The 56,764-nt window shown below is 67.1% G+C and carries 49 protein-coding genes (1 of these 49 cut by a window edge); 24 read left to right on the forward strand and 25 right to left on the reverse strand.

The features are described from left to right. Positions 1-102 precede the first annotated feature (102 nt). Positions 103-4,281: a YhdP family protein gene (locus K5880_RS08130; protein ID WP_297650598.1), complete on the reverse strand. Its 4,179-nt coding sequence runs from the start codon at positions 4,279-4,281 to the stop codon at positions 103-105. A 14-nt stretch (positions 4,282-4,295) separates the two neighbouring features. Here K5880_RS08130 and glnE point away from each other — a divergent pair, with 14 nt between their 5' ends. Both glnE and K5880_RS08140 read left to right on the forward strand, forming a co-directional pair. Continuing rightward, positions 4,296-7,127: a bifunctional [glutamate--ammonia ligase]-adenylyl-L-tyrosine phosphorylase/[glutamate--ammonia-ligase] adenylyltransferase gene (gene glnE, locus K5880_RS08135; protein ID WP_297650599.1), complete on the forward strand. Its 2,832-nt coding sequence runs from the start codon at positions 4,296-4,298 to the stop codon at positions 7,125-7,127. Then, entirely contained in the window at positions 7,124-7,768 is a 645-nt protein-coding gene (locus tag K5880_RS08140; RefSeq protein ID WP_297650600.1) for a rhomboid family intramembrane serine protease, read from the forward strand. Before glnE ends, K5880_RS08140 begins: the two co-directional genes overlap by 4 nt. Here K5880_RS08140 and K5880_RS08145 read toward each other — a convergent pair. Continuing rightward, the gene (locus K5880_RS08145; protein ID WP_297650601.1) at positions 7,719-8,561 is read right to left on the reverse strand and encodes a ferritin-like domain-containing protein; all 843 of its coding nucleotides are present in this window, start codon (positions 8,559-8,561) and stop codon (positions 7,719-7,721) included. The genes K5880_RS08140 and K5880_RS08145 overlap by 50 nt on opposite strands. 549 nt (positions 8,562-9,110) lie before the next feature. Here K5880_RS08145 and K5880_RS08150 point away from each other — a divergent pair. From K5880_RS08150 to K5880_RS08185, 8 genes are all read left to right on the forward strand, one after another. After that, positions 9,111-10,532, forward strand: a complete 1,422-nt coding sequence (locus tag K5880_RS08150) for an FAD-dependent oxidoreductase (RefSeq protein WP_297650602.1) — start codon at positions 9,111-9,113, stop codon at positions 10,530-10,532. After that, the gene (locus K5880_RS08155) at positions 10,529-11,341 is read left to right on the forward strand and encodes a DUF1365 domain-containing protein (RefSeq protein ID WP_297650603.1); all 813 of its coding nucleotides are present in this window, start codon (positions 10,529-10,531) and stop codon (positions 11,339-11,341) included. Before K5880_RS08150 ends, K5880_RS08155 begins: the two co-directional genes overlap by 4 nt. Beyond that, entirely contained in the window at positions 11,338-12,567 is a 1,230-nt protein-coding gene (locus K5880_RS08160) for a cyclopropane-fatty-acyl-phospholipid synthase family protein (RefSeq protein ID WP_297650604.1), read from the forward strand. Before K5880_RS08155 ends, K5880_RS08160 begins: the two co-directional genes overlap by 4 nt. A 9-nt stretch (positions 12,568-12,576) precedes the next feature. After that, positions 12,577-13,146 (forward strand): chalcone isomerase family protein, encoded by a 570-nt coding sequence (locus tag K5880_RS08165; protein WP_297650605.1) that lies wholly within the window; start codon positions 12,577-12,579, stop codon positions 13,144-13,146. Between the two features lie 68 nt (positions 13,147-13,214). Beyond that, positions 13,215-14,477 (forward strand): MFS transporter, encoded by a 1,263-nt coding sequence (locus K5880_RS08170; protein WP_297650724.1) that lies wholly within the window; start codon positions 13,215-13,217, stop codon positions 14,475-14,477. Positions 14,478-14,487: 10 nt separating this feature from the next. Continuing rightward, the gene (locus K5880_RS08175; RefSeq protein WP_297650606.1) at positions 14,488-15,027 is read left to right on the forward strand and encodes a DUF3833 domain-containing protein; all 540 of its coding nucleotides are present in this window, start codon (positions 14,488-14,490) and stop codon (positions 15,025-15,027) included. Between the two features lie 80 nt (positions 15,028-15,107). Then, a complete protein-coding gene (locus tag K5880_RS08180) occupies positions 15,108-15,887 on the forward strand; it encodes an SDR family NAD(P)-dependent oxidoreductase (RefSeq protein ID WP_297650726.1) in 780 nt (259 codons plus the stop codon). A 7-nt stretch (positions 15,888-15,894) separates the two neighbouring features. After that, positions 15,895-16,338, forward strand: coding sequence for a nuclear transport factor 2 family protein (locus K5880_RS08185; protein ID WP_297650607.1), 444 nt, complete (start codon positions 15,895-15,897; stop codon positions 16,336-16,338). 20 nt (positions 16,339-16,358) lie between these two features. Here the strand turns inward: K5880_RS08185 and K5880_RS08190 are convergent, their stop codons facing one another. Continuing rightward, positions 16,359-16,973 carry a glutathione S-transferase N-terminal domain-containing protein gene (locus K5880_RS08190; RefSeq protein WP_297650608.1) on the reverse strand — a complete coding sequence of 205 codons (615 nt, stop codon included), beginning with the start codon at positions 16,971-16,973 and terminating at the stop codon, positions 16,359-16,361. A 124-nt stretch (positions 16,974-17,097) separates the two neighbouring features. Between K5880_RS08190 and purB the strand changes: the two genes are divergently transcribed. Then, a complete protein-coding gene (purB, locus tag K5880_RS08195) occupies positions 17,098-18,525 on the forward strand; it encodes an adenylosuccinate lyase (protein WP_297650610.1) in 1,428 nt (475 codons plus the stop codon). 7 nt (positions 18,526-18,532) lie between these two features. Here purB and K5880_RS08200 read toward each other — a convergent pair whose 3' ends face one another. Beyond that, positions 18,533-18,958 (reverse strand): DUF3717 domain-containing protein, encoded by a 426-nt coding sequence (locus K5880_RS08200; protein WP_297650612.1) that lies wholly within the window; start codon positions 18,956-18,958, stop codon positions 18,533-18,535. 452 nt (positions 18,959-19,410) lie between these two features. Between K5880_RS08200 and K5880_RS08205 the strand changes: the two genes are divergently transcribed. Continuing rightward, the gene (locus K5880_RS08205; RefSeq protein WP_297650614.1) at positions 19,411-20,163 is read left to right on the forward strand and encodes a TerC family protein; all 753 of its coding nucleotides are present in this window, start codon (positions 19,411-19,413) and stop codon (positions 20,161-20,163) included. An 82-nt stretch (positions 20,164-20,245) separates the two neighbouring features. Further along, complete coding sequence (locus K5880_RS08210; RefSeq protein WP_297650616.1) at positions 20,246-20,596, forward strand: phage holin family protein; 351 nt, start codon at positions 20,246-20,248, stop codon at positions 20,594-20,596. Positions 20,597-20,614: 18 nt separating this feature from the next. Here the strand turns inward: K5880_RS08210 and K5880_RS08215 are convergent, their stop codons facing one another. Continuing rightward, positions 20,615-22,258, reverse strand: a complete 1,644-nt coding sequence (locus tag K5880_RS08215; RefSeq protein ID WP_297650618.1) for a M48 family metalloprotease — start codon at positions 22,256-22,258, stop codon at positions 20,615-20,617. 57 nt (positions 22,259-22,315) lie between these two features. Between K5880_RS08215 and moaC the strand changes: the two genes are divergently transcribed. Continuing rightward, the gene (gene moaC, locus K5880_RS08220; protein ID WP_297650620.1) at positions 22,316-22,810 is read left to right on the forward strand and encodes a cyclic pyranopterin monophosphate synthase MoaC; all 495 of its coding nucleotides are present in this window, start codon (positions 22,316-22,318) and stop codon (positions 22,808-22,810) included. 3 nt (positions 22,811-22,813) lie between these two features. Here the strand turns inward: moaC and tfpZ are convergent, their stop codons facing one another. The 9 genes from tfpZ to sucC form a co-directional block, all read right to left on the reverse strand. Beyond that, positions 22,814-23,581, reverse strand: a complete 768-nt coding sequence (tfpZ, locus tag K5880_RS08225; RefSeq protein WP_297650622.1) for a TfpX/TfpZ family type IV pilin accessory protein — start codon at positions 23,579-23,581, stop codon at positions 22,814-22,816. Between the two features lie 363 nt (positions 23,582-23,944). Beyond that, positions 23,945-25,687 (reverse strand): O-antigen ligase family protein, encoded by a 1,743-nt coding sequence (locus K5880_RS08230; RefSeq protein WP_297650624.1) that lies wholly within the window; start codon positions 25,685-25,687, stop codon positions 23,945-23,947. A gap of 21 nt (positions 25,688-25,708) precedes the next feature. Continuing rightward, positions 25,709-26,197 carry a pilin gene (locus K5880_RS08235; RefSeq protein WP_297650626.1) on the reverse strand — a complete coding sequence of 163 codons (489 nt, stop codon included), beginning with the start codon at positions 26,195-26,197 and terminating at the stop codon, positions 25,709-25,711. 190 nt (positions 26,198-26,387) lie between these two features. Further along, positions 26,388-27,191: a 3',5'-cyclic-nucleotide phosphodiesterase gene (locus K5880_RS08240; RefSeq protein WP_297650628.1), complete on the reverse strand. Its 804-nt coding sequence runs from the start codon at positions 27,189-27,191 to the stop codon at positions 26,388-26,390. 194 nt (positions 27,192-27,385) lie between these two features. Then, complete coding sequence (locus K5880_RS08245; protein ID WP_297650630.1) at positions 27,386-28,015, reverse strand: FHA domain-containing protein; 630 nt, start codon at positions 28,013-28,015, stop codon at positions 27,386-27,388. Positions 28,016-28,069: 54 nt separating this feature from the next. After that, entirely contained in the window at positions 28,070-28,858 is a 789-nt protein-coding gene (locus tag K5880_RS08250; protein ID WP_297650632.1) for a Stp1/IreP family PP2C-type Ser/Thr phosphatase, read from the reverse strand. Between the two features lie 10 nt (positions 28,859-28,868). After that, positions 28,869-31,550 (reverse strand): serine/threonine-protein kinase, encoded by a 2,682-nt coding sequence (locus tag K5880_RS08255; RefSeq protein WP_297650634.1) that lies wholly within the window; start codon positions 31,548-31,550, stop codon positions 28,869-28,871. 229 nt (positions 31,551-31,779) lie between these two features. Continuing rightward, positions 31,780-32,673 carry a succinate--CoA ligase subunit alpha gene (gene sucD, locus K5880_RS08260; protein WP_297650636.1) on the reverse strand — a complete coding sequence of 298 codons (894 nt, stop codon included), beginning with the start codon at positions 32,671-32,673 and terminating at the stop codon, positions 31,780-31,782. Between the two features lie 22 nt (positions 32,674-32,695). After that, positions 32,696-33,859 (reverse strand): ADP-forming succinate--CoA ligase subunit beta, encoded by a 1,164-nt coding sequence (gene sucC, locus K5880_RS08265; RefSeq protein WP_297650638.1) that lies wholly within the window; start codon positions 33,857-33,859, stop codon positions 32,696-32,698. 169 nt (positions 33,860-34,028) lie between these two features. Between sucC and argC the strand changes: the two genes are divergently transcribed. Both argC and K5880_RS08275 read left to right on the forward strand, forming a co-directional pair. Further along, positions 34,029-34,940 carry an N-acetyl-gamma-glutamyl-phosphate reductase gene (argC, locus tag K5880_RS08270; RefSeq protein ID WP_297650640.1) on the forward strand — a complete coding sequence of 304 codons (912 nt, stop codon included), beginning with the start codon at positions 34,029-34,031 and terminating at the stop codon, positions 34,938-34,940. Positions 34,941-35,044: 104 nt separating this feature from the next. Further along, positions 35,045-36,604, forward strand: coding sequence for an MFS transporter (locus K5880_RS08275; protein ID WP_297650642.1), 1,560 nt, complete (start codon positions 35,045-35,047; stop codon positions 36,602-36,604). Positions 36,605-36,612: 8 nt separating this feature from the next. Here K5880_RS08275 and recX read toward each other — a convergent pair whose 3' ends face one another. After that, on the reverse strand, positions 36,613-37,074 hold the full coding sequence (gene recX / locus K5880_RS08280) for a recombination regulator RecX (RefSeq protein WP_297650644.1): 462 nt from the start codon (positions 37,072-37,074) through the stop codon (positions 36,613-36,615). A gap of 38 nt (positions 37,075-37,112) precedes the next feature. Beyond that, positions 37,113-38,249 carry a recombinase RecA gene (gene recA / locus K5880_RS08285; RefSeq protein ID WP_297650646.1) on the reverse strand — a complete coding sequence of 379 codons (1,137 nt, stop codon included), beginning with the start codon at positions 38,247-38,249 and terminating at the stop codon, positions 37,113-37,115. Positions 38,250-38,384: 135 nt separating this feature from the next. Here recA and K5880_RS08290 point away from each other — a divergent pair, with 135 nt between their 5' ends. The 3 genes from K5880_RS08290 to K5880_RS08300 all read left to right on the forward strand — a co-directional run bounded on the left by K5880_RS08290 (position 38,385) and on the right by K5880_RS08300 (position 41,154). After that, positions 38,385-38,909 (forward strand): MarR family transcriptional regulator, encoded by a 525-nt coding sequence (locus tag K5880_RS08290; RefSeq protein WP_297650648.1) that lies wholly within the window; start codon positions 38,385-38,387, stop codon positions 38,907-38,909. 84 nt (positions 38,910-38,993) lie between these two features. After that, entirely contained in the window at positions 38,994-39,668 is a 675-nt protein-coding gene (locus K5880_RS08295) for a response regulator transcription factor (RefSeq protein ID WP_297650650.1), read from the forward strand. Positions 39,669-39,720: 52 nt separating this feature from the next. After that, on the forward strand, positions 39,721-41,154 hold the full coding sequence (locus K5880_RS08300; RefSeq protein WP_297650728.1) for a sensor histidine kinase: 1,434 nt from the start codon (positions 39,721-39,723) through the stop codon (positions 41,152-41,154). A gap of 4 nt (positions 41,155-41,158) precedes the next feature. On the opposite strand, the gene K5880_RS08305 is transcribed toward K5880_RS08300, so the two are convergent. Together K5880_RS08305 and K5880_RS08310 are read right to left on the reverse strand one after the other, a co-directional pair. Further along, positions 41,159-41,809 carry a glutathione S-transferase N-terminal domain-containing protein gene (locus K5880_RS08305; protein ID WP_297650652.1) on the reverse strand — a complete coding sequence of 217 codons (651 nt, stop codon included), beginning with the start codon at positions 41,807-41,809 and terminating at the stop codon, positions 41,159-41,161. Positions 41,810-41,832: 23 nt separating this feature from the next. Continuing rightward, positions 41,833-44,814, reverse strand: a complete 2,982-nt coding sequence (locus tag K5880_RS08310; RefSeq protein WP_297650654.1) for a DNA topoisomerase III — start codon at positions 44,812-44,814, stop codon at positions 41,833-41,835. A gap of 162 nt (positions 44,815-44,976) precedes the next feature. On the opposite strand from K5880_RS08310, the gene K5880_RS08315 reads away from it, so the two are divergent. The 3 genes from K5880_RS08315 to K5880_RS08325 all read left to right on the forward strand — a co-directional run bounded on the left by K5880_RS08315 (position 44,977) and on the right by K5880_RS08325 (position 47,173). Continuing rightward, positions 44,977-45,471 (forward strand): SET domain-containing protein-lysine N-methyltransferase, encoded by a 495-nt coding sequence (locus K5880_RS08315; RefSeq protein WP_297650730.1) that lies wholly within the window; start codon positions 44,977-44,979, stop codon positions 45,469-45,471. A 65-nt stretch (positions 45,472-45,536) separates the two neighbouring features. Continuing rightward, positions 45,537-46,337 carry a biotin--[acetyl-CoA-carboxylase] ligase gene (locus K5880_RS08320; protein ID WP_297650656.1) on the forward strand — a complete coding sequence of 267 codons (801 nt, stop codon included), beginning with the start codon at positions 45,537-45,539 and terminating at the stop codon, positions 46,335-46,337. Beyond that, positions 46,331-47,173 carry an SPOR domain-containing protein gene (locus tag K5880_RS08325; protein ID WP_297650658.1) on the forward strand — a complete coding sequence of 281 codons (843 nt, stop codon included), beginning with the start codon at positions 46,331-46,333 and terminating at the stop codon, positions 47,171-47,173. The genes K5880_RS08320 and K5880_RS08325 overlap by 7 nt, the downstream gene beginning before the upstream one ends. Positions 47,174-47,348: 175 nt before the next feature. On the opposite strand, the gene K5880_RS08330 is transcribed toward K5880_RS08325, so the two are convergent. The 5 genes from K5880_RS08330 to tkt form a co-directional block, all read right to left on the reverse strand. Continuing rightward, on the reverse strand, positions 47,349-48,290 hold the full coding sequence (locus K5880_RS08330) for a hypothetical protein (protein ID WP_297650660.1): 942 nt from the start codon (positions 48,288-48,290) through the stop codon (positions 47,349-47,351). 124 nt (positions 48,291-48,414) lie between these two features. Then, the gene (locus K5880_RS08335) at positions 48,415-49,320 is read right to left on the reverse strand and encodes an alpha/beta fold hydrolase (RefSeq protein WP_297650662.1); all 906 of its coding nucleotides are present in this window, start codon (positions 49,318-49,320) and stop codon (positions 48,415-48,417) included. Between the two features lie 14 nt (positions 49,321-49,334). Beyond that, positions 49,335-49,934 carry a TetR/AcrR family transcriptional regulator gene (locus tag K5880_RS08340; RefSeq protein ID WP_297650664.1) on the reverse strand — a complete coding sequence of 200 codons (600 nt, stop codon included), beginning with the start codon at positions 49,932-49,934 and terminating at the stop codon, positions 49,335-49,337. Between the two features lie 113 nt (positions 49,935-50,047). Further along, entirely contained in the window at positions 50,048-51,046 is a 999-nt protein-coding gene (gene gap, locus K5880_RS08345) for a type I glyceraldehyde-3-phosphate dehydrogenase (RefSeq protein ID WP_297650666.1), read from the reverse strand. A gap of 41 nt (positions 51,047-51,087) precedes the next feature. Then, on the reverse strand, positions 51,088-53,181 hold the full coding sequence (gene tkt, locus K5880_RS08350) for a transketolase (protein ID WP_297650668.1): 2,094 nt from the start codon (positions 53,179-53,181) through the stop codon (positions 51,088-51,090). A 168-nt stretch (positions 53,182-53,349) separates the two neighbouring features. Between tkt and K5880_RS08355 the strand changes: the two genes are divergently transcribed. Continuing rightward, complete coding sequence (locus tag K5880_RS08355; RefSeq protein WP_297650670.1) at positions 53,350-54,090, forward strand: nucleotidyltransferase family protein; 741 nt, start codon at positions 53,350-53,352, stop codon at positions 54,088-54,090. A 129-nt stretch (positions 54,091-54,219) separates the two neighbouring features. Further along, the gene (locus K5880_RS08360; protein WP_297650672.1) at positions 54,220-55,617 is read left to right on the forward strand and encodes an aminopeptidase P N-terminal domain-containing protein; all 1,398 of its coding nucleotides are present in this window, start codon (positions 54,220-54,222) and stop codon (positions 55,615-55,617) included. 62 nt (positions 55,618-55,679) lie between these two features. Here K5880_RS08360 and K5880_RS08365 read toward each other — a convergent pair whose 3' ends face one another. Together K5880_RS08365 and K5880_RS08370 are read right to left on the reverse strand one after the other, a co-directional pair. Beyond that, positions 55,680-56,117: a hypothetical protein gene (locus tag K5880_RS08365; RefSeq protein WP_297650673.1), complete on the reverse strand. Its 438-nt coding sequence runs from the start codon at positions 56,115-56,117 to the stop codon at positions 55,680-55,682. Next, positions 56,114-56,764, reverse strand: the 3' portion of a protein-coding gene (locus K5880_RS08370; RefSeq protein ID WP_297650675.1) for a heme ABC transporter ATP-binding protein. It continues 300 nt past the right edge of the window; only the last 651 of its 951 coding nucleotides appear in the window; its start codon lies off the right edge, out of view — the gene reads right to left on this strand; it ends in the stop codon at positions 56,114-56,116. Before K5880_RS08370 ends, K5880_RS08365 begins: the two co-directional genes overlap by 4 nt.

The following is a 56,764-nucleotide window of genomic DNA, read 5'->3' on the forward strand; positions in this document are numbered from 1 at the left end:
GGGAACGAAAAAGGGAAACGAGGGGGTTGCTCATGGGACAGGGTCCTTTCGATCGGGATGGCGGCGCGCGTCTGCCCGAACCGCCGTGACCAGCCTGACAGCTTACTGCAGCGCGCCGGTTGCCGGGTCGCGCGCGGCCGCCGCGGCCGGTGGCGCCGGGCGCTCCATCTTCTCCACCTGCGGATCGGCCCAGCTGCCGGTCACGCGAAACTGCTGCGTGGCCGCCGACTGCAGCGGCTGGCGCAGCAGGAACTGGGCCAGAAAGCTGCCCAGCCCGACGGCGGGATTGATGGCGGTGGCGATCAGCGAAGCTGTGCCGGTGCCGATTTCGGGCACCACCACCACCTGCAGGTCCTGCCGCTCGCGCGCGATGTCGGCGCTGCCTTCCATGAGCACCGCCGCGTTCACACCTTTCATCTGCAGGTTGTTGGTGAACAGAACGCCCTGCTCCAGGCGCGCGTCGCCACGCACGAAGTCGAACGCGAAGCCTTCGGAGAAGACGTCACGGAAATCGAGCACCAGACGCCGCGGCAGGGCCTGCAGGCTGAGCACGCCGAGCAGGCGCGCGGCGCCGGGATCGGCCTTGAGGAACTGGCCGCGTTCGAAGTCGGCGCGGAGCTGGCCGGAAAGCGTGCCGTAATCGATCGCCAGGGGTGAGCCGACCCAGCCGATACTGCCTTCCAGGCGGCCCTTGCCGCCGCGCACCAGCCCGTCGCGCCCGAAGCGCTTGAGCAATTGCCCCGAGTCGTCGACGTCGAGACGGAAGTTCAGCGCGGTGCGGCGCTGCGGGGCCGAGCTGTCACCGGTCTGCCCGCCCAGCGGGGCCCAGTTGCCGGTGGCGCTCAGACGCGCCTCGGGCACGCCCAGCCGCAGCCGGGTCAGACGCCACTCGCTGCCACGCAGCGGACCGGCCCGGTTGACCGCCTCCACCTCGACGCGCCCGAGGTGGCGCCCCGCCAGCACCAGGTCGTCCACTGCGATGTCCAGCGCGGGCACGCTGGTCGGCTGCTGTAACAACTGCTCCACGTCCGACGCCGCCGAGGGTTCCAGCCGCAAACGCGCCAGCCGCGCGTACACGCTGCCGGCCCCCTCCTGCCGCACCTCCAGGTAACCGTTGAGTTCGTCGGCATCGACGTTGGCGCGCCACCGCGCACCTTCGCGCGATCCCCCCAGCACCACGCGATGGAAGCTGCGCCCGGCGATGTCGAGCCGTTCCGCGCGCAGTGCCACCGCAGTGGGCAGGTAGGCCAGGCTGCCGCCGAGGTCACTGGCCGCTGGCCCGACGCGCGGCAGCGGCGTGGCCATGGCGGTCGCGCTGGTGCGCACGTCCTGGCCGGTGGTGGTCAGGAAGACCCGCTTCCAGGCATCGACATCCACCTCGCCCAGCTGCACATTGGCCACCACACCCTCGGCGGGCAGCGGCGCGGTGTCGCCCGCATCCAGCCCCACGGCAATGGCACCACGCAGCACGCGCGGCTCGGCCGCGGAGAGTTCGCGCTCGTACTGCATGGACATCACGGGCGCGAGCGCGGAGCCGAGGTGAACCGCAAGCCGGTCGGTGCGCGCGCGCCCGCCGGCGACGCTGAGCACCGTGTTCTCGAACCGCAGCGGCAGGCTGGCCTCGGCCAGCTTGTTCAGCGGCGTGGGCAGGCTCAGCGCCATGCCCTGCAGGTTGCTGGCCACCTGCAGCTCGGGCTGGCCGCCGCGAAAACCCAGCTGGGCGGTGTAGGCCGCACTGCCGCTGGCGTTGCGGAACAGGCGCGAGGCAAAGCCCAGCCCCGCGTCGCGCAGGGCTTCGGCGCTGGCTACCCCCTGGCCACGGAACTGCAGCCTCGACACACCTTGCCCATCGGGCCGCAAACCGCCTTCGAAGCGCAGCTCACCGCCGAACACCCGGGCCTGCGCGGCGCGCACCGAAAAGCCGCTCTCGCTGAAGTCCAGCGTGCCGCTGGCGCGACCGAGCAGCGGTGTGTCGGGACTGATCTGCAGGTCATTGCCCGGGAGTTTCACGCTGCCGCCAAGACGCGTCGAGCGGACATCGGCCAGTGGCATCTGCATCCCGAACGCGAGTTCGGCGTTGCCTCCGATGCGTGCGCGCGCCAGCGCCTCGCCGGTCATCGTGTTGAGCGGCGAGCGCTGCACGAAGCCCAGCACCTCGCTGGCCGGGCCCTGCGCGCGCGCGTCCACCACCAGGACGGCTTCGCGCCCAAGATCCTCCACCTCCACCACCCCCTGGCCCAGGCGCACGCCGGGCGCGCTGGCCACGCCGCCTTCGAGGCGGCTGAGCATGAGCGAACTGCGGTCGAGCACGAGCTCGCCGCTCACGCCACGCAGCCCGGGCCAGCTCACATCGCCCGGGTCCTGCAGGAATGCCGGCAGGTAATCGAAGTCCACCTGTTGCAGCGACGCAGCGATGCGGAATTCGCCCTGCTCGCCGGGCTTGTCGAACGGCACGTGGTCGACCGGTCCCTGCACGCGGAAGCTGACCTGGCTGGAATGGCCACCGCGCACCGCCTCGCGCACATAACGCCGCGCCTCGGCGTTGATGGTCAGCGGCAGATAGCGGTGCACCCGCGTGGCGTCGGCGCGGGTGAGGGTGGCGGTGAGGTCGAGCACGCCGGGAAAGCGCGACGCCGTGGAACCGGGCGGGACGTCGCTGGTGTGCCAGCGCACCTGCGCCGTGCCCTCGGCATCGGCGTTGGCCAGACGCAGGTTGTCCAGTTGCGCCTCGATGCGCCCGCCCCGCACGCGCCAGGATGCTTCGGCCTGCAGGTGCTGCAAAGGCACACTCGACTCCTCGAACACGTCGGGCAGTTCAATCGAACCGTCGGTGATCTCGATGCGCGCACGGCCACCGTCGCGGTTGAGGTCGAAGTCGACCTCGGCACCCCGGATGCCGGGCCTCCCGGGCAGGGGAAAGCGCCCCGACTCCGACATGCGGCCGCTGTGCTCCCCGGCCAGTGCCAGACCGCTGACACGCCCTCGCGCCTCGTACACGTCCAGGCCACTCTGCCAGCGCGCCGAGAGGCCCTCCACACGTCCCTGGGGCTGCAGCTGCACCAGCCGGCGGTGCGCCTCATCGGGCAGCGGCAGGTGACTGGCCAGTGCAGCGAGCGCGCCCAGCTCCAGACGCTGTGCGCTCAGGGCGGTGCTCGCGCGCCGCCCGCCGCGCCCGGTGGTGTGCTGCAGGCTCAGTTGTCCTCCCGGCCAGTCCACCCCGTCGCGGGTGCGAAAGCGCAGGTCGTCGGTGGACAGGCTGTACCCTTCGTCCGACCACTGCGCGGCCACCCGGCCCTGCAGCTCGTCGACCACCAGCGCCGGCAACTGCGGGCCGAGCTGCGTGTCCACGTCCCGCAGCGCCAGGTCGGCGGTGACGCCGGTCAGTTCGCCGTTGGCCACGTCGGCCCAGGCGCGCAGGGCGCCCTGGCCCGCGCGCACGTCCAAGCCCCAGGGCGAGAGATCGACGTAGGCACGCAGGCGCGCCACGTCCACGTGCGAGAAGCTCGCGTGAAGTTCACCACCCCAGCGCTGCCAGAGAGGCTCGCCGGGCGCGCGGCGCCCCAGGTCGATCAGCGGTTCGCGCAGGCGACCGACCAGGCTCAGGCGCTCGCCCCACTCGGGCGGCGGCGTGGCGTCGAGCCGGAACTGGTGCGTCAGCGCGGTGTTGCGCGCCACGAAGTCCAGATCGCCCAGCGCCAGCGTGGGCTGATCGCGCAGGTCGTCGGTCCAGCGCACCGTGCCGCGCTGGATGGCGAACTCGCCCACGGAGAAGAACCAGTCCGCGCCCGTCTCACGCACCTCGCCCCGCCCCGTCAGATCGATGCCCGCCACCTCGATGCGACCCTGCGCGGTGCGCCGAACATCCAGCACTGGACGCTCGATCACCACCTGCTCCAGGCTGCCTTGCCAGAGGGAGCGCACAGAGACAGCGGTGCGCACCAGCGGCAGGTGCAGGGCGACCCGGCCCTGCGCATCGAAGAGCTGCACGTCGCGCAGCTCCAGCGTGGGCATGAGGGTCGGCAGGATGCGGTCACCGCCGGCGGTGTTGTCGGCGCGGATCTCGCCCACCCGCACCGGCGCCCCGACCGTCTTGCTCGCCCACTGTTCCAGCTCGGGGCGCCAATCGCCGATTCGGGGCACAATCCACGCATTGAGCGCGGCCCAGCTCAGCACGAACAGGCCCCAGGCCAGGAACACGAGCCACAAGCAAAGTCGGGCTGCCACCGCAAGAGGCTTGAGGGTTCGCCAGGCGGGGGCGATGGGAGCCGGGCTTTGATTCATGTCCACTGCAAATTATGACGGCCACCCATTCCACAGGTTCCGCAGCGGAAGATTCCGTCTTGTCATCAAATGTGAACCCGTGCCCGCCACTGGGTGAGGCCGACCGCCAGGCCGATCGTTCGCGCTTCGTGCAACGTGTGCGCCGCCGCTACCAGGCCGAGTTGGCGTGCCTGCCCCCCGGTGAACCCGTGCTTGCCAGCATGCAGGCTGGCCTGGACCGGCTGCGCGAGCGTGGCCTGGCGATGCCCGCCGCGCTGCGCGTGCTGCGCCAGCTGGTGCTCGAACGCCTGGTCGTGCTGGACTGCGAGCAGGGCGTGCCGCTGGCGGTGGTCACACGCGCCGTGACCGAGCTGGCCGAACTGGCGCTGGACGTGGCCTGCGCGCTGGCCTTCGCCGACCTGGACGAACTGCATGGCGCACCTCAACGCCTGGACAGCAAGGGCCAGATGCAGCGCGCGCAGCTCTGGGTCATCGGCATGGGCAAGCTGGGCGCGCGCGAGCTCAACGTATCGAGTGACATCGACCTGATCTACGTCTACGACCAGGACGGTGACACCGCGGGCAATGCGCAGGGACGCAACCGCATCAGCAACCACGAGTACTTCGGCAAGGCCGTCAAGCACATCTACGGCACCGTGGGCGAGACCACCGAGCACGGCAACGTGTTCCGGGTCGACCTCGCCCTGCGGCCCAATGGCAACTCCGGCCCGAGCGCCGTTTCCCTGGGCGCGCTGGAGGAGTATTTCCTCGTGCAGGGCCGTGAGTGGGAACGCTTTGCCTGGCTCAAGAGCCGCGTGATCGCCCCCGCCGCCTGCGTGAAGGACCGCAGCGCCGGCGCGCTGCGCGGCACCGTGCTGCCCTTCGTGTTCAGGCGCTACCTCGACTACGGCGTGTTCGAGGCGCTGCGCACGCTGCACAGGCAGATCCGCGACCACGCGGCCAAGCGAGCGGCCGGCAACCCCGGCCGCTCGAACGATGTGAAGCTCTCGCGCGGCGGCATCCGCGAGATCGAATTCACCGTGCAGCTGCTGCAGGTGGTGCGCGGTGGCCAGTTCCCCGAGTTGCGCACGCGGCCCACGCTGGATGCGCTGCAGCGCCTGTGCAAGGCCGGACTGATGCCCCAGGCCACCGCCACCGCGCTGGCGCAGGCCTACGAATTCCTGCGCCGGGTGGAGCACCGCATCCAGTACCTCGACGACCAGCAGACCCACGTCATGCCCACGCAGGACGACGATCTGGCCTGGCTGGCGGCCACGCTGGGCCTGCCCGACGTGTGCGCCTTCCTGCACACGCTGGACATGCACCGCGAACTGGTGGCGCAGGAGTTCGACACCCTGCTCGGCGGGCCCACCAACGGCGGCTGCAATGGCAAGAAGGGCTGCAATGGCAAGAGCGCGGGCGCCAACGGGCGCAACGCGGTCGACGACCTGCAGGGCGCGCTGGAGCAACTGCCCGCGGCCTTCGCCGCCAAGGTCGCTCAATGGTGCGAGGACCCGCGCGTGCTGGCCCTGCGCGAGGACACGCGCTTGCGGCTGGTGCGGCTGGTGCAGCGCACCGGCGCCTGGCTCGACACCGGCCGGGTCAGCGAGGAAGCGGCGCTGCGCATGGCCGACTGGCTGGAGAAGCTGCTGCGCCGGGAAAGTTATCTGGCGCTGCTGCAGGAGCGGCCTTCGGTGCACGAGCGCCTGCTGCGCCTGCTGGGCGCGGCCCGGTGGCCCGCGCGCTACCTGCTCCAGCACCCTGGCGTGATCGACGAACTCGCCAGCCAGCAACTGCTCACCGACCGTTTCGACGCCGCGCAGTTCGAGGCCGAGCTCGAAGCACGCCGCGCCGCGCTGCAATCCACCGGCGAGGACGACGAGGAGACGCTGCTCAACCTGCTGCGCCGCGCGCACCATGCCGAGGTGTTCCGCACGCTCGCGCGCGACGTGGAGAAGGTGCTCACGGTCGAACAGGTAGCCGACGACCTCTCGGCGCTGGCCGACTCGGTGCTGCGCACCACCGCGCGCTGGTGCTGGGCGCGGCTGAAGAACCGCCACCGCGACGAACCCTGCTTCGCCATCATTGGCTACGGCAAGCTGGGTGGCAAGGAACTGGGCTACGGCAGCGATCTCGACATCGTCTTCGTCTACGAGGACGAACACGAGAATGCGCCGGAGGTTTATGCCGCCTTCGTGCGCAAGATGATCAACTGGCTGACGGTGAAAACTGGCGAAGGTGACCTGTTCGAGATCGACACCGCGCTGCGGCCCAACGGCAACTCGGGTCTGCTGGTCACCAGCTTCACCGCCTACACCAACTACCAGCAGCAGCGCGGCAGCAATACTGCGTGGACCTGGGAGCACCAGGCCATGACGCGCGCGCGCTTCGTGCTGGGAGGCATCTCCCTGGCCGGCCGTTTCGACGCCGTGCGCGACGCCGTCATCACCGCGCCCCGCGACGCCGACTCGCTCGCGGCCGAGATCGTCACCATGCGAGGCAAGGTGCGCGCGGCACACCCTGTGCGCGGCACGGCCTTCGACGTCAAGCACAGCCCGGGCGGCATGGTGGATGTGGAATTTGCCGTGCAGTACCTGGTGCTGCTGCATTCGCGCACCCACCCGGAACTGCGCGCCAACACAGGCAACATCAACCTGCTGCGTCGTGCCGAGACCGCCGGCCTGCTCGCACCCGGCATGGGCGAGGCGGCGGCGAAGGCCTACCGCGAGCTGCGCCAGATCCAGCACCGCGCACGGCTGGACGAGTCGCCCACCCAGATCGACGCCGCGCTGGTCGCCGACTCGGCGCGGGCGGTGCTCGCACTCTGGCAGCATGTGCTGGGGCACGCGACGGCCTCGACCGCATGAGCCGAGGCGCCGCAGGCACCGCCGCCACCTACAGCTGGCTGCTGCTGTGCTGCGTGCATGGCGCGGCGAGCATGCTGCTGTGGTGGTGGGGCGACGGGGCGGCGCAGGCTCTGACCTGGAACGCGGCCGATTGGCCGGCACGTCCCTGGACTTTGTGGACCAGTGCCTGGGTGCACCTGAACACGCAGCACCTCGTGGGCAACCAGCTGGCACTGGGCGCCCTGGTGGCGTTTGGCTGGATGGTGCGCCCCGACCTGCGATGCACCACGGCCTGGTTGCTGGCCTGGCCACTGAACCAGATATCGCTGCTGCTGTGGCCACAGATCGGCTCTGCGGTGGGCCTGTCGGGCCTGCTGCACGCCGGCACCATGGTGCTGGCGGTGCAGATCGCGCTGGACCGCATTCCGATCCGCGGCGCGCGCTTCTGGGGCGGGCTGCTGGCGCTGGGCGCGCTGACCAAGGTGGTGCTGGAGGGGGGCTGGCTGCGGCCCATGGTCTGGGACGCCAGCCACAGCATGCTGGTGGTCCAGGCGGCCCACCTCACGGGCGTGCTGTGGGGCCTGCTGCTGGGCCTGGCCGCGGCCTGGCGTTTCAGGCCGCCGAGGGCACGGCCACCGCGAGCGACTTCCGGAACCGGTTGAGTTCCTGCACGCTCTTGAAGCTCTGCTCCATGAGCAGGCTCATGTTGTGCAGGATGCGCTCGACCACGCGCGTTTCCCATACCGCATCGAAGTTGATCTGCTTGTCCAGCCAGTGCTCAAGCCACTCGGGATTGGGCAGGCGGCTCTGGATCGTGTCCTTGGGGAACAGGTCCTTGTTCACATGCAGGTTGGTCGGGTGCAAGGCCTGGGCGGTGCGCCGCGCGCTGGCCATGAGCACGCCGACCTTGGCGAACGCCGAGCGCGCCTCGTCACCGAACTTGCCGATGGCGCGCTTCATGTAGCGCAGGTAGGCGCCGCCGTGGCGGGCTTCGTCCTGGCTGAGCGTGGCGTAGATCTTCTTGATCACCGGCTCGGTGTGCCATTCGCTGGCGCGCCGGTACCAGTGGTTCAGCCGAATCTCGCCGCAGAAATGGAGCATGAGCGTCTCCAGCGGCGGAGCCGGGTCGAATTCGAAGCGGATGTCGTGCAGTTCCTGCTCGGTGGGCACGAGTTCGGGGCGGAAGCGGCGCAGGTATTCCATCAGCACCAGGGAATGCTTCTGCTCCTCGAAGAACCAGATCGACATGAAGGCGGAGAAATCGGAGTCATCGCGGTTGTCGCGCAGGAACATCTCGGTGGCCGGCAACGCCGCCCACTCGGTGATCGCGTTCATCTTGATGGTCTGCGCCTGCTCTTCGGTCAGGGCCGACGCGTCGAACGAGTCCCAGGGAATGTCCTTGTCCATGTCCCAGCGCACGGATTCGAGTTGCTTGAAGAGTTCGGGGTAGAGCATGGTGGTCCTTCGTAACGCGGACATTCTATGCGGCAGGGGTGTCCAACACGCTGCAACGCCGCGACGCGAGGGCGGGATTGAATCCGCCAGGCCCGGGCCCGCGTAAGGCTTTTTGAGCGGTGTCGGAGGGTGCGCGGGCAAATACCGGACCCGCAGGCAGACCAAAAACCATTTGACTTGAGTGGTCATAGTCAAGTTTATATCGACCAAATTGTGACTGTTCAGTCACAATGAGACCAATCAGTAATCAACCAGCCATCCATGCGCTCGCCTCTCCTCCACCCCTTCAAATGCCTAGCAGCGACGCGCCGGAACTTTTCGCGGCCGCATGGCCTCGTAACCAGCAGGTGGGCGGCCGCACCGACCGCCAGTTTCCGTTTTGCACTGCGAAGCCTTCCGGATCCCCGTGATCCGGCTGCAATCCCGAGGCGCTTCTCCTCCTCCTCCCTCCCTCCCTTGTTCGTCTGGGGGCGCTTCGCAGTCTTTTGTATTGGCCTGGCTGGTCGCCGCACCCGACGGTGCGCGGCCCGCCAGTCCTGAGGTCCGCCCATGCGCACGGACCTGCCTTCCCATTTCCTCCAGCCATCCGCACGGCCCATGCGCCCTGCGCGCGTGGCCATCATCGGCTCCGGCATTTCAGGGCTGGCCGCGGCCCACACGCTGCAGGGGCTGGCCGACATCACCCTGTTCGAGGCAGGCGGGTACTTCGGTGGCCACACCCACACGGTCGACATGACCCTGCCCGACGCGCATGGCGTGCCGAGAACTTTCGGCGTCGACACGGGTTTCCTCGTGCTCAACGAGCGCACCTACCCCAACCTGCTGGCGCTGTTCGACGCGCTGGAGGTGCCGATCGCGAAGTCGGACATGTCGTTTTCAGTGCAGGTTCCAGGTGCCGGCCCGGGCGGTGGTGACCTCGAGTGGAGTGGCAGCGACCTCGCCAGCGTGTTTGCTCAGCGCCGCAACCTGGCCAACCCGCGCTTCCTGCGCATGCTGGCCGACATCGTTCGCTTCAACCGCATCACCACCCGACTGGCCGAACGGGGTGAGGATCTGCGACCTGACAGCCCGCTGCTGCAGCCGCTGGGAGACTTCCTGCGCGCGCACGGCTTCTCTGACGCGTTCCGCGACTGGTACTTCCTGCCCATGATGGGATGCATCTGGAGCTGCCCGACCGATCAGATGCTGGCCTTCCCGGTCGCGACCATGGTGCGCTTCTGCCACAACCACGGCCTGATCCAGGTCGCGAACCGGCCGCAGTGGTACACGGTGGCCGCAGGGGCGCGCCAGTACGTGCAGAAAATCGTCGCGCAGGTGGCCGACAAGCGCCTGGCGACGCCGGTGCTGCAGGTGCTGCGCGACGAGCACGGTGTGCGCGTGGTCACGCGAGACCATGTCGAGCGCTTCGACGCCATCGTGATGGCCTGCCACAGCGACCAGTCCCTGCGCCTGCTCGGCGCCGAGGCGACGGCCGACGAGCACGAGGTGCTGGGGGCCATCCGCTACCAGCCCAATCGCGCCGTGCTGCACACCGACGCCTCGGTATTGCCCGGGAATCCGCGCGCCTGGGCGGCCTGGAACTACGAGCGCGCGGCCAGCGCCGACGCGGAGTCGACCAGCGTCTGCCTGCACTATCTGATCAACCGCCTGCAACCGCTGCCGGTGCAGCAACCGGTGCTGGTCTCGCTCAATCCCCAGCGGGAGATCGTGCCCACGCAAGTGGTGGGCGAATACGCCTACGAGCACCCGGTATTCGACATGGAGGCCATTCGCGCACAGGGGCGCCTGCCTACCCTGCAGGGCCAGCGCCACACCTGGTTCGCCGGCGCGTGGACCGGGTACGGCTTTCACGAAGACGGGCTCAAGTCGGGCCTGCAGGCCGCGCGTGCGCTGATCGACGCGCTGCGCCTGACACCCGTACCCGCCAAGGGCGAGGCCTTGCGCGCGGCGTTGCCGGGGGTGTTCGCGTGACGGCCTCCGCCGTGCAACGGGCGCTGCTCGGCTTCGGCCAGGTGCGCCACACGCGTCACCGCCCCCGGCGCAATGCCTTCGCCTATCCCACCTGTTTCCTCATGCTGCCCATGCGCAGCCTGCGCACGCATGGACCGGGCGCGCTGGCGCGCAACCGCCGCGCCGCGCTGAGCTTTCACGACGCCGACCATGGCGACGGTCGTGCCGACAGCCTGGACTGGCTCGACGATGTGCTGCAACAGCATGGTATTCACGACGCGACGGGTGAGGTCTGGCTGCACACCTACCCGCGCGTGCTGGGCTATGCCTTCAAGCCGGTGAGTTTCTGGTACTGCCATCGCGCAGACGGTTCGCTGCGCGCGGTGCTCGCCGAGGTCAACAACACATTTGGCGAACGCCACTGCTACCTGCTGGACGCGCCGCGCTACGGCCAGCCCTGCGAAGCCGACAAGGTGTTCCACGTCTCGCCGTTCTGCCCGGTTCGCGGCCACTACCGCTTTGTCTTCATGCGCACCGGCGGCCCCAGCCCGCGCACGGTTGCGCGCATCGACTACTTCGATGGCGCGCAGGGCGAGCAGGCCCTGCTCAACACCAGCGTCAGCGGTGAGCTGCTGCTCTTGAATGCCCATACCTTGCGCCGCGCCCTGTGGGCCCACCCGGCCATGACCTTCGGTGTGATCGCGCGCATCCACTGGCAAGCCCTGCGTCTGTGGCTCAAGCAAGCACCCTTCTTCCGCCAGCCGCCCGCACCGGACGAATTCGTATCCGCCCCTGTCTCGCCCGCCACCACCCATTCCAGCCTGCCATGAACAGCACCACCGCTCCCCACGGCCCTGCCGGCTTTCACCTGCCGCGCAACGCGCCTGCGGCCGCCCGCACCGCATTGCAGCTGCTGCAGCGCCTGGTGCACGGCAGCCTCACGCTGCAACTGCCCGATGGCTCGGTGCAGCGCCTGGGTCGGGCCGAAGGCCCGCACGCCAGCATGAAGCTGCACAACTGGAACGTCTGCGGCGCGACGCTGAAATCGGGCGACATCGGTTTCGCGGAAAGCTACATCGCCGGCGACTGGAGCACGCCCAACCTGCCGGCCCTGCTCTCGCTGCTGGTGGCCAACCGCCGCGAGGTGGAGGACATGGTGTATGGCTCGTGGCTGGGTCGCCTGGCCTACCGCGTGCGGCACCTGCTCAACCGCAACTCCCGGGCCAACAGCCGCAAGAACATTCACGCGCACTACGACCTGGGCAACGCCTTCTACGGCCTCTGGCTGGACGAGACCATGAACTACTCGTCGGCCTGGTTCGAGCACACCGAGCAGCCCATGGTGTCGGCCCAGCACGCCAAGGTGCGCCGCGCGCTGGAGATGGCCGGCGTGCGCCCCGGCGACCGCGTGCTGGAGATCGGTTGCGGCTGGGGTGCGCTGGCGGAGAAGGCAACCACCGAATTCGATGCCAGCGTGGTCGGCGTGACACTGTCGACCGAGCAGCTGGACTTCGCGCAACAGCGCATGCGCCGCATTGACCGCCAGGACCGCGCCGACCTGCGCCTGCAGGACTACCGCGACATCCAGGACGCACCGTTCGACGCCATCTGTTCGATCGAGATGGTCGAGGCCGTGGGTCGCGAATACTGGCCGACCTACTTCCAGACCGTCTCGCGCCTGCTCAAGCCCGGCGGTCGCGCCTGCGTCCAGAGCATCGTCATCGACGACGCCCACTTCGAACGCTACATCAAGGGCACGGATTTCATCCAGCAGTACATCTTCCCGGGCGGCTGCCTGCCTTGCCCGCGCGAGTTCCGCGCGCAGGCCGCGCAGGCCGGGCTGGAGGTGGTGGACGAATTCGCTTTCGGCCACGACTACGCGCGCACGCTGGCGATCTGGCGCGAGCGTTTTCTGCAGCAGAAGGACCGCGTTCTGCAACTCGGATTCGACGCGCGCTTCCTGCGCATCTGGGAGTTCTACCTCGCCTACTGCGAGGCGGCCTTCGAACAGGGCAGCGTGGACGTGGTGCAGTACACGCTGCGCAAGCCAGCCTGAGCCTGCGCCATGCATCGCACGCATCTTCTTGCCCTGTTGCTGACATGCGCCGCTGCGGTTTTGCCCGGCGTGAGCGCGCAGGCCAGTACGCCCGAACCCACGCTGGGCGCGGCCTTGCAGGGCCAGCAACCGCTGGGCACGGCGCGCCTGCGCTACTGGGGTTTCGACGTCTACGACGCCCGCCTGTTCGTGGCGCCCGGTTTTGACGCGCAGCGCTATGAAGACCAGCGCTTTGGCCTGGAACTGAGCTACCTGCGCGAGCTCAAGGGCGCGGACATTGCCGAACGCTCGATCGATGAAATGAGGGATCTGGCGCCCATCGAACCCGCGCAGGCGCGGCGCTGGCGCGCGGCCATGGGCGCGCTGTTCCCGGACGTGCAGCGCGGCGACCGCATCACCGGCGTGCACGTGCCGGGCAGCGGTGCGCACTTCTACCTCAATGGCCGGTTGCTCGGCGAAGTGGCCGACGCAGCCTTCTCGCGCCAGTTCTTCGGCATCTGGCTCTCGCCGAAAACCTCGCAGCCGCGCCTGCGCGAGGCCATGCTGCAAGCCCCGGGCGGCCCGCCGCGAACGCCGTGAACACCGCCCCCACCGACACGCCCGAACCGGCGGCGCGCTTTCTCGGCCCCGGCGCCTGGCGCGAGGGTCTGCGCTACGGCCTGCTTGGTTTGCCGCTGGCCTTCGTCGCGCTGCCGCTGTACGTGATCCTGCCCAACCACTATGCGCGGGCCTTCGGTGCGCCGCTGGCGCTGCTCGGCGCGGTGCTGCTCGCGGCGCGTCTGGTGGACGCGGTGCTCGACCCCTGGATCGGGCGCTGGTGCGACCGCCTGTTCGCGCGATCGGTTCGAGCGGTCATGACCGCCACCGGCACCGCGGCGGTGGTGCTTGCGCTGGGCCTGTGGGGCCTGTTGTTTCCGCCAGCCGCGATGCGCGAGGCTGGCGTTGCGACGCTGCTCACCTGGATGGGCCTGCTGCTGGCCATCAGCTACACCGCGTTCAGCGTGGTCTCGGTGGCGCACCAGTCCTGGGGCGCGCGGCTGGGGGGCAACGAGGTGCAGCGCAGCCGCGTGGTGGCGTGGCGCGAAGGCCTCGCGCTGCTGGGCGTGTTGATCGCCGCGGTGTTGCCCGGCACGCTGGGCCTGGGTGCCACGGTCTGGGCGTTCGCAGCACTGCTCTCCATCGGATGGTGGGCCTGGGGCCGCAGCGCGCGCCCTGCCGCACATCGGCCCCAAGGTGCGGCCGATGGCTGGCACTCGTCGCCGCTGCGCCAGCCGGCCTTCCTGCGCCTGCTGGCGGTGTTCGTGCTCAACGGCACCGCCAGCGCCGTGCCGGCCACGCTGGTGCTGTTCTTCGTGCAGGACCGCTTGCAGGCGGCCCCGGCGATCGAACCCGCGTTCCTCGCCACCTATTTCCTCTGTGCCGCACTGTCCATGCCGCTGTGGGTGCGGCTGGTACCCCGGTTGGGGTTGGCCCGCACCTGGCTGGCGGGCATGGGCCTGTCGGTGGCGGTGTTCATCTGGGCCGCCACGCTGGGTACAGGCGATGTGTGGCCTTTTCTCGTGGTGTGCGCGCTCTCGGGAATCGCCCTGGGCACGGACCTGAGCCTGCCTGGCGCGATGCTCGCCGGGCTGGTCGGGCAACTGGGCGCGCGCGGCCAGCGCGAGGGGGCGTACTTCGGCTGGTGGAACTTTGCCACCAAGCTCAACCTGGCACTGGCCGCCGGCCTGGCGCTGCCGCTGCTGGCGCTGTTCGGCTACGTGCCCGGCGCACGTGACCCGGCTGCGCTGCAGACACTCACCATCGCCTACTGCCTGCTGCCGTGCGTGCTCAAGTTGCTCGCAGCCGCGGCGCTGCAGACGCTGGTCATCCGCCCGGCGCAGCGCGCGGCCCTGCTGTCGCCCACCCACTGAAAGAGTTCCCATGCGAAGACGCCTTCTTCTCACCGCCGGCATCGCCACGGCCGCATCGCTGGCCGGTTGTGCCGGCCCCCGGGTCTCGCAGTACGCGACCGAAAAACCCGTACTCGACCTGCGCAGCTATTTCAACGGCACGCTGGACGCGTACGGCGTGTTCACCGACCGTTCGGGCTCGGTCGTGAAACGCTTCACCGTGGTGATGCTTTGCAGCTGGAACGGCGACGACGGCGTGCTCGACGAAGCCTTCAGCTACAGCGATGGCACCACAGGAAGGCGCGTCTGGCGCATGAAGCACCTGGGCAACGGCCGCTTCAGCGGCACAGCCGACGATGTCGTGGGCGAGGCTCGCGGTGAGCAGCAGGGCAACGCCTTCCGCTGGGGCTACACGTTGCGACTTCCCGTCGATGGCAGGACCTGGGACGTGCAGTTCGACGACTGGATGTACCTGATGGATGAGCGCGTGATGCTCAACAAGGCCGAGATGAGCAAGTTCGGCGTGCGGCTGGGCGAGGTCACGCTGTCGTTCGTGAAGCGCACGCCATGAATCCCACGCCACGGGCCTTCGCCGACGCACCGACCGCAACACCGCAAACGTCGGCTCGCGGCTTCTCGTTGCTGCGACCGATGAACCCGCCGATCACCGACTGGCGCGGCCTGCGGGTCTGGCTGGTCGGCGCCTCCAGCGGCATCGGCGAAGCCACGGCGTCGGCCCTTCATGCGCGCGGCGCGCAGGTGCTGGTGTCGGCGCGCAAGGCCGAAGCGCTGCACGCCTTCGTTGCCACCCATCCGCCGCGCCATGGCGTGGTTGCTCAGGCATGGCCCCTGGACGTGACCGACCCGGAGGCCGTGGCACGCGCCGCACGCGAGATCCTGGCGCAGGGACCCCTCGATGCCGTCATCTACTGCGCGGGCCACTACAGCGAGATGCGCGCCACCGACATGGATCTGGACGAGCTGCAACGCCACCTCGACATCAACTACACCGGGGCCCTGCGGGTGCTGCACGCCGTGCTGCCCTCGATGACCGCGCGCGGGCGAGGCCACATCGGCCTCATCAGCAGCGTGGCCGGCTTTCGCGGGCTGCCCAAGAGCCTGGCCTACGGGCCGACCAAGGCGGCGCTCACCAACCTGTGCGAAACCCTGTACCTCGACCTGCATCCGCTGGGTCTGGGTGTGAGCGTGGTGCACCCGGGCTTCGTACAGACGCCGCTGACTGCGCGCAACGACTTCGCCATGCCCGCGCTGATCACGCCGCCGCAAGCAGCCGTCGCGATGATCGAGGGCTGGGCGCGCGGAGCGTTCGACATCCACTACCCCAAGCGGTTCACCCGCTGGATGAAGTTGCTGCGCGTGCTGCCCTACCGCGCCTACTTTCCGGCCGTGCGCCGCTTCACCGGGCTATAACCAGGCCATGCACGCCCCGGACCACCGCCCCGCCGTCGACCGCCTCTGCCACTGGTTCGAATCGCTCTCGCCGCAGTCGCTCGCCCAGTTGGGCGACTTCTACACCGTGGATGCGCGCTTCAAGGACCCGTTCAACGAGGTGTGGGGCATTCCGGCGATCACGCGCGTCTTCGAGCACATGTTCAACAGCCTGCACGAGCCGCGCTTCGTGGTGACCCACCGCATCACTGACGGCGCACAGTGTTTCCTGGTGTGGGAGTTCCACTTCCGCTTCCAGCGCTTCGACAGCGCCATCGAACAGGTGGTGCACGGCGGATCGCACCTGCAGCTGGCCGAGGATGGCCGCGTCAGCGACCACCGCGACTACTGGGACGCGGCCGAGGAGCTGTACGAAAAGCTGCCGCTGGTGGGCCGGCTGATGCGCTGGTTGAAGCGGCGCGCGAACCGCTGACGCCATTCCTCCTGGCGCGATCAGACCGGCTGGGTGTCGATGAAGCTCTGGCGCTGGTTGAGCTTCTCGGCCAGACGCGCCAGATTGGGGTACTGCGTGCGCCAGTCGATCACCGGGAAGCGGAAGTCCAGGTAGCCCAGCGCGCAACCCACGGCCACGTCGGACAGGCTGAAGTGGATGCCCGAGCAGAAGGGCTTTTCACCCAGGCCCTGGCTCATGGACTTGAGGCTGGCGTCGACCTTGAGCAACTGGCGGTCGATCCAGGCCTTGCAGCGCTCCGGGTCGGTGCGGCCCGGCCAGGTGGACTCCAGGCGCGCGAGGATCGCGGCATCGAGCACCCCGTCGGCCAGGGCCTCCCAGGTCTTGACCTCGGCACGCTCGCGGCCCGAGGTCGGGATCAGCTTGCCCACGGGCGAGAGCGTGTCGAGGTACTCCACGATCACGCGCGAATCGAACATGGCCTCGGCGCCATCCATCACCAGGCAGGGCACCTTGCCCAGCGGGTTGGAGGTCATGATCTGGGTGTCGGCGGACCACACATCTTCCAGAACGAGCTGGTAGTCCAGCTTTTTCTCGGCCATGACGACGCGCACTTTTCGCACGTAGGGGCTGGTGATGGCGCCAATGAGTTTCATGGGGAGTTCTGGGCGGTTGAAGGGGAACACGATTCTAGCCAGCCCGCAAGAGGATGCCCCCGGGCATCGGCCAAGGCGCCCAGCGGCGGACCGTGGCCACTGGAGGGCCTCCTACAATCGCGGGATGCGCCCGACCTCCTCTTCTCCCGCTGCTTCCTCTCTCCCCTTGTCCTCCGCACCCAGCACCATCTCGGCCCTGTCTCCGCTCGATGGCCGCTACGCCGCCCGCCTGGCCGGCCTGCGACCCTTCATGAGCGAGCAGGGCTACATGCACCGCCGCGTGCAGGTCGAGATCGCCTGGTTCATCGCCCTGTCCGATGCCGGTCTTGCCGAATTCAAACCACTCTCGCCCGGTGCGCGCACCTATCTGATGGGCCTGGTGAAGAATTTCAGCGAAGCCGACGGCCAGGCCATCAAGGACATCGAAAAGGTCACCAACCACGATGTGAAGGCCGTCGAGTACTGGATCAAGTCGCGTTTCGAAGCGCGGCCGGAACTGGAGAGATCGGCCGAGTTCGTGCACTTCGCCTGCACCAGTGAAGACATCAACAACACCAGCCACGCGCTGCAGCTCAAGGGCGGACGCGATGCGGTGCTGCTGCCCGCGCTGGATGCCGTCATCACCACACTGCGCGAAATGGCCCACGCCTACGCCACCGTGCCCATGCTCAGTCGCACACACGGCCAGACCGCCAGCCCGACCACCGTGGGCAAGGAGATCGCCAACGTGGTGGTGCGCCTGGGCGCCGCGCGCGAGAAGATTGCGGCGGTGAAGCTCATGGGCAAGATGAACGGCGCGGTGGGCAACTACAACGCTCACCTGAGCGCCTGGCCCGATTTCGACTGGGAGGCCTTCAGCCGCAACGTGATCGAACAGCCCGAACCGCTCGGCCTGGGCCTGACGTTCCAGCCCTACAGCATCCAGATCGAGCCGCACGACTACATGGCCGAGCTGTTCGATGCGGTCGCGCGCGCCAACACCATCCTGATCGACCTCTCGCGCGACATCTGGGGTTATGTGAGCCTGGGCTATTTCAAGCAGCGCCTCAAGGCCGGGGAGATCGGCTCGTCGACCATGCCGCACAAGGTCAACCCGATCGACTTCGAGAACGCCGAAGGCAACCTCGGGCTGGCCAACGCGCTGCTGCGCCACCTCTCAGAGAAGCTGCCCATCAGCCGCTGGCAACGCGACCTGACGGACTCCACCGTGCTGCGCAACATGGGCGTGGCCCTGGGTTATGCCGTGCTGGCCTACCACTCGCTGGGCGTCGGTCTGGGCAAGCTCGAGCTGAACGAAGAGGCCATCGCCGCCGATCTGGACGCGTCGTGGGAAGTACTGGCCGAGCCGATCCAGACGGTGATGCGCCGCTATGGCGTCTCGGGCGCGTACGAGAAGCTCAAGGAAGTCACACGCGGCAAGACCGTGACCGCCGAGGCGCTGCACGCACTGATCCGCAGCCTGGAGATCCCCCAGCCCGAGAAGGACCGCCTGCTGGCGATGACGCCAGGCAGCTACGTGGGCAAGGCCACGGAGCTGGCACGGCGGGTGTGAGCCCGATTCACTTTCCGCCGGCCGGGCTGTCTTCGAGCGCGCGCTCGGCATAACGGTTGAAGCGCCAGGCATCGCCCTCGATGGTGATGCGCCGCCAGCTCGCTCGCTTCTCACCCGGGGTCATCTCGGTCCAGCGCTGCACCTCGTCGAACGTGCGTCCACAGCCCTTGCAGACTTCGTCACCCTGGCTGGTCGAGCAGATGGCGATGCACGGGGTGTCGGGCGTGGACTCGTACCAGCGCATCCAGGCGGCCCGTGCCGCAGCCGGCAGGGTGACCTCGTCGGCCTCGGTTTCGTGGTGCCACACCATCAGCGCATACACCTCGGCCAGCGCACGCGTTTCCTTGCATAGCGACACACCATCTGGCGAGGGTGAGCGCTCACGCCAATAATTGATCGCGGCTTCGATATCGGTGATGTGGATGCCGGCCATGGGGTGTGCATGATAGCCAGTCCGGCCATGGACCGAGACGCGCCAGCGTCAGAATCTGCCCCGGCCTTGTGGTAACTGCGTACCGGCGACGCCGGCCGCCAGAGGTGGGCGCCGGTACAATCGCGGGTCTCGAAGGGGAGTAGCTCTCCGCTCCGGTGCAGGCAGGCCCCACACCCGCGCGCGCCGGACATTCGGTCTGTCGTCAGTACGAAGCCACCGCTTCCGGCAGCCCGGGCCCGGCCATCCATCGCCGGGTCGAGCCAGACCTTTGATGGGCCTTCCAGGGGCCGATCAAGGCATGTCCGTTCCCTTCGCCAGCGCAGGCGCGCCGCCGCGGGCAGACAGACAGCGCCTTCCGGTCGCCACAGGGGGTCGATCACGAGAAGGTCGGGCGGACGCAATCGAGCATGCCTCGCGTCTTGCCCTTTTGGACAATACACAACGAGGAATTTATGGATTTCCTGACATCGCCTGCGTTCTGGGTGGCCCTGGGACAGATCATCATCATCGACATCCTGCTGGGTGGTGACAACGCGGTCGTGATCGCGCTGGCCTGTCGCAAGCTGCCGCCGGCTCAGCGCACCAAGGGCATCATCTGGGGCACGGCCGGCGCAATCGTCCTGCGCGTCATCCTGATCGCGTTCGCCATGACGCTGTTGCTGGTTCCGTTCATCAAGCTGGTGGGCGCGCTGCTGCTGGTGTGGATCGGCGTGAAACTGCTGGCCCCCGATGACGAAGCGCATGGCGACATTCAGGGCAGCGACAAGCTGCTCGCTGCCATCAAGACCATCATCGTTGCCGACCTGGTGATGAGCGTGGACAACGTCATCGCCATCGCCGGCGCGGCGCAGAACGCGGGCGAGCACTCCTTCCTGCTGGTGGTGCTGGGCCTGCTGATCTCCATTCCCATCATCGTCTGGGGCAGCACCATGGTCATCAAGCTGATGGCGCGCTTCCCCATGATCATCACCCTGGGCGGCATGCTGCTGGGCTGGATCGCGGGCGGCATGCTGGTCACCGACCCGGCCTTCGTCAACCCCGACAAGTGGCTCTGGATGCCCAAGCTCGGCACGGTGGACGAAAAAGGCATCGCCGTCATCTCCGACACGCTGTACTGGACGGCCCACGTTGCCGGCGCGCTGCTGGTGCTGGCCCTGGGCAAGTGGATTGCATCGCGCCGCCCGCCGGTGGCGCACGAGGCCTGATCGGGCCTTTTCCCTTCCGGCCTATCGGGGGCGGCGTCCGCAAGGGCGCCGCCCTTTTTCATGGCGGTGTATGCTGCCCGCCATGAAACTCATCCTGACCTGGCTGCTGGCCGCCTGCGCACTTCTGGTGGTCGCCTACATCTACCCCGGCGTGCAGGTGCAGAGCTTCACCTCAGCACTGATTGCGGCGGCGGTCATCGGCCTCTTCAACGCAGTGCTGCGCCCTGTGCTGGTGCTGCTCACACTGCCGGTCACCATCGTCACGCTGGGTCTGTTCCTGTTCGTCATCAACGCGCTGCTGTTCTGGGCCGCCGCCAGCGTGCTCGACGGCTTCCACGTCAACGGCTTCCTGGCCGCCCTGCTGGGCTCGCTGATCTACTCGGTGCTGATGCTGGTGGTCAACTCAGCCCTGCGCTCGGTACTTTCCCGCTGACTCAGGCACCACGGCGTCTCAGCGCCGGCTTTCCTCTTCGAGTACCGATTCGCGCAACCGCGCCTCCACCTCGCGCCGGCGACTGTCCACAATGGCCAGCTCCATCGCATCGGCGCTGCGCTGGGCGACGGGCAGCGCCTGTGCCACCTTGAAGCGCTCGACAGCGCCCGCGAAGTCCAGGTGGGCGGCGCGCGATTCGGCCTCGGCGCGGATCGCTCGCAGCGCATGCCCCTGCAAGGTGTAGGCACGCGAAAGGATTTGCCAGGCCACGGCATCGCGCGGCTGCAGCGCCACCCAGGCCTGCAACCGCGAGACGGCGCGTTGCGGCTGGCCGGTGGCCAGCGCGGCCTGCGCGCCCAAAAGGGCGCTCGCGCGCGAGGTGCCCGCCAGCATCTGTTCGCGCAACTCTGCCAGGCTGGCCGACTGAGACGCGCTCAGGGGCGTCCCCGGTGCCAGCAGCACCTCCAGCAGCAAGGCATCGACCGTCGGACGGGCCTCCGGGGCCACCGCGCCACGCAGGCGCTGGGCCAGTTCCAGCGCCAGGTCGCGCTGACCCAGCCTGAGCGCCGACAGCGCCGCCGCATAGCGGTCGCCCGCCTTGGCATCCGCCGACTTCCCGCTGGTCAGCCAGGCGCGCTGGCGGTCGGGACTGTTCTCGGCCAGCACGCGGGCACGGGCAGCCATCAGTCCATGGATGGCGCGCGACGGCATGGCCAGACCGGCCGTGGCATCTCCACCTCCGCCCATGCCTGGCAGGTCCAGGCGCAGACCTCCAGAGCCCGTCGCCGGGCCCGCGCCGCCCGCCACAGCCATGCTCCGAGATCCCGCCGCTGGCGCGCCCGGCGCCCCCACCGGACCCTGCGGCAAACGCGCGCGCATGTCCGCGATGCGGTCGCCCGTCAGCGGGTGGCTGCGCAGGTACGGGAAGGAACCGTCGTCGTAGCGCGATGCTTGCTGCATCTTGTCGAACATGCTCACGAAGCCGTGGCCGTCGAAGCCGGCGCCCGTGAGCACCCCGAAGCCCACACGATCGGCCTCGCGCTCCATGTCGCGTGAGAAGTTCAACTGCGACTGGGCCGCCACTGCCGAACTGCCCACGATGGCCGCGCCGCCCACCTGGGAATTGGCGCCCGCCGCCAGCGCGCCCAGGATCATCGCGCCCATCAACCAGGGCGCCATGCGGTCCTGCTGCGTCATCATGCGTGCGATGTGGCGCTGCGAGACATGGCTGAGTTCGTGCGACATCACCGAGGCCAGTTCCTCCGGCCGCTCGGTGATCGCCACCAGGCCCAGGTTCACGCCCAGGTAGCCGCCCGGCAAGGCAAAGGCATTGACCCGCTTGTCGCGCGAGACCACGAGCTCCCAGGCCAGGCGCTCGGCCAGCTCGGGCGGCACGTCACCCCGGTCGCGCGCCGCGCCGAGCAAGGGCTGCCACAGGGCCTGCAGGTAGTCGCCCAGCACCGGGTCGTCCAGGTAATCCGGATCACGGTAGATGTCGCGCGCGATGCGGTCGCCCAGCCGCCGCTCGGCCGCAATCGACATGTCCTGGCCGTCCCCCAGGCTGGGCAGGGCGGACGGTGAGCCGGACTGGGCAAACGATGGGGGCGCGGTCGGCAACAGCAGGGACACCACCAGCAGGGACGTCAAGGGAAGTGAACGCATCCCCGTATGATGCCGCCAAGCCCCACCGGTTCTGTAAAACCGCCGAAACAAGTCCCCATGACCGATACAAACCCTTCTTCCCCACTGACCCATTTCGACGCCCGGGGCCAGGCGCACATGGTGGACGTGGCCGCCAAGGCCAGCACCCACCGGGTGGCGGTCGCCGAGGGGCGCATCACCATGTTGCCGGCCACGCTGGCACTGATCCAGGTGGGCACCGCCAAGAAGGGCGACGTGCTCGGCATCGCCCGCATCGCCGGCATCCAGGCCGCCAAGAAAACCAGCGACCTCATCCCCCTGTGCCACCCGATAGCGCTGACACGCGTGGCGGTGGAGTTCGACATCGAGCCCGACACCCACAGCGTGCTGTGCCGCGCGACAGCCGAATGCACCGGCCAGACCGGCGTGGAAATGGAAGCCCTGTCAGCAGTGTCGGTGGCCCTGCTCACGATCTACGACATGTGCAAGGCGGTGGACCGGGGGATGGTGATGGGGGGGGTGCGATTGAGGGAGAAGCGGGGGGGGAAGAGCGGGGAGTTTGTGACGGGGTGAGCCTCAAGGATCGTACGGATCGACCGGCAGATAGCCCACCGGTTGAGCGTTGTGGCGGTCAAGCAGGATGGTCCAGAAAGAAGTCCTTCCAACCAGGGGCAGGTACAGGACCTCATCGGCGTTCAAGCTTTCCAGCGCGGGGGATCGAACCCAGGCCTCCCGGGCATCCGACCTTCGGTCCAACAGTTCCCGCACCGGTCTAGCCACTGCCAGCACCTTTGGTACCGAGTCCTCGTAGGCCATCCAGAGGTCGGGGCGTGCCCCCAGATGCACGCCACCCAAGGCGGCCATGGTGGCATCAGCCTCCTCTTTCGCGTCAACGAAGGGGCGCACGGCCACCATGCCCGGCCCGAGGAGCGACAGAACCCTAGCGCCCGGCGGAGCGCGGTCCAGCAGTTCAAGCGGAACCTCAACGGCGTGGACCGCTCGAAAGCGATCGATTTCGAATGCCAGAAAGACAGGACGCGCTTGGTACACCGTCCAGACGCCGTAGGCCAGAGCGGCCAACTGAATCAAAACAATCAACCCGACGTCAGTGCGCCATTCGCGCTTCGGCTTACCAGGGCTTGATACCACCAGTGTCGCTCCGGGCCCCAACACCAGGTCCACGAGCGCAACAAGGAAAAAGAGGTTCAGCCCACCGGACAGTGACCGGAAGGGTTCCGGGTACCAGACATGGAACATCCCCAGCGCGATGAACCCGATCACCACCGCACTCAAGGCCATGTGGGCCCCTGCCGCCTTCATGCGCCAACGCCAGCTCGTTGCCATCAATTTTTTCTCCTGTCTTCAAACAAGCTGAAATGTAAGAAAGCGAGCGAAAAATCATGCTGCATCGACGCGAGTCTCGCAAGACGGCTAGCGCCGCGTCAGTTTGGATGAAGACATTGATTCCACCATTAGGCCACGACCTCAGCCTCCAACTGGCCTTTCAGCTCTTCGTGCAGCTCGTCGCTGTGCTGAGTGCGAAGGATGCGCATTGGCCCGAATCCTTTGGTTGTCTCTCCGTTGAGGGCCAAATCCTTGGCATAACGATGGCAGGCATCCGAGCTCAGCTGGGCATCGCAAGGTGCACTCCAAAGGGCGTAGAACCGCGCAATCGTGCTCCCCATTGTGGGAGCAATCGAAGTCAATTTAATGGATAACTGAAATCTTCAGCTTTTTTTCAATTTCGGCGCGGAACTTTAGAGATATTTTCTCGCCATGCAGGACTTGGATCACTTGAAGTTGCCGCTCAGCCTCGGCCGCCTCCCCTTTGAGGGCAAGAGCCAGCGCATATCGATACTGTGTGCCCGACCATGGATAGCCTAGCGCAGCTCTCTTGAGGGTCAACATCTCGTTCAAAGATAAATCCGGCCCAGGTTCAATTCGCGCCGCAGCTGTCAGGGTATCAAGCTGTGTAAGCAAACGAATCTTCGGCGGCCTATGCTCTTCGGGCACTTGACCAATTCGAAGGAGCTCGAAACGAGCCACTTGGAAGTCTTTCTCAACCTGCACATACTCCCATACCGACCATGCAGAAAAAGTAGTGGCAATTAGCAAAGTTACAGATGCAGGTTTAAGGCCTAGTTGAAATTTTTTTCCCTGGTCGAGCGCTCTTTCCATTGCGCCTACTCCCAGCATTGCTGGCACTAGCAAATATGAATAGGAAAACGGAAATTCCAGCATCGAATGCACTGCAAGCGGCAGTAGGACCGCAAAACCAAACCATGATAGAGGTGATTGAACTACGACCATCCTGCGCAGAGCCCAAACCCCTGCCACAAACATCAAAAGGCATGTGATTGGAAGTCCGACCCACAGGATCAAATCGATCACAATATTGTGACTATAGGTAAAGGGGAGGCTTTTCTGGTACAGGTGCGCTACTGCATTGTGAGCTTCGGCAGTTTGATGAATTCCCCAACCCCACCATGGTTTTTCCAACGCCGCAGCGATCAACTGAGGCCACACATCCATCCGGCCTTCTTTGATGGCGTCGCCCAAGCGCACACCCAACGCGCCAGAAGATACGCGAACCATTGCGAGCGCGGCAGGCCAAAGCAAAAACATCGCAGCAAACAGTGCAACAATCGGTGCGACCCACAGGCGTGACGCTTTCGGGGTTATCTGGGGTTGTTTCCAGCACCACCAACCTATTAGTGCAATGAAGCTCAAAGCCCCTGTTCGCGACTCCGTGACAGCCAGCCCGGCAGTCAGGAATACCATCAAGAGCAGGAGAACTCTATTGCCCAACCATCTTGATCCATGCAGGAAAATGGCGCTCGCCAACGCCATGACGATCAAAGTGCTCAAATGATTAGGTTGACCAAGATTTGCCCCTGGGCGCCGAACACCTGGAATAGGCAGTATCCATGAAGCGGTTTTCCAGACTTCCAGCACTTGGGCCAACGCCACTGCTACCGATGCGACACCCCCAACAATCAAGGTGAGTGCCAACAGAACGCTGTAGGGCAAGCCTGCCCGGGCAGATACATCCGGCAAAGACGGCTGCATCAATCCATATCCCAAAGAGATTGAGATCACACACAACGACAAGTACAAGCCAAAGACAAACAAGTCGCCAAAAAAGACAATGCTCCCTGCTGCCCATTGCAGCAACCCTACCAAGAACAGGAACAAAAAGGGCCAGACTGATATAGGAAATGCAATTCGGGAGTTGGGTGCAATAAAGATTGCTTTGGCAACCGCAACCCACGCGGCCAGCAACACGGCAAAGAAGAATGGTACCTCCGCATGCCAGCTGACCCAGGGCGATATATGGCTTGTAGTTAGCCAGCCTGCCAGAAAGAGCGCCGACACCGTAATCGGCACCAAATCAAGCAAAGAAAAACGCCCCAATGGGGCGTTTTTCTTTTCATGCGGGATTTGCGTCAAGCAAGAATCCAGATTTGACACTTAAGGCGTGGTTGCGACAAAGGGACCAGCCGTGGCAGCGACTGTCGTATCGCGGCAAGAACCCGGGAGGAACTTGGCGTCAACCGATCCAGGACCGCAAAGCCAGCCGGTAACTGCGTCGCCAGCGGGATTGAGAGTAGGTCGGAGAATGATGGTGCCGTTTGCGCCAGAGCCGATGTTTTGCGACGTTGCTTGCACGGCGCCTGCGGCATTGGTGGCGATTTCTTGAACGTACTGAGACGTGCTCACCGAAGCTTCGCAGCCCCATGCTCCAGCAGCAGGCAAGGAGGCGGTCAAGCTGGTCTGGTAAACCTCGGTGACGCTCGTACGGCAAGCCGAAGCCGCCAGAATCACTTCCGACATCTTGGCGCGCTTGGTGTAGTCCTGATAAGCCGGCAGCGCAACCGCAGCCAGAATACCGATGATGGCCACCACGATCATCAGTTCGATGAGGGTGAAACCTTTTTGCAGGGAATGCTTGAGCTTCATGGGGAGACTCCTTGGAGACAGGGGGTTGGGTTACGGACGCTTCCTTATCAGCAGACGCCGTGCCAACCTGAAATGGCCTGTTTTCTGCAGCCTATTTCACGCTTAAGCCCCTCACAGTGACATTTGGTGACCAGTGCGCCGGGATATGACCGACATTTTTTGTCACCTCCGCCCGGTCGGACAGGATTTGTCAGAGTTCGAAGGTCTGTCCGGCGCTGAGCCAGCGAATGTCGTGGCGCACGCTTTCCGCCCGGCGGGGCGCTTCGTCGAAGTCGCGGATCTCTTCCATGATCAGGCCCGTTTCCGCCGGTTTGGTGTGGGTGATGTAGATCGGATAGCGGCTCCCAGGGTCAATCTGCTCGAGTTCCTGGGCCAGGGTGCCCGGCGCCAAGTGCAGGCTGCGCTGGGCAAGTTCGTGTTCGCGGTTGCTGAACGCGGTCTCGATCACCAGCAAGGCCACGGGCAACTGGTTGATGCGTTTCCAGAACGCGGGGTTGCGCCCTGTGTCGCCACTGAATACCCAGTGGCCGGACGCGCTCGCGGCGGCGAACCCGACCGCGGGCACGGTGTGCACGGCTGGCAGCACCTCGATGGCCTTGCCCCCCACGTGCAGCACCTCGCCCACGGCGATGGGCACAAAGCGCATGAGGGGCGTCTCCGCACTCGGTATGGCGGAGAAGTCGGGCCAGATCAGGTTGTTGAAGATGTGGCTGCGCAATGCCTCGATGGTGCCGGGCAGGGCGTGTACCTGCAGCGGTGCGGCGCCCGCCGCCATGCGGCGCGCGGCCACGGCATCCAGCATCAGGGGCAGCGCGGCCACGTGGTCGAGGTGGGAGTGTGTGAGCAGCACGTGGTCGACGCCCGCCATCTCGGCCAGGGTCAGGTCGCCCACGCCGGTGCCGGCGTCGATAAGGACGTTGTCGTCCAGCAAGAATGAAGTGGTGCGGCAACCTTGGGAGATGGCCCCAGAACACCCCAGAACACGGACCCGCATCGGCAGCTTTGGCATGGCATGGCCGGCACTGCCAGCGCATGAAGACTTGGAATGTGATCGCGTGTGCCGTCCCGGGGACTGCTCGACGATCGCCTGCCGAAGGCTACCTGTTCACCGGAGTCCCGGATAGGACTTTTTTGGCATTTTTGCAACCGGGCGCTCGCCAGGGCGAGCGCCGCAAGGCAGCAGTCCGGTCAGTGCTGAACAAACTGCATCTGGGTACCGGCGAGCTCCAGCAGATCACCGTGGTGCAGGTTCACCGCGTCGGTGCCGATGGCGTTGCCGTTGATGGTGGGCTTGAGCGTGCCTTCGACGAGGGCCACGACGTAACCATGGGGACGGCGGGTGATGGCGGCCACGGCCACGCCGGGCTTGCCGATGGTGGTGACCACTTTGACCAGGGGAACCTCGCGCCCGGCTGCCGTGCCGGACATGACCTTGATGGCGGCGCTGCCCAGCGAAGCGCCCTGGGAGTCGCCTGCATCCACCACGGCGCCGGCATTGATGACGGTGGTCTTTTCGTAGCTGTCCGTGGCACCTTCGTGCACGAACTTGATCTTGTACTTGCCGATCTCGACGCTGTCGCCATTCTGCAACTGCTGCTTCTTGATCGCCTTGCCGTTGACGTAGGTGCCGTTGGTGCTGTTGAGGTCTTCCAGAAAGACGTCCATGCCGGACATCTGCATCACAGCGTGTTCACCGCTGACCGCCAGGTTGTCGATGACGATGTCGTTATAAGGACGGCGGCCGAGCGTGGTGCGGTCTTTGGTGAGCTGCACTTCCTTGATGACGACACCGTCGATGGAAACGATCATTTTCGGCATGGCCGACTCCTCTGGAACCTGTAAGTTGAATTCTGGATTTCCGCAAACACGCCGCTAACCCTTGCCAAGCATCCGCGACAGCAGACCCTTGCGCACAGGCTTGGAACGAGCATACGCCAGTATCACCGAAATATTGTCGCGTCCGCCAGCGTCGTTGGCGGCGTCGACCAGGGCATGGGCCTTTTCTTCGAGCGTGCCGGCGGTGACCAGAATGGCGGCGATGCGCTCGTCGCTCATCATGTCGCTCAGGCCATCCGAGCAGAACAGGTACAGGTCCTCGTCCTCGACCCGGTGCTCGTTGACTTCGAGCAACACGGTGTCTTCCACACCCAGCGCGCGGGTGACCAGGTTCTTGTGGGTGGCGTACTGCGCCTGTTCGAGGGAAATGAGCCCGGCGTCGATCTGCTCCTGCAGCAGGGAGTGGTCGCGCGTGATCTGCATGAAGCTGCCGGTGCGCAGGCGGTAGCAGCGCGAGTCGCCCACGTGGCCGATCATGGCGCGCGCGCCGTGGAACACGCCCATCACCAGGGTGGTCCCCATGCCGGCGTACTGCGCATTGGAGTTGGCGGCATTGAAGATGGAGCGGTTGGCGTTGTCGATGCAGATTTCCATCGCCCGCTTGAGCTCGCGCGCACTGGCTTCGTGGCCGCCTTCGGACATCCAGCGCCCCAGCTCCGTCTTGATGAATGTGGTGGCCATCGCGCTGGCGACTTCGCCCGCGTTGTAGCCGCCCATGCCATCGGCGAGCACAGCCACCTGGTTGTCGGGATCGAGGGCCACGGAGTCCTCGTTGTTGTCCCTCACCAGGCCCGGGTCCGTTAAGCAGAAATACTCAAAAATCATATTGTTCGATTTATAAGCGGATATCGGGGCTGCTGCTTTCGAGCACGGCGCGCGTAGCCGGGGCTGGCGTGACAACAGTGGCAAGCAATGCGTTTTCATCGCCGCGCCCGGCAGGCCCGGCGGCCCCGTCGGGGGCAGCGGACGCCTCCAGCACGGCAAGGACTTTGCGCAGATCGGCCGCCAGTTCTTCCCCGGTCTGGTACCTCTGTGCGGGCGATTTGGTGAGGGATTTGCCCAGTATATCGACCAGTTCCCGGGGCAGTTCCGGACGCAGCGTGTGCACGTCGGGCGCCGGCACGTTGGCAATCTGGTACATCAGCGCGGCCAGCGAATCGCCCCGCAGCGGCAGCACGCCGGTGAGCAACTGGAACAGGCTCACGCCCAGCGAATAGAGGTCCGAGCGGCCGTCCACACGCTGTCCAGCCAGTTGCTCGGGCGACATGAAGCTGGGGGTGCCCAGCACCATGCCGGTCTTGGTCTTGCTGGACCCGGTGATGCGGGCAATGCCGAAGTCGGTGACCTTGACACTGTCCGTGGCGGGGTCGTACATCACATTGGCCGGCTTGATGTCGCGGTGCACCACCTGCTGCCGGTGGGCGTGGTCCAACGCCAGCGCCACGCGTTCGCCGATGGACAGCACGGTGGCCACCGGCAGCAGTTGCCCCGCGCGGGTGTGCTCCACCAGATCCTGTCCGGGCAGGAATTCCATGGCGATGTAAGCCAGGTCGTGCTCCTCGCCGGCATCGAAGATCGTGACGATGTGCGGATGCTGCAGGCGCCCGGCGGTTTCGGCCTCGCGAAAAAAGCGCTCGCGGGCGTCCGCCAGTTCGGCGCCTTCGAATTCAGCGCTGAGCGCCAGCGTCTTGATGGCCACGGTGCGCCCGATCTTGGGGTCGCGACCGAGATAGACCACGCCCATCGCGCCCTTGCCCAGTTCCTTCTCGACCTGGTAGCGCCCCAGCATGGGCTTCTCGACGCCACCGCCGGTGAGCAGCAGCGTGCCCCCTGGGTGGGAGGACCCGCCGCCCAGCACCACGGTTTCCGACAGGTTCCTGGCGCGCTGGAGGCGCGCCTGCAGGTCGGCATCTGTACGGTCGAACCGCGCCATGTGCTCGTACACCGCCTCGGCCTTGTTGAACTGGCGCTTGCGCTCGAAATCCAGCGCCAGGTGCTTGAGGTTGTCCATCAATGCCTCGCTGTGCGGCACCCGGCGCAGTCGATCGAAGGCCATGTCGAGCTGGCCCTGGCCCTGGAGTGCAAGGCCCATCATGCGGTTGGTCTCGGCCGACTCTTCGTCCGACTTCAGCTTGCCTGCCTCCGTCGCCAGGAAGCGGCGGGTGGTGAGCGCCAGGTGCCCGATGAGCAACAGGGCGACCGGGAACACCAGTGGCAGCCAGATCGCGGCCGCCGCCAGCAACTGGTACTCGGCGCCCAGCAGCGCGATGAACAGTCCGGCCGTCAACACCGCCGCCGCCGCGGCCGACAGGCGCGGCAGCACCAGCACCACATAGACCGCCACCAGCAACAGCACGGCCAGCACAGCCAGGCCGCTCCAGGCGGGCTGGGCAATGAAATGCCCACTGAGGATGCTCGACGTGATGTGCGCCAGGATCGTGGCGGGCGACATCGCTGCGGACACCGGCGTGGTGAACAGCGTGCCCACGCCGGCGGCGGTGGCGCCAACGATGACGATCTTGTCGGCGTACTTGCTCGCGGGAATGCGGCCCGAGATCACGTCGTAAAAGGAATCGACCGGGAAGGCCGGGCGCCCATCGCGGTTGGCATAAAACTGCGGCAGCGTGCGCGCCGCAGCATCGGTGGGAATCAGGGTGCGGCCCAGCAGCACGCCCTGGCCCGGCAGCGGGCGGATGTCGTCCCGGGTCAGGTTCAGGCTGTGGGCAGCGGTTGTCAGGCCCATGGACGGCACGGCGAAGCCATCGAACTGCACGAGCAGCGGCTCCTGACGCACCGAGCCATCGGTATCGGGAAACTGGTTGAGGTGTCCCACGGCACGTGCCGCCTCGCCCACAGCGGCCAGGGGTTGCTGCGTACGCAGCGCGGGAACGCCAAAACCGCTGTCATTGGCCACCGCGCTGCGCTGGGCAAAGGCCGGCAGCGGCTGGTCGGGGCGCCCCACGGGTTGGCCCAGGTCAAACACCGAGGGAACGATCACGTTGCCGGCACGCGCCATGCTGGCCACGAGGCGCGCATCGGAGTCCAGTCTCTGTTCGGCCTCGCCGATAAAGTCCTGCAGACGCTGGCGCGACATCTCGCCCAGGTCAGGCAGCGGCGCCGCGCCCGGTGCCGAACCATCCAGCATGGCGCGCAATTCGCGCAGCTGGGTCAGCCCGCGATCGGTCTGCGGTTCGAAGAAAAACGCGGTGTGTGCCACGGTCTTGGCCCTGGCCGCGCCAAGCTGGTCGATCAACTCGGCGTGAACCTCGCGGGGCCAGGGCCAGCGACCAATGTTGGCAATACTCTGGTCGTCGATGGCGATGATGGCGATGCGGTCGCTGGGCTGGCGGTTGCTGGCGGCGCTCGCCATGTCGTAGAAGCGGCGCTCCAGCCCCGCGAACAGATCGGTCCAGGCGTGCAGGGCAAACACGGCGAGCACCACCAGCAGGCCCATGAAGGCATCGGATCGCCAGATCCGGCCGGGGCCCTTGCGGGGGTTCGTCTTGTGGGTGGACACGTCGCACATTCTCCGGGTCGGTTCGCCTGCTGGTCGCCGCGAACTGCCCGAAGGTCAGAGACAAGCGCACCGTCGGTGCGGCGACATACGCCCGCACCCAAAATGTAGCATTTTGTTTCAGGGCCTCGCATCAGGGCAAGCGTGTTTGTGGATTTGGTGCCGCACAAACGGCGCACACATGAAAAAAGGCAACGCAAGCGTTGCCCTTTTCACACCGGTGCGGACCGAATCAGAGCAGCGCTTTGAGCAGTTTGGCCATTTCCGACGGATTGCGCGTGACCTTGAAGCCGCACTCTTCCATGATGGCCAGCTTGGCGTCTGCGGTGTCCGCGCCGCCAGAAATCAGCGCGCCGGCGTGGCCCATGCGCTTGCCTGCGGGCGCGGTCACGCCCGCGATGAAGCCGACGATGGGCTTCTTCATGTTTGCCTTGCACCACATCGCGGCCTCGGCTTCGTCGGGTCCGCCGATCTCGCCGATCATGATCACGGCGTCGGTGTCGGGGTCGTCGTTGAAGGCCTTCATCACGTCGATGTGCTTCAGGCCGTTGATGGGGTCACCCCCGATGCCGACGGCGCTGGACTGGCCCAGGCCGATTTCGGTCAGCTGCGCCACGGCCTCATAAGTCAGCGTGCCCGAGCGGGACACGACGCCGATGCGGCCCTTCTTGTGGATGTGGCCCGGCATGATGCCGATCTTGATCTCGTCGGGAGTGATCAGGCCCGGGCAGTTCGGGCCCAGCAGCAAGGTCTTCTTGCCGCCGGCCGCTTCCTTGGCCTTCATGCGGTTGCGCACTTCCAGCATGTCCTTGACTGGAATGCCTTCGGTAATGCAGATCGCCAGATCGAGGTCGGCCTCGACGGCCTCCCAGATGGCGGCGGCAGCGCCCGCGGGCGGCACATAGATCACCGACACGGTGGCGCCGGTCTGCGACGCGGCTTCCTTCACCGAGGCGTAGATCGGGATGTTGAAGATCGATTCACCGGCCTTCTTCGGGTTCACGCCGGCGACGAAGCAGTTCTTGCCGTTGGCGTATTCCTGGCACTTCTCGGTGTGGAACTGACCGGTCTTGCCGGTGATGCCCTGGGTGATGACCTTGGTGTCTTTGTTGATGTAGATCGACATGGCGTTTCTCGCTTTCCTGGGCTTAGGCGTTGACGGCGGCGACCACTTTTTGGGCGGCTTCGGCCATGGTGTCGGCGCTGATGATGGGCAGGCCCGATTCGGCCAGCATCTTCTTGCCCAGTTCCTCGTTGGTGCCCTTCATGCGCACGACCAGCGGCACATTGAGGTTGGTCGCCTTGCAGGCGGTGATCACACCCGTGGCGATGGTGTCGCACTTCATGATGCCGCCGAAGATGTTGACCAGGATCGCCTTGACCTTGTCGTTCTTGAGCATGATCTTGAACGCCTCGGTCACCTTCTCGGGGGTGGCGCCGCCGCCCACGTCGAGGAAGTTGGCCGGCTCGGCGCCGAACAGCTTGATGGTGTCCATGGTCGCCATGGCCAGGCCGGCGCCGTTGACCAGGCAGCCGATGTTGCCATCCAGGCTGATGTAGGCCAGGTCGAACTTGGAAGCCTCGATCTCGGCCGGGTCTTCTTCGTCCAGATCGCGGTAGGCCACGATTTCGGGGTGACGGAACAGCGCGTTCGAGTCGAAGTTGAACTTGGCGTCCAGCGCGATCACGTTGCCCTTGCTGTCGCGGTTGAGCGGGTTGATCTCGACCAGCGATGCATCCGTGTCCATGTAGCACTTGTAGAGCTTCTGGAAGATGTCGCAGGCCTGCGCGGTGGAGTTCGCCGGCATGCCGATGCCGTCGGCGATTTCCTTCGCCTGCGCGTCGGTCAGGCCGGCCAGCGGATCCACGAACACCTTGATGATCTTCTCTGGGGTGGCGTGCGCCACTTCCTCGATGTCCATGCCGCCTTCGCTGGAGGCGATGAAGGCCACCTTCTGCGTGGCGCGGTCGGTCACGACCGAGACGTAGTACTCTTTCTGGATGTCGGCACCGTCCTCGATGTAGAGGCGGCGGACCTTCTGGCCTTCGGGGCCGGTCTGGTGCGTCTTGAGCTGCATGCCCAGGATTTCACCGGCCAGGCGCTTGACGTCGTCGACCGACTTCGCCACCTTCACGCCGCCACCCTTGCCACGTCCGCCGGCATGGATCTGGGCCTTGACCACCCACACCGGGCCGCCCAGCTTCTGAGCGGCTTCGACCGCCTCCTGCACCGTAAATGCCGCAATGCCACGCGGCACGGGCACACCAAACTGGCGCAAGATTTCCTTGCCTTGGTATTCATGGATCTTCATGAGGTCTCTCTCAGGAACGGGTAAAAGAGTGACGGCCGAACCGGGGTGGCCGCAAGGAGGACACTGAAAACAGCAACCGAGGACTGTATCATGGTGCAACGCACCAAAAGCGCGCATCCCCCGCGCCGGATGGTGTACCCCGTATCCCAACTGACAAGGCAGGGCAGCCATGGCAAAGGTTTTCATCGATGGCGAAGCAGGCACCACCGGGCTGCAGATCCGCGAGCGCCTGCAGGGCATGCCGCAGATCGAACTGGTGAGCATCGCGCCCGAGCGGCGCAAGGATCCGGCGGCCAAGCGCGAGCTGATGGCGCAGGTCGATCTGGTCGTCCTCTGCCTGCACGACGATGCGGCGCGCGAATCGGTCGCCATGATCGATGCCCTGCCTGGCAGACAGCCCAAGGTCATTGACGCATCGACCGCCCACCGCACGGCACCGGGCTGGGTGTTCGGTTTCCCCGAGCTCGCCCCCGGCCAACGCGAGGCGGTGGCAAAGGCCAGCCGCGTCGCGAATCCGGGCTGTTACGCCAGTGGCGCCATCGCCCTGTTGCGCCCCTTGATCGATGCCGGTGCGCTGCCGGCGGACCATCCGGTCTGCCTGCCTGCGGTGAGTGGCTACACAGGGGGCGGGCGCACCATGATCGAAGCCTACGAGAAAGGCGAGGCCCCTGCCTTCGAACTGTATGCGCTGGGGCTCAAGCACAAGCACATTCCGGAGATCCTGGCCTACACCGGGCTCACGCGCCGGCCGGTCTTCGTGCCTGCGGTGGGCAACTTCGCGCAGGGCATGCTGGTGCAGTTGCCCCTGCACCTGGATACCCTGCCCGGGCAGGCCACGTTGGCGGGTCTGCACGAAATCTATGCGAAGCACTACGCGGGCAGCGAATGGGTGGGGGTCGAACCGGCGACCGGGAACGGCAAGCTCGACGCACTCGCCCTCAACGACACCAACCGGCTGGAAATCCGCGTATTCGGCAATGAAGAGGCGCGGCAGGCGGTGGTGGTGGCACGGCTGGACAACCTGGGCAAGGGCGCCAGCGGTGCGGCGGTGCAGAACCTCAGGCTGATGCTCGGGCTGTGATGCCCCGCCGGGTTGTCGAAACCCGGCGCGCCCGTTCGTCGTACACCTGAATGGCGCCGACACAGGTATCGGCGCGGTCCACCGCCGAACCTTGAGGAGCCCCCATGTCCGTTGACCCCATGCCGAACGACGCAGCCCCGGCGCGCGCCACGCGCCGCGAATGGATAGCGCTGGCGGTGATCGCGCTGCCCTGTCTGGTCTATGCCATGGACCTCACCGTGCTGAATCTGGCCCTGCCGGCGATCAGCGCCGACCTCAAGCCCTCGGCCGCGCAGCTGCTCTGGATCATCGACATCTACGGCTTCATGGTGGCCGGCTTCCTGATCACCATGGGCACGCTGGGCGACAAGCTGGGCCGCCGCCGGCTGCTGCTGATCGGTGCGGCCGCCTTTGCCGCAGCCTCGGTCGCGGCAGCGATGTCCACCACCGCGCAGGCCCTCATTGCCACCCGCGCGCTGCTCGGCATCGCGGGCGCCACACTCGCGCCGTCCACACTCTCGCTGATCTCCAACATGTTCCGCAACGAGCGCGAGCGCCGCATCGCCATCGGCATCTGGATTTCGAGCTATTCCGTGGGCGGCGCCATCGGCCCGCTGGTGGGCGGTGTGATCCTGCAGTATTTCGCCTGGCCCGCGATCTTCTGGGCTGCGGTGCCCGTGATGCTGCTGTTGCTGGCGGTCGGCCCGTTCCTGCTGCCCGAGTACCGCGACCCGAAGGCCGGCCGGCTGGACCTGGGCAGCGTGGCGCTGTCGATGGCCGCGGTGCTGGGGGGCGTGTTCGCGCTCAAGCAGGTGGCCGAGGGCCATGCGGGCGCAGCGACCTGGGCCGCTGCCGCCCTGGGTCTGTTCGCCGGCGTGTCGTTCGTGCGGCGCCAGCGCCGCATCGCCTACCCACTGCTGGATCTCAAGCTGTTCGGCCAGCCCCGTTTCGCCGCGGCCATCTGCACCTATGCACTGACCTCGTTCGCCATGTTTGGCGTCTACATCTTTGTCTCGCAGCATCTGCAACTGGTGCTGGGCCTGTCGCCATTGATTGCCGGTCTGTGCACGGTGCCCTGGGCGCTGTCGTTCGTCGTGGGTTCCATGTTCACGCCTGCCATTGCGCAGCGCCTCGACGCGCCCCGGACCATCGTGATCGGACTCGTGGTGGCAGCCGCCGGCTTTGCCGGCATGGTGCTGGTGGACAACGTGCACGGACTGGCCTGGCTGATCGGCGGCATGGTGTTCATGGGCCTGGGCATGGCGCCGGTGTTCGCGCTCGGCAACGACATCGTCATCAGTTCGGCGCCGCCCGAGCGCGCGGGCGCCGCCTCCGCGCTGTCCGAGACCAGCTCGGAGCTATCGGGCGCGCTGGGCATTGCCGTCTTCGGCAGCCTGGCCACGGGGTTGTACCGGCATGGCATGGCGGGCCGGATACCGGCCGACCTGTCGGCCGAGGCCCTGGCCAGCACCTCCACGCTGGGTGGCGCGCTGGAGGCGGCCCAGAGCCTGCCCGCTCCGCTGGCCGAGGCCCTGCGCCAGACCGCGCGAGCAGCCTTCGTCGACGGCCTGCAGGCCGCAGCGCTGCTGGGCACGGGCATCATGGTCGTCAGCGCCTGGCTGGCCTGGCGCATGTTGCGCACGCCCCGAACGCTGGCCGGCGCGTCGGCCACGTCCACCGGCTGAAGCCGCGCTCAGGTCTCGTCTTCGTCGCCCGCTCGGCCGCGAACGACGCGCCGCACGGCGGCAGCGCTGAAGCCGCGCGTGAGCAGGAAACGCACCTGCCTGCCGTGCTCGGCGGCGTCCTGCGGGGGTTCGCCGAACTTCTTGCGCCAGACCTCGCGCGCCCGCACCTCCTCGGTCTCCTGCAGGCCGGCCACTGCATCGGCCACCGCCTGCGGGTCCAGCCCCTTGGCCTGAAGTTCCTGGCGCACGCGCGCCGCGCCCAGTCGCGTGGCACGCCGGTGCAGCACGGATTCCAGTACGCGCTGCTCGTTGATGAAGCCCTTGGCCTGCAGCTCGTCCAGCGCCCGGGCCAGTTCGCCCGGCTCGGTCTCGTGCGGGCTCAGCTTGCGCTGCAGTTCGGCGCGCGAATGTTCGCGCCCGGCCAGCAGGCGCAGGGCGCGGCCCTTGAGAGAGATCTGGTCAAAGCCCATGCAACGGCACCCGTGCGCGCGGCACGGGCGGGTGGTCCTTACTCGGTCACGGGCACACCAGCCGGGGCACTTTCGGCCCTGGCCGCCTTGTCAGCGGCCTTGTCCTTGGCGGATTTGCCGCCCTTGGCCGGGGCCGGGGCTTCGTCCACCGGCAGCAACGGCACACCCAGCTCGGTGCGCACCTTGTTCTCGATCTCGATGCGCAGGTCGGTGTTCTCGCGCAGGAATTCGCGCGAGTTGTCGCGGCCCTGGCCGATCTTCTCGCCGTTGTAGGCGTACCAGGCACCCGACTTCTCCACCACGCGGTGCACCACGCCCAGGTCCAGGATCTCGCCCTCGCGGCTGATGCCTTCGCCGAACAGGATGTCGAACTCGGCGGTCTTGAAGGGCGGCGAGACCTTGTTCTTCACCACCTTGACCTTGGTCTCGTTGCCGATCGCCTCTTCGCCCTTCTTGATCGTGCCGGTGCGGCGGATGTCCAGGCGCACGGAAGCGTAGAACTTGAGCGCGTTGCCGCCCGTGGTGGTCTCGGGGCTGCCGAACATGACGCCGATCTTCATGCGGATCTGGTTGATGAAGATCACCATGCAGTTGGTCTTCTTGATGTGGGCGGTGAGCTTGCGCAGCGCCTGGCTCATCAGGCGGGCCTGCAGGCCGGGCAGCGAATCGCCCATCTCGCCCTCGAGTTCGGCCTTGGGTGTGAGCGCGGCCACCGAGTCGACCACGATCAGGTCCACCGCGCCGGAGCGCACCAGGCTGTCAACGATCTCCAGCGCCTGCTCGCCGGTGTCGGGCTGGGAAATCAGCAGGTCCTGCAGGTTCACGCCGAGCTTCTGCGCGTACTGGATGTCCAGCGCGTGTTCGGCATCAACGAAGGCGCACTGGCCACCGAGCTTCTGCATCTCGGCGATGACTTGCAGCGTGAGCGTGGTCTTGCCCGAGGATTCCGGACCGTAGATTTCGACCACCCGGCCGCGCGGCAGGCCACCGACGCCCAGGGCGATGTCCAGCCCCAGGGAGCCGGTGGAGACGACCTGAATGTCCTCGATCACCTCGCCTTCGCCCAGCCGCATGATGGTGCCCTTGCCGAACTGCTTTTCGATCTGGGCCAGCGCGGCCTGCAGGGCCTTGGCTTTTTCGCTGTTGAGGGGATTGTTCTTGACGGCTGCGTCCATGGAGGGCTCCTGAGCGGTTGTGAGGGTTCGCATGGCCTGTGTGATTGCGTACAGGCTGGATGCTTGAACAGCAGTTTACAGGCGAGTTGAAAACCATATGGCAATTATTTGGTCAGTTTGCCTTACTATCTGACCATGCCCGACAGCTCCATCGCAACCGCCCCCGGGCGGCCACCCGACGACCGCTGGCGTGGTGGCCACCTGGGCCGCCTGATGGGCCAGGCGCTGCGGCGCTTCGACGAGCGCGTGCTGCATCTGATGGCGCACGACGCCAACGTGCCGCTGGCGCTGTCGCACCTGGCGGCGCGCGCGCAGGTCGGCGCGGCGCACATCCACATCACCCGCCACCTGAGCCTGCAGGGCTCGCGCCTGACCGAGCTGGCGCAACATGCCGGCATGAGCAAGCAGGCCATGGGCGATCTGGTGACGCAGTGCGAAGCCTGGGGTCTGGTGCGGCGCGAGCCCGATCCGCGCGATGCGCGCGCGCGGCGCATCGCCTTCACCGACACCGGGCTGCTGTGGCTGGAGGCGTTCCGCCAGGCCGTGGCGCAGGCCGAAGCCGAGTTCCGCGCCCAGGTGGGCGATGCGGTGGCCACCGTGGTGGCGCTCGGGCTGGAAGCCTATGGATCGGAAGCAGCCAGCGCCCGGAGTGCGACCTAAAATGGTTTCGAGCGACGCCGCACCCGGCGCGTGGCTCCATCTGCAAGACCAGAAGCTGCCCAGCCAGCCCCGAGGAGACATTCCATGCGCATCCTGATAGCCGAAGACGACCATGTACTGGCCGACGGCCTGCTGCGCAGCCTGCGAGCGGCCGGCGCTGCGGTGGACCACGTCACCAGCGGCAACGAGGCCGACGCCGCCTTGCTGACCAACAACGAGTTCGACCTGCTCATCCTCGATCTGGGCCTGCCCCGGCTGCACGGCCTGGAGGTGCTCAAGCGCCTGCGCTCGCGTGGCTCGACGCTGCCGGTGCTCATCCTCACCGCGGCCGACAGTGTGGAGGAACGCGTCAAGGGACTGGATTACGGTGCCGACGATTACATGGCCAAGCCGTTCTCGCTGCAGGAGCTCGAAGCACGCGTGCGCGCCCTGACGCGCCGCGGCATGGGCGGCACCACCAACACCATCCGCCATGGCCCGCTGGAATACGACCAGGCCGGCCGCGTGGCGACCATCGACGGCAAGATGGTCGAGCTCTCGGCGCGCGAGCTCGGCCTGCTGGAGGTGCTGCTGCAACGCGCCGGGCGCCTGGTGAGCAAGGACCAGTTGGTCGAGCGGCTGTGCGAATGGGGCGAAGAGGTGAGCAACAATGCCATCGAGGTCTACATCCACCGCCTGCGCAAGAAGATCGAAAAAGGCCCGATCCGCATCGCCACCGTGCGCGGCCTGGGCTACTGTCTTGAAAAAATCACCGGTTGAGGACGGCGCGCCAGGCGACGGCCCGGCCCTCCTTGAGGGCCGGGCCGGGCCGATGTCGTTCGGGCTGTTCCAGCGCGAGCAGCGCAGCCTGTTCGGCGAGATCCTGGACTGGATGCTCACACCGCTGCTGCTGTTGTGGCCGCTGTCGCTGGCGCTGACCTGGTTCGTTGCGCAGGGCATCGCGAGCAAGCCATTCGATCGCGCGCTCGAATTCAATCTGCAGGCGCTCACCCAGTTCGTACAGGCGCACGAAGGGCATGTGAGCTTCAACCTGAACGCCCAGGCGCGCGACCTGCTGCGCGCCGACGACAGCGATCTCGTCTACTACCAGGTGCTCGACTCGCGCGGCACGGTGATCAGCGGCGATGCGGACTTTCCCCGTCCAGGCGACGACATGGAACCCACGCCGGGCCTCGTGCAGATGCGCGACGACATGGTGCGCGGCGACGAAGTGCGCGTGGCCTACATCTGGCTGGAGCGCAACGACCCCGAGCGCCTGGTGCTGATGCAGGTGGCCGAGACGCGCGGCAAGCGCTCGACGCTGGCCGCCGAAATCATCAAGGGCGTGATGGTGCCGCAGTTCGTCATCCTGCCGCTGGCCGTGTTGCTGGTGTGGCTCGCGCTGGTGCGCGGCATCCGCCCGCTCAACGAACTGGAGCAGCGCATCCGCGCGCGCAAGCCCGACGACCTGAGCCCGATCGAGGAGTCTGCCATCCCGCAGGAAGTGGCGCCGCTGGTGTCCTCGATCAACGACCTGCTCACGCGGCTGAAAGCCTCACTCACCACGCAGCGGCGCTTTCTGGCCGACGCGGCGCACCAGCTCAAGACGCCCCTGGCCGGCTTGCGCATGCAGGCCGAGCTCGCGCAGCGCGAAACCGACCCGGTGGAGATCCGCGGCTCGTTGCAACAGATCGCGCGCTCCAGCGCGCGCGCCACGCACACCGTGAACCAGTTGCTGGCGCTGGCGCGCGCGGAAACCACCGGTCGCACGCTGCCCAGCGCGCGCATCGATCTCGCCCGGCTGGTGCGCGGGGTGGTGCAGGAATCCGTGCCGCGCGCGATGGAGCACGGCATCGACCTCGGCTTTGAAGGCCGGGACGAGGTGCCCGAGGACTGTCTGATCGAGGGCAATCCCATCCTGATGCAGGAAATGGTGCGCAACCTGGTGGACAACGCGATCAACTACACCGGCCGCGGCGGTGTGGTGACGGCGCGCGTGCTGCTCGACCCGTTCAGCGGCGTGCAGGTCCTGCAGGTCGAGGACAACGGCCCGGGCATCCCCGAGAACGAACGCGCCTTCGTGCTGCAGCCGTTTTACCGGGCACTGGGCACCAACGTCGACGGCTCCGGTCTGGGTCTGGCCATCGTGCAGGAGATTGCCCAGCAGCATGGCGCCACGGTGTTCATGGAAGACGCACACACCGAGCGCGGCCTGCGCGCCGTGGTGAGGTTCACGCCCAAGAACCCGCCGCGCTCGCAGGAGTGAGCGCTCAGGCCTTGGGCTGGTACACGTTGAGCTGCAGGCGCTCGCGCTCGATGGCGCGCGCCACCGCCGGCAGCGCGGCAAACCGCTGCACCAGCCCCCAGGTGGCCGGGAACCCGGCGGGGTCGATGCCGGCATAACCGCCCCAGCGCAGCAGCGTGAGCGCATAGGCATCCAGCGCGCCGGGCTTCTCCCCCATCATCCAGGGCGAGGCCTGGGCGGCCAGCGCCTCGATCTCGCCCAGCAGACCGCGGTAGGTCGTCGCGGCGAAGGCGCGGATGGCCGCCTTGGCGGCTTCGTCGTCGGTGAATTTCTCGGGCATGAACACGTGGGTGAACGTGGGGTGCACCGTGTTGTTCATCCAGGCCAGAGTCTGCAGCGCGCGCGTGCGCGCCAGTCCCGAGGCAGGCAGGATGCCGGCCTGTGGCAGCCTGGCGTCGAGATGCAGCAGGATGGCCACGATCTGCGTGATCACCTGGCCATCGTCCTCCAGCACCGGCACCTGGCCGCGTGGATTGAGTGCCAGGTATTCCGGGCTGCGCTGCTCGCCCTTGTGCAGCTTCACCATCGAAGGCTCGAAGTCGACGCCCGCGAGTTCGAGCATCGCGTGCGGCACGAACGAGCAGGCACCGGGTGCGAAATGAAGTTTCAGGCCCATGAGAAAAATCCTCTTGAAAACAATCAGCTGAGATGCTGCCCGACGATGCCCGCGATCTCGAACATCGTCACCTGGTCCTTGCCGAACACCGGCCGCAGTTTGGCGTCGGCGTTCACGCGCCGCTTGTCGGCCGCGTCCTGCAGGCCGTTGGCCTTGATGTAGTCCCACAGCTTCTTCACCACCTCGGGACGCGAGACGGCACCTTCGCCAATCACCGCGGCCAGCGCGGCGCTGGGTTGCTTGCCACTGGCTGCGGTGGTCTTGCGCGGTGCCCTGGGTGTCCCGGCCGACTTGGTGGCCGCGGCTTTCTTTGCCGGCGCCTTCTTCGCGGGCGCGGCCTTCTTCGCCGGCGCGGCACTGGCCGGCGCGCCTGCCGTCGTCTTGCGCGGCGGGAACTTGGACGGTGCGAACTCGAAGTTCACCTTGCCTGCCTCCTTGTCCCAGGCCAGGAAGGCCTTGAAGGCGCGGCGTGTGCGCATCGAGACGAATTTGTCGAGCAGGTCGGTCTTGCCGGTTTCGAGCAGCTTGCTCATCTGCTCGCGCGCCACCGGCTGCTGCAGGATGATCTTGCCGCTCTTGAAGTCGCAGCTGGGCGTGGGCTGGGCCAGCGTCGGCACAGCCTTTTCGCAGACATAGTTGCTGCCGTGCTCGTGCACCGCGCCACCGCACTTGGGGCAACGGCCCAGTGGCTCACTGCCCGAGAAGTCAACCAGTTCGCCCGTCTCTTCGCCCTTCTTGTCGTCGCCGAAGTCGAACTCCAGCTTCCAGTTCTTCTCTTCTTCGTTGAACTTGATCACGATCTCGGCCACGAAGGGCCAGCCCGCCTTGGAGCGGAAGCCTTCGAGCGGACCGATCTTCTTGTCGCGCAGCAACTGTTCAGCCTCCTCGGGTTCGAAGGTGCGCCCGGCAGGCGACTTGCCGAACGAAAAGCCGCAGCCCTCGCTGTTGCCGTCGGCACCCGTGCAGCCGTAGCGGCGGTAATTTTCTTTCACCACACCGCCGCAATTCGGGCAGGGCGTGGACAGCGTGGCGTAGTTGCCCGGAATGGTGTCGCGGTCGTATTCCTTGGCCTTCTTCACCATGCGCTCGGTCATGGCCGCGATCTCGCCCATGAAGGCGGCGCGACTGAGCCGGCCGTGCTCCATCTCGGCGAGCTTGTATTCCCACTCGCCGGTGAGTTCGGCCTTGGAGAGCTCCTCCACCCCCAGGCCACGCAGCAGCGTCATGAGCTGGAACGCCTTGGCCGTGGGAATGATCTCGCGGCCTTCGCGGAACATGTACTTCTCGGTCAGCAGGCCTTCGATGATGGCCGCGCGCGTCGCAGGGGTGCCCAGGCCCTTTTCCTGCATCGCCTCTCGCAGCTCGTCGTCGTCCACCAGTTTGCCCGCGCCCTCCATGGCGCCGAGCAGCGTGGCTTCCGAATAGCGCGCGGGCGGCTTGGTCTTCAGGCCCTTGGGCTCCACAGACTCGGTGCGCACGGTTTCGCCCTCACGCACCGGTACCAGGTTCTGGCCCTTGTCGCCTTCCTTGGCATCGACCACGTCCTCGGCGGCTTCCTTGCCGTAGACCGCCATCCAGCCCGGCCTGACCAGTACCTTGCCCTCGGTCTTGAAGTGGTGGTTGAGCACGGAGCTGATGCGCGTGGTCACCATGAATTCGGCGCTGGGGAAGAACACCGCGAGGAAGCGGCGCACCACCAGGTCATAGAGCTTCTGCTCGGCATCGCTCAGGCCGTGCGGCGCCTGCAGCGTGGGAATGATGGCAAAGTGGTCGCTCACCTTGCTGTTGTCGAAGACGCGCTTGCTCGGGCGGATGTAATTGCCGTCGAGCGCGGTCTTCGCATGCGGGGCGAGGTGCTTCATGCCGCTGCCGGCCAGCATCTCGAAGGTCTGCTTCACCGTGGGCAGGTAGTCCTCGGGCAGGGCGCGCGAATCGGTACGCGGGTAGGTCAGGGCCTTGTGCCGCTCGTACAGGCTTTGCGCCAGCTGCAGCGTGGTCTTGGCCGAGAAGCCGAAGCGGCCGTTGGCCTCGCGCTGCAGACTGGTCAGGTCGTACAGCAGGCCGCTGGCCTGCGTGGTGGGCTTGCTCTCTTCCTTCACGCTGGCGGCCTTGCCGCGCACGGCCTCGGCAATCGCCAGCGCCTCACGCTGGTTCCAGATGCGGTCGGCGCGCAGGTCGGCGTCGGCGTCCTCGCCGGTGGGCTTTCTGAAGTTGGGGTCGAACCACTTGCCCGGGTATTCACCAGCCTCGGCCAGGAAGGAGGCATGGATTTCCCAGTAGTCGCGGCTCCTGTGCGCCCGGATCTTTTCCTCGCGCTCGACCACGATGGACAGCGTGGGCGTCTGCACCCGGCCCACGGTGGTGAGGAAGAAGCCGCCGTCGCGCGAGTTGAAGGCCGTCATGGCGCGCGTGCCGTTGATGCCGACCATCCAGTCCGCTTCGGAGCGGCTGCGCGCGGCGTCGGCCAGCCCCTGCATCTGCTCGTTGCTGCGCAGGTTCTCGAAACCCTCGCGGATGGCCGCCGGCGTCATGGACTGCAGCCACAGGCGCTGCACCGGCTTGCCCAGGGGCTGGTAGCTGCCATTCTTCAGGCCACCGGCGTACTGCTCGATCAGCCGGAAGATCAGCTCGCCCTCGCGGCCCGCGTCGCAGGCATTGATGAGGCGGCCCACGTCCTTGCGCTTGACCAGCCTGACCACCGCGCCCAGGCGCGACTTGGTCTTGTCGATCGGCCGGAGTTCGAAATAGGGCGGCAGCACCGGCAGATGGGCAAAGCTCCACTTGCCGCGCTTCACGTCGAACTGCTCGGGCGCGGCGATCTCCACCAGGTGGCCCACGGCGGAGGTGACCACGTACTGGTCGTTCTCGAAGTGGTCGTCGTGTTTCTCGAACTTGCCCGCCGCCGGGGTGAGCGCGCGCACGATGTCCTGGGCGACCGAAGGCTTCTCGGCGATGACCAGCGTTTTGGAAGAACCTTCGGTTTGGACGGACCCTGATGTTTTCATCTCTACAATCTGCTTTCACGCGCGTGCACACGCGCACATGGGCACGCGCGCACCCGCGCGCACCTGCATGAAACAACCTTACCAAATAAATCGGCCGTGACGAAAACCCGAGGTTTCGCTGAAAGCCCCCGCAAGAAGCCGCGCCCCAAAGGCGCCAAGGCCATCAAGGCCCCGGCCCCAGTGCCCTCTGGCCGCCGCATCCAGACCCGGCGCTCCGGCGTGCACGGCAAGGGCGTGTATGCGGTCGTCGACCTGGCCGAGGGTGAGACCCTGGTGGAGTACGTGGGCGAGATCATCACCTGGGAAGAGGCGCTGCGGCGCCACCCGCATGACCCGAGCGATCCCAACCACACGTTCTACTTCCACATCGATGAAGACCATGTGATCGACGCCAAGGTGGGCGGCAATTCGGCGCGCTGGATCAACCACAGCTGCAAGCCCAACTGCGAGGCGGATGTGGAAGACGGTCGCGTGTTCATCCGCGCGCGGCGCAACATCAAGGCTGGCGAAGAGCTGTTCTACGACTACGGCCTGGTGATCGACGAACCCTACACGCCCAAGCTCAAGGCCGAGTACCCCTGCTGGTGTGGCGCCAAGAAGTGTCGAGGTACCCTGCTCGCACCCAAAAAGGCTGGACGCGCCTCCAGACTCGGCTGACTAAATGTCCCCCACGCTTCACCGCTGTGCGGATCGCTTCCCCCCAAGGTGGATCGTTCCCGGCCATGTCTGACCTGCTCTCGCACGCGGAGGCCGTGTGGCAGGCCGTGGTGCCCACGCTGCCGGGTTTCACCGTGGAGGTGCTGCCCAGTATCGATTCCACCAGCAGCGAACTCATGCGCCGTGCGCGCAGCGGACTCATGGAACCCGTGCTGCTCGCAGCCGAAGACCAGACTGCGGGACGCGGCCGCCTGGGCAAGGGCTGGCACAGCCGGCCAGACCAGTCGCTCACGTTCTCCCTCGCGCTGCCCCTGGCACCTGTCAATTGGGCTGGGCTGTCGCTGGCGGTGGGCGTGAGCCTGGCGAGCAGCCTGCATCCCGACATCCGCCTCAAATGGCCCAATGACCTCTGGCTGCACCAGCGCAAGATCGGCGGCATCCTGGTGGAGACCGCGAGCACCGGCGAAGCGCCGGCAGGCCAGCGCATGGTGGTGATCGGCGTGGGCATCAACGTCGCGCGCCCGGAAGCATCGGTCGTGGCCGCGCTGCTGCCCGACGGTGCCGGGGTGACCGCCATGGCCCCCGCCGGTCTGGCAGAGGTGCTGGTGGGCATCACCCCGGGCGAGGTGCTGGAGCGCGTGGCCGCCCCCCTGGTGCAGGACGTGCTGGCCTTCGCCACGCAAGGCTTTCCTGCGTTTGCGCAGCGGTTTGCCCGCCTCGATGCGCTGCAGGGGCACACCGTGCAGCTGTCCGACGGCACCCGCGGCACGGCCTGCGGCGTGGACGACAGCGGTGCCCTGCAGGTGCTCACCGCGCAAGGCATGCAGGCCGTGACCAGCGCGGAAGTGAGCGTACGCCCATGCTGAGGTGGGCCGTCCTCCTGCTGGTGCTGGCCAATGTGGGCTATTTCGCCTGGACCCAGGGCCAGCTCGACGGCCTGGGGCTGGCCCCGGTGGAGCAGTCCGAACCCCAACGGCTGGCGCAACAGGTCCAGCCCGAGGTGGTGCGCCTGCTCAATGGTCCCAAGGGCGCGTCGACACCAGATGCCGAGCCCGCGGTTGCTGCATCTGCGCCGGCCGCAGCGCCTGTGGCCACACCTGAGCCCGCAGCCCCACCCGAGGCGGTGCCAACCCCTTCGGTTGACAGCCCACCTGCCGTGATGGACACACCTGTGGCACCGCCCCGGCCCGCAACGCCACCCTCGACACCTACCCCCACCACCAGCCCGGCTGTCGCAGACAGCGGCCCCCGGGCTTGCTGGCTGGCAGGCGCGTTCACGGAGTCCCAGCTTGAGCTGCTGCGAGCCGAACTGGCCCTGCTCGGGCTGCCGGCCAGCCAGTGGCAGTTCACGGAGACCCGCAGTGGCGGACGGTGGATTGTCTACATGGGGCGCTACGACAACACCGAGCAGGTCGAGCGCAAGAAGGCCGAATTGCGCGCACTGGGCGTGAGCTTCCGCGAGATCACCGCACCCGGCCTGGCACCGGGCCTGGCCCTGGGCACCTATTCCAGCGAGAGCGCAGCGCAGCAGGCCCTGCGGCAGGTCGAGCAGGATGGCGTGCGCACAGCCAAGGTGGCGCAGGAGCGCGCGGAGTCGGTGTCGTACACCTTGCGCCTGCCGGCCATCACCGAGGCTCAGCGTGCCGCGGTGGACGGGCTGGACGAGGCGATGGCGGGCAAGACACTGCGCCGCTGCGTTTGAGCCACGGGTGTGTTCCCTGTTCCGGCAGGCCTCGGGGCGGCGATGATCCGCACCGTCGTTTCACACGTCCGGCCGAAATCGGGTTGCTGGGCGAGCGAGAACACGCAGGGGCCGCCCCGATCCCGACAGTTGCTCGCTCGCCAGCAACCCAGGCCAAGGCCCCCTGGAACAGGCCCTAGAAGCGGTAGGTCAGCGCCACACCCACTTCGCGGGTGTCGTTTCGGGGCTCGTAGAAGCCGCCGTTTACCTTGGAGTCTTCCGCGCTCCAGGTGCGCAGAAACGGTGTCACCGTGATGCGCGAAGGCTTGTGCGCGAAGTTGACATACAGCTCGATGCCGGACGCATCTTTCTGCCTCTTGTCCAGGCCACCCGAGATGGCCGAGTACTGATTGCCCCAGAGAGCCGAACGGTAGTTGAGGCCAGGGGAGATGGTCCAGTTGCCACTGTGAAAAGGCTTCTCCACACCCAAGGCAAGGTAGATGCGGTCGTTGACGCGCTGGTAGCCGGCCGGACCCGCCTCCTGGAGGTTGTCCGTCAGGCGGCGATAGCCCAGGCCGACAGAGAACGCGACGTCGCTCCATTGGGGAATCGACTGCCCGTAAGCAACCGACACATCGAGAAGGAATCGGCTCTGTCCGTTGAACCTGAGGTCGCCGTAATTGCCGCCGATGTAGCTGCCCGTGTAATCCGAGTAGCCCATGGCGATTTCGCCAGCGACGACCAGCTTGTTGTCTCGACCCAGGCGGCGGGTCACAGAGCCTTTCACACCGATGAGCGCGCCCTTCTCCTGCATGATTTTCTGATTCGACGTGCCGAACTCTTCGTAGAGCTCGGTATGGGTCGTCACGCCCAGTTCGTAGGTGTAGCGGCGGGCCAGACTGCCGCCGTCGATCCTGTCAGCGGGATCACCGGGATCGGCATCCCGGCCACCGCCGTCGCTGGCGACCTTCAGCTCGCTCACGAGGTGGTAGCCCCGCGACATCAAGTCACCGGCTTCCCCCTGATGGAGCGTCGGCTGTGCCTGAGGGAGGTCTGCCGCGAAAGCTACCGCGCCTGCCAGCGCGGCCGCGCACATGAGTATTCCTGAAATCCAGCGGCGCATTGCGTTCTGATGCATGGGCCGAAGGACCCTGGCGAGTAAAGGTTAAAGAAGTAACGAGACATTTTGACATGTCAGTCTTTCTTATTGCCCGCAGTCACGCAGGTTTCGGCAATTCCGCACAACTTTGCAACACCGGCGCTCAGAGGCCTGCGCTGGCCGTGGCGGCAGGTCGGGATTCGAACCAGTCCAGCGCCTCGTTCCACAGGGGCTGGGCGCGCGCCCTGAAGTAGCCCATGTGGCCGATCGGGCCGAGGCCCGCCAGGCGCGGATCGATGGTGACGGCGCGCACCGCCGCGTTGCGGTAGCCTGCCATGAAGGCATCGCGCGAGGCCGGTGGCGCCCAGGCGTCGTCCAGCGCATTGACCGCCACGATGGGAAAGCGCACATCGTCGAATCGCTCGGTGACGGACTTCATGCGCGGGTCGTCGAAAAAGTAGCGTGGAAACCGGCACCACTCGCGCCACTGTCGGTACACGTCCAGCGGCAGGTCTTCGCCCATGCCGAGCCGGCTCCAGGGCAGGTATCCGGCCATGCGGGTCCACACCGGGCCCAGCACGCGCCACATGAAGAGCACGCGCAGGCGCTCCAGCGGTGGCATCCAGCCATGCCATCCCGCACCGGTGGCGAAGGTCCAGGCACCATTGATGCCCTCCTGGCGCGGCAGCAACCCCAGGGCGTGGCCGCCGTACGAATGCCCGACGAGGTACAGCGGCATGCCCTCCTGGCGCATGGCCTCGACGGCTGCCGCCAGGTCGAGCCGGCCCCAGTCCAGGTAGTTCATGCGAAAACCCTTGAGGGTTGACGGCGCCGACGCCCCGATGCCGCGGTAGTCCAGCGTGAGCACGTCGAAGCCGCGCCGCGCGGCGTGTTCGGCGAAGCGCTTGTAGAAGCCCTGCGGCACGGCCGTGGCGCCGCCGACCACGAGGTGCGCGCGCGCCGGCGCGGAGCCACGGTAGCGCATCGCGGCGAGGGGATAGCCGTCGGCGGCGGTCAGCGAGAGGCGTTCGATGCGCACATCTGCCGGGAGGTCGTTGGTGGCGGTCATGTACAGGTCTCCGTTCAGCGCGCGGCACGCGCGGCGAGCAAGGTCAGCAAGGTGTGCGTCGCCTGCTGGATGGGTTCGGTGCTTTGCGCCACGCGGGCTTGCAGCAGGCCGCCTTCGTAGGTGGCGACGATCAGCGCCGCCACGCCCCGCGCGGACTCAGGCGGTTCGCCGGCGGCTTCCAGCGCCAGCGCAATGCGCTCGCGCAGCGTGGCGAAGGCGCGCGCCAGGGCTTCGCGCAGGGCGTGGTCCTCGGGCGTGCTCTCCAGCGCCACCGTGGCCAGCGGGCAACCTGCATGAAAGCCGGTGCTGCTCAGGCGCAGGGTGGCGCCCTGCATCCACTGCCGCGCCGCCTCGACCGGATCGGTGTTTCTGGCCAGCAGTCCGTCGAGCCAGCCCAGCATGCGCGCGACGACGTCGTCGATGGCCGCCACCGCCAGCTCGGTCTTGCCGCCGGGAAAGTGGTGGTACAGCACGCCCTTGGGCGCGCCGGCCTGGGCCAGCAGTTCGGTCAGCCCGATGCCGTGCAGGCCGCGGCGGCGCAGGGCGTCGACCATGGCGGCAATGAGGCGTTCGCGGGTGCCGGGTGGCTGATCGGAGGGCTTGGGTTCGGACATGGGCGCAATCTATAGACCGGTCGGTCTAGTGTCAAGCAGGCGGTGTCGCATGCGTGCGCCGGACAACAAAAAAGCGCCCGAAGGCGCTTTCTGTTGTTGAAGTGAGCTTGCGCTTACTTGGCGACGACGCGAACCATTTCCAGGCACTTGTTCGAGTAGCCCCACTCGTTGTCGTACCAGCTCACCACCTTGATGAAGGTCTTGTCCAGTGCGATGCCGGCGTCGGCGTCGAAGATGGAGGTGCGGGTGTCGCCGCGGAAGTCGGTGGCCACGACCTTGTCGGTCGTGTAGCCCAGCACGCCCTTGAGCGCGCCCTCGCTCTGGGCCTTCATCTCGGCGCAGATCTCTTCGTAGGTGGCATCCTTGTTGAGTTCCACCGTCAGGTCGACCACCGAGACGTCGGAGGTCGGCACGCGGAAGCTCATGCCGGTGAGCTTCTTGTTGAGCTCGGGGATCACCACGCCCACGGCCTTGGCCGCGCCGGTGCTGCTGGGGATGATGTTCTCCAGGATGCCGCGGCCGCCGCGCCAGTCCTTGTTGCTCGGGCCGTCCACGGTCTTCTGCGTGGCGGTGGCGGCGTGCACCGTGGTCATCAGGCCGCGCTTGATGCCCCACTTGTCGTTGAGCACCTTGGCGATGGGCGCCAGGCAGTTGGTGGTGCACGAGGCGTTGGAGATGATGGCCTCGCCCTTGTAGGTCTTGTCGTTCACGCCGAAGACGAACATGGGGGTGTCGTCCTTGGAGGGAGCCGACAGGATGACCTTCTTCGCGCCGGCGTCCAGGTGCTTCTGGGCGGTGACCTTGTCCAGGAACAGGCCGGTGGATTCGATGACCACGTCGGCGCCGACCTCGTTCCACTTCAGGTTCGAGGGATCGCGCTCCTGCGTCAGGCGGATCTTCTTGCCGTTGACGATCAGCGTGCTGCCCTCGACCGCGACCGTGCCCTTGAAGCGGCCGTGCACGCTGTCGTACTGCAGCATGTAGGCCAGGTAGTCGGGCTCGAGCAGGTCGTTGATGGCCACGACTTCGATGTCGGCGAAGTTCTGGATGGCGCTGCGCAGCACGTTGCGGCCGATGCGGCCGAAGCCGTTGATGCCGATCTTGATCGTCATGTCTCGTCTCTCCTGGAAGGTTTCAAAAAGGGTTCACAAACTCACTTCGCGAGCACGGCGCGCACCGTGTCCGCCACGTTTTCAGGGGTGAAGCCGAAGTGCTTGAACAGCACCGGCGCGGGCGCCGATTCGCCGTAGGTGTCGATGCCGACGACCGCGGCCACGCCGTACTTCCACCAGCCGTCGGTGGCGCCCATTTCAACGGCGACACGCGGCAGGCCCGCCGGCAGCACCGAGGCCTTGTACGCGGCGCTCTGGCGGTCGAAGGTGGTGGTGCTGGGCATGGAGACCACGCGCACGGCGACCTTGTGTTCCTTCGCCAGCAGCTCCTGCGCCTTGAGGGCGAGCTGCACCTCGGAGCCGGTGGCAATGATCACCGCCTGCGCCTTCTTCTTCAGGCCCACTTCGGCCGGCTCGGCCAGCACGTAGGCGCCCTGGCTGATGCTGCCCAGGTCGCTCTTGGGCGCATAAGGCAGGTTCTGGCGGCTCAGCAGCAGCGCGGTGGGGCGGCTGGCGTTTTCCAGCGCCACCGCCCAGGCCACGGCGGTCTCGGCCGTGTCGGCGGGGCGCCAGACGTCCAGGTTGGGGATCAGGCGCAGGCTGGCCGCGTGCTCGATGGACTGGTGCGTGGGGCCGTCTTCGCCCAGGCCGATGGAGTCGTGCGTGAACACGTGGATCACGCGCTGCTTCATCAGCGCGGCCATGCGGATGGCGTTGCGACTGTAGTCGCTGAAGGTGAGGAAGGTACCGCCGTAGGGAATGAAGCCGCCGTGCAGCGCCACGCCGTTCATGACCGCGGCCATGCCGAATTCACGCACGCCATAGTTGATGTGGCGCCCGCCCTGGCCCTGCTCGTTCTTCACCACATCGCCCGACATGGTGAAGCGCAGGCTGGGCGTGGACTTGGTGTTGGTGAGGTTGGAGCCGGTGAGGTCGGCGCTGCCACCGAGCAGCTCGGGCAGCGCGGCGGTGAAGGTCTCCAGCGCGAGCTGGCTGGCCTTGCGGCTGGCCACGGTCTCGGCCCTGGTATGGGCCGCCACGGCGGCGTCGACAGCGACCTGCGCGAAGTTCTTGGGCAGATCGCCCTTCATGCGGCGGGTAAATTCCCTGGCGAGCTCGGGGAAGGCGGCTTTGTAAGCGGCGAACTGGCTGTCCCAGGCGGCTTCCATGGCCTTGCCGGCGGCCTTGGCGTCCCAGGCGGCGTACACGTCCTGCGGGATCTCGAAGGGCTTGTGCGACCAGCCCAGCGCCTCGCGCGTGAGCGCGATTTCGTCGGCGCCCAGGGGCTCGCCGTGCGCCTTGGCGGTGTTGGCGCGGTTGGGGCTGCCCTTGCCGATGTGCGTCTTGCAGATGATCAGCGTCGGCCCGAAGGTGCCCATGCCGGCCTTGTTCTTCGCGTCGGCGATGGCGCGGTCCACGGCGTCGGTGTCGTGGCCGTCGATCGGGCCGATCACGTTCCAGCCGCAGGCGGTGAAGCGCAGCGCGGTGTTGTCGATGAACCAGGGCGTGACCTGGCCATCGATCGAGATGCCGTTGTCGTCGTACAGCGCGATCAGCTTGTTGAGCTTCCAGGCGCCGGCCAGCGCCACGGCCTCGTGGCTGATGCCTTCCATCAGGCAGCCGTCGCCCAGGAACACGTAGGTGTGGTGGTCGACGATGGCATGGCCGTCGCGGTTGAATTCGGACGCGAGCAGCTTCTCGGCCAGTGCCATGCCCACGGCGTTGGTGATGCCCTGGCCCAGCGGGCCGGTGGTGGTTTCGATGCCGGGGGTGACCCCCACCTCGGGGTGGCCGGCGGTCTTGCTGTGCAGCTGGCGGAAGTTCTTCAGCTCACCGATCGGCAGCTTGTAGCCGGTGAGGTGCAGCAGCGCATAGATCAGCATCGAGCCGTGGCCGTTGGAGAGCACGAAACGGTCGCGGTTGGCCCAGTGCGGGTTGCCCGGGTTGTGGCGCAGGTGCCGGCCCCACAGGGCGACCGCCATGTCGGCCATGCCCATGGGCGCGCCGGGGTGGCCCGAGTTGGCGGCCTGCACCGCGTCCATGGCCAGCGCGCGGATGGCGTTGGCCTGGGTCTGGGCGGTCACGGCCGAAGCGGCGGAAGCGGTGCGGGTGGGGGTGCTGGCGGCGTCGGACATGAAGGGTGCTGGGGGGGATTGAGGGGAAATGCTGCGCGGCGGCGCAAAACGCATGATTTTATCGGGCCGCCCGACCTCCTGCCCGACCGTGCACCGATCTGCGCGCCCGCGCTCATAATTCCTGCAGCGCAGGGCCCTGTGTGCCCGGTACACGCTCCGTCCACCACCATGCCCCGTCCCGCCGTCGACCCGTCCGCCACCCCGATCCCGGCCATGATCCTCGCCGCCGGACGTGGCATGCGCATGCGCCCCCTGACCGACGTCACACCCAAGCCGCTGTTGCGGGTGCAGGGCGGGCCGCTCATGCAGTGGCCCATGCAGGCCCTGCACGATGGCGGATTCGTCCGCTGCGTGGTCAACACCGCCTGGCTGGGTGAGCAGATCGACGCCTTCTGCGAGCGCTGGCAGGCCTCGCACCCCGGCACCGAGGTGGCGGTCTCGCGCGAGGGCCAGGACTTCGGCTACGCGCTGGAGACCGCGGGTGGCATCGCGCGCGCGCTGCCCATGCTGGGCGACGTGTTCTGGGTGCTCGCGGGCGACGTGTACGTGCCCGGCTTTCCCTTCACGGCCGCCAGCGTGGCGCGCTTCCAGGACAGTGGCCAACTCGCGCACATCTGGCTGGTGCCCAACCCGCCGCACAACCCGCGCGGCGATTTCGGCCTGAGCCCCGAGGGCCTGGCGCTGAACCAGGCCGCGACGCGTTACACCTACAGCACCATCGGCCTGTACCGGCGCGAGCTGTTCGAGCCGCCCTGGTGCGAGATCCTGCCGGGCAACCCGCAGGGCACAGCCGAGCCCCTGGCGCCGCTGCTGCGCCGCGCGATGGATGCGGGCCTGGTGGGGGCGGAGCTTTACACCGGCACCTGGGTTGATGTGGGAACACCCGAGCGGCTGCGGGAACTGGAGTAACAGGATCCCCCCGCGCCGCCTGCGGCGTCACCCCCCGAGGGGGCGCACCTGGCGGCCCGGCAAAGCCGGTTCCGCGGGTGCTCTGGTCAAACACCACGGCACCTCGGCAAAAGTCAGACAATGGCGCGCATGGACGCCACCCCCCACACCACCCTGTACGCCGACCGCCGCGCCCGCGTGGCCTCTCAACTGGGCCCCGGCGGCATCGCCATCGTGCCGACCGCGCTGGAGCGGCCGCGCAACCGCGACACCGACTTCATCTACCGGCACGACAGCTACTTCTACTACCTCACCGGGTTCACCGAGCCCAACGCCTGGCTGGTGATCACCGCCGAGGGCGAGACCACGCTGTTCTGCCAGCCCAAGGACCTGGAACGCGAGATCTGGGACGGCATCCGCCTCGGCCCCGAGGCCGCGCCAGGTCACCTGGGCGTGAGCCAGGCCTTCGCGGTCGGCGAGCTCGATCAGCACCTGCCCCGCTTGCTGGAGAACCGCCAGACCGTCTGGTACCCGTTCGCCATCCACGCCGGGCTCGAAGGCCGGGTGGACGGCTGGCTGCAGAAGGTGCGCGCGCGGGTGCGCTACGGCGCGCTCTGCCCCGAGTCGCAGCGCGACCTGTGCGGCATCCTCGACGAGCTGCGGCTGGTGAAGGACGCGCACGAACAGGCCACCATGCGCCGCGCCGCGCAGATCAGCGCGCAGGCCCACATCCGCGCCATGCGGCGCAGCGCGGCCATGCTGCGCGCCGGCCAGGACGTGCGCGAGTACCACCTGGACGCCGAGCTGCTGCACAGCTTCCGCGAACACGGCTCGCAGTACCCGGCCTACGGCAGCATCGTCGCCGCCGGTGCCAATGCCTGCGTGCTGCACTACCGGGCCGACGCAGCACCGATCCGCAACGGCGAACTGGTGCTGATCGATGCCGGCTGCGAGCTCGACGGCTATGCCAGCGACATCACGCGCACCTTTCCCGCCAATGGCAGGTTCACCGGGCCGCAGCGCACGCTCTACGACCTGGTGCTGGCCAGCCAGGACGCGGCCGTGGCCGCCACGAAGGCCGGCGCGCGCTTCACCGACCCGCACGAGGCCACCGTGGCGGTGCTCGCGCAAGGCCTGCTTGACGTCGGCCTGCTGGATGCGAACCGGGTCGGCACCGCGCAGGACGTGATCGCCAACCGCAGCTACTTCCCGTTCTACATGCACCGCACCGGTCACTGGCTGGGCATGGACGTGCACGACTGCGGCAGCTACGTCGAGCCGTCCGAGCTCGGCACGGTGAGCGAGCGCCGCGACCCGCTCAGCGGCGAGACCATCAAGGACCGCCCCAGCCGCATCCTGCGACCGGGTATGGTGCTGACCATCGAGCCCGGTCTCTACGTGCGTCCCGCCGAGGGCGTGCCCGAGGCATTCTGGAACATCGGCATCCGCATCGAGGACGACGCCATCGTCACCGCGAGCGGCTGCGAGCTGATCTCGCGCGGTGTGCCGGTGCGGGCCGACGAGATCGAAGCGCTGATGCGCGGCTGAGCGACGCACGCGGCCAGCCCCATCGGTCTCGCCGGGTCGAAGGCCTGAAGCGGCGGGCGCGATCAGTCCGGATTCCTGCTGCCCTCGCTGTCGGCGTACAACCCGCAAGCCTGGCCCGTCCTGCGGCACTGGCCGCCGACCTGAAGCCAGGGGTGGGCGTGGCCCACGCAGCCGGTCTGGCAGATCACGCTGCTGGCCTCGGCCATGGTGTCCACGGGCGCGGTCACTGCCTTGCGTGCACGGCGTGGCACTGGCAGCACGCTGGCGGCCGCGCCAAGGCCCCAGAGCATGCAGGTGCGCGCGAGGACGAGTTGCGCACGCAGGAACAGCACCTCTTCCTCGAGCAGCGCCACCTGCAGCACGTGGGCGCGCAGCTGCTCGCCCACTCGGCGCTGCAGGCTGGCCAGCTGGCGCGTGAGCGCGCCATGCTCGATGGCAATTTCGCGCGCGGCCAGCTTGTCGTGCCGCACCATCAGCGCCGCCGCTGGGGCCAGAGTCATGTCTTTTCCTTTCCTGGCGGATGGGGCGGCACGTCGGCCGCGATGAGCAGCTGCGGCACACCGTCGGCCGCGCGCACGGTACTGGCCCGCACCTGCCACACGCGCTGCACCAGCGCGGGCCGCAGCACACGCGCCGGGTGGCCGCTGGCCTGCAGCACGCCGCCGTCGAGCACCCACACGCGGTCGGCGTAGCGCAGCGCGAGGTTGGGGTCGTGCAGCACCGCGAGCACGCCCACGCCCTGCCCGCGCGCCCAGCGCTGCACCGTGCCCAGGGTCTCGTGCTGGTGGCGCAGGTCGAGCGCGGCGGTGGGTTCGTCCAGCAGCAGCCAGCGCGGCGCGCCGTCGGCACCGGGCTCCCAGATCTGCGCCATCACGCGCGCGAGCTGCACGCGCGCACGCTCGCCACCGCTCAGGCTGGCCAGGCTGCGATCGGCCATGGCGGCCACACCGGTGGCGGCCATGGCCGCCTGCACGATCGCGGCCTCGTCGCGCGCGGGTTGCAGGTGGTGCGGGTAGCGCCCGAGTTGCACCACGTCCTGCACGCGGAAGTCGAAGGCCACCGCCGTCTCCTGCGGCAGCACGGCGCGGTGGCGCGCGAGCTGGTGCACGGTCGCGGGCGTCACCGCCTGGCCGTTGAGCGCCATGTG

The organism is Hydrogenophaga sp., from assembly GCF_025699295.1.
Taxonomy (GTDB): Bacteria; Pseudomonadota; Gammaproteobacteria; order Burkholderiales; family Burkholderiaceae_C; genus Hydrogenophaga.

What these genes read in the sequence shown, in the direction of transcription:
- K5880_RS08130 (WP_297650598.1), bottom strand. Translation starts at nt 4,281, where the DNA reads ATGAATCAAAGCCCGGCTCCCATCGCCCCCGCCTGGCGAACCCTCAAG.
- glnE (WP_297650599.1), top strand. Translation starts at nt 4,296, where the DNA reads ATGACGGCCACCCATTCCACAGGTTCCGCAGCGGAAGATTCCGTCTTG.
- K5880_RS08140 (WP_297650600.1), top strand. Translation starts at nt 7,124, where the DNA reads ATGAGCCGAGGCGCCGCAGGCACCGCCGCCACCTACAGCTGGCTGCTG.
- K5880_RS08145 (WP_297650601.1), bottom strand. Translation starts at nt 8,561, where the DNA reads ATGCTCTACCCCGAACTCTTCAAGCAACTCGAATCCGTGCGCTGGGAC.
- K5880_RS08150 (WP_297650602.1), top strand. Translation starts at nt 9,111, where the DNA reads ATGCGCACGGACCTGCCTTCCCATTTCCTCCAGCCATCCGCACGGCCC.
- K5880_RS08160 (WP_297650604.1), top strand. Translation starts at nt 11,338, where the DNA reads ATGAACAGCACCACCGCTCCCCACGGCCCTGCCGGCTTTCACCTGCCG.
- K5880_RS08165 (WP_297650605.1), top strand. Translation starts at nt 12,577, where the DNA reads ATGCATCGCACGCATCTTCTTGCCCTGTTGCTGACATGCGCCGCTGCG.
- K5880_RS08175 (WP_297650606.1), top strand. Translation starts at nt 14,488, where the DNA reads ATGCGAAGACGCCTTCTTCTCACCGCCGGCATCGCCACGGCCGCATCG.
- K5880_RS08180 (WP_297650726.1), top strand. Translation starts at nt 15,108, where the DNA reads ATGAACCCGCCGATCACCGACTGGCGCGGCCTGCGGGTCTGGCTGGTC.
- K5880_RS08185 (WP_297650607.1), top strand. Translation starts at nt 15,895, where the DNA reads ATGCACGCCCCGGACCACCGCCCCGCCGTCGACCGCCTCTGCCACTGG.
- K5880_RS08190 (WP_297650608.1), bottom strand. Translation starts at nt 16,973, where the DNA reads ATGAAACTCATTGGCGCCATCACCAGCCCCTACGTGCGAAAAGTGCGC.
- purB (WP_297650610.1), top strand. Translation starts at nt 17,098, where the DNA reads ATGCGCCCGACCTCCTCTTCTCCCGCTGCTTCCTCTCTCCCCTTGTCC.
- K5880_RS08200 (WP_297650612.1), bottom strand. Translation starts at nt 18,958, where the DNA reads ATGGCCGGCATCCACATCACCGATATCGAAGCCGCGATCAATTATTGG.
- K5880_RS08205 (WP_297650614.1), top strand. Translation starts at nt 19,411, where the DNA reads ATGGATTTCCTGACATCGCCTGCGTTCTGGGTGGCCCTGGGACAGATC.
- K5880_RS08210 (WP_297650616.1), top strand. Translation starts at nt 20,246, where the DNA reads ATGAAACTCATCCTGACCTGGCTGCTGGCCGCCTGCGCACTTCTGGTG.
- K5880_RS08215 (WP_297650618.1), bottom strand. Translation starts at nt 22,258, where the DNA reads ATGCGTTCACTTCCCTTGACGTCCCTGCTGGTGGTGTCCCTGCTGTTG.
- moaC (WP_297650620.1), top strand. Translation starts at nt 22,316, where the DNA reads ATGACCGATACAAACCCTTCTTCCCCACTGACCCATTTCGACGCCCGG.
- tfpZ (WP_297650622.1), bottom strand. Translation starts at nt 23,581, where the DNA reads ATGGCAACGAGCTGGCGTTGGCGCATGAAGGCGGCAGGGGCCCACATG.
- K5880_RS08235 (WP_297650626.1), bottom strand. Translation starts at nt 26,197, where the DNA reads ATGAAGCTCAAGCATTCCCTGCAAAAAGGTTTCACCCTCATCGAACTG.
- K5880_RS08240 (WP_297650628.1), bottom strand. Translation starts at nt 27,191, where the DNA reads ATGCGGGTCCGTGTTCTGGGGTGTTCTGGGGCCATCTCCCAAGGTTGC.
- K5880_RS08245 (WP_297650630.1), bottom strand. Translation starts at nt 28,015, where the DNA reads ATGCCGAAAATGATCGTTTCCATCGACGGTGTCGTCATCAAGGAAGTG.
- K5880_RS08250 (WP_297650632.1), bottom strand. Translation starts at nt 28,858, where the DNA reads ATGATTTTTGAGTATTTCTGCTTAACGGACCCGGGCCTGGTGAGGGAC.
- sucD (WP_297650636.1), bottom strand. Translation starts at nt 32,673, where the DNA reads ATGTCGATCTACATCAACAAAGACACCAAGGTCATCACCCAGGGCATC.
- sucC (WP_297650638.1), bottom strand. Translation starts at nt 33,859, where the DNA reads ATGAAGATCCATGAATACCAAGGCAAGGAAATCTTGCGCCAGTTTGGT.
- argC (WP_297650640.1), top strand. Translation starts at nt 34,029, where the DNA reads ATGGCAAAGGTTTTCATCGATGGCGAAGCAGGCACCACCGGGCTGCAG.
- K5880_RS08275 (WP_297650642.1), top strand. Translation starts at nt 35,045, where the DNA reads ATGTCCGTTGACCCCATGCCGAACGACGCAGCCCCGGCGCGCGCCACG.
- recX (WP_297650644.1), bottom strand. Translation starts at nt 37,074, where the DNA reads ATGGGCTTTGACCAGATCTCTCTCAAGGGCCGCGCCCTGCGCCTGCTG.
- recA (WP_297650646.1), bottom strand. Translation starts at nt 38,249, where the DNA reads ATGGACGCAGCCGTCAAGAACAATCCCCTCAACAGCGAAAAAGCCAAG.
- K5880_RS08290 (WP_297650648.1), top strand. Translation starts at nt 38,385, where the DNA reads ATGCCCGACAGCTCCATCGCAACCGCCCCCGGGCGGCCACCCGACGAC.
- K5880_RS08295 (WP_297650650.1), top strand. Translation starts at nt 38,994, where the DNA reads ATGCGCATCCTGATAGCCGAAGACGACCATGTACTGGCCGACGGCCTG.
- K5880_RS08300 (WP_297650728.1), top strand. Translation starts at nt 39,721, where the DNA reads ATGTCGTTCGGGCTGTTCCAGCGCGAGCAGCGCAGCCTGTTCGGCGAG.
- K5880_RS08305 (WP_297650652.1), bottom strand. Translation starts at nt 41,809, where the DNA reads ATGGGCCTGAAACTTCATTTCGCACCCGGTGCCTGCTCGTTCGTGCCG.
- K5880_RS08310 (WP_297650654.1), bottom strand. Translation starts at nt 44,814, where the DNA reads ATGAAAACATCAGGGTCCGTCCAAACCGAAGGTTCTTCCAAAACGCTG.
- K5880_RS08320 (WP_297650656.1), top strand. Translation starts at nt 45,537, where the DNA reads ATGTCTGACCTGCTCTCGCACGCGGAGGCCGTGTGGCAGGCCGTGGTG.
- K5880_RS08325 (WP_297650658.1), top strand. Translation starts at nt 46,331, where the DNA reads ATGCTGAGGTGGGCCGTCCTCCTGCTGGTGCTGGCCAATGTGGGCTAT.
- K5880_RS08330 (WP_297650660.1), bottom strand. Translation starts at nt 48,290, where the DNA reads ATGCATCAGAACGCAATGCGCCGCTGGATTTCAGGAATACTCATGTGC.
- K5880_RS08335 (WP_297650662.1), bottom strand. Translation starts at nt 49,320, where the DNA reads ATGACCGCCACCAACGACCTCCCGGCAGATGTGCGCATCGAACGCCTC.
- K5880_RS08340 (WP_297650664.1), bottom strand. Translation starts at nt 49,934, where the DNA reads ATGTCCGAACCCAAGCCCTCCGATCAGCCACCCGGCACCCGCGAACGC.
- gap (WP_297650666.1), bottom strand. Translation starts at nt 51,046, where the DNA reads ATGACGATCAAGATCGGCATCAACGGCTTCGGCCGCATCGGCCGCAAC.
- tkt (WP_297650668.1), bottom strand. Translation starts at nt 53,181, where the DNA reads ATGTCCGACGCCGCCAGCACCCCCACCCGCACCGCTTCCGCCGCTTCG.
- K5880_RS08355 (WP_297650670.1), top strand. Translation starts at nt 53,350, where the DNA reads ATGCCCCGTCCCGCCGTCGACCCGTCCGCCACCCCGATCCCGGCCATG.
- K5880_RS08360 (WP_297650672.1), top strand. Translation starts at nt 54,220, where the DNA reads ATGGACGCCACCCCCCACACCACCCTGTACGCCGACCGCCGCGCCCGC.
- K5880_RS08365 (WP_297650673.1), bottom strand. Translation starts at nt 56,117, where the DNA reads ATGACTCTGGCCCCAGCGGCGGCGCTGATGGTGCGGCACGACAAGCTG.